A 57,671-nucleotide genomic window follows, 5' to 3' on the forward strand; every position below is an offset into this window, starting at 1 on the left:
CTTCGGTAAGCCGCATTATTCCGCTGCTGCCCACCGATGTGGGCCGCCCCATTACGCACTTTGCCCACAACCTGCGCCGCGAAACCCTCGCCCAGGACGTGCAGCAGGTGCTCGATCGGCTTACCCCGCTCGATACCTCCATCCAAACCCACGGCGGCGAGTGGTTTGCCATGCGCATTATGCCTTACCGCACGCTCGATAACTACATCAGCGGAGCGGTAATCACCTTCACCGACATTACCCTGATTAAGCGCATGGAGCAGCGCATGCAAACCAGCGCTGCCTTTGCCGAAAGCATCGTGGAAACCCTGCGCGACCCGCTGCTGGTGCTCGACGACGAGCTGCACGTGCTGATGGTGAGCCGGCGCTTCGGCGAGGCGTTTCAGGTGGAAAACCACCTCTGCCGCGGCCGCCGCCTCGATGAGCTGCACCAAGGCGCCTGGCGCATGCCGGGCCTGCAAACCGCCCTAGGGCAACTGCTGCGCACCGGCGAAGGCTTCGACGACTTGCCGCTGGAGGGGCACTTTGCCGGCCTAGGGCCCGTGCGCATGCTGCTCTACGGCCGGCGCATCACCAGCAAAGGCGCCGATACCGGCCAGCTGCTGCTGGGTATTAGCGAGCTGCACCTAGGCGCCAACCCCACCAGCCAGGGTTAATTTGGTATATTATAGTAGCATGGCACGAGGCCGCACTCCGTCCATGGTTTCTTCGATTACTACGCCCATCCGATGGAGCCGAATCACGAACACCAGGCCGAAATGCAGCGGCGCCACCAAGAGCTGCGCGTCCGCGCCGAAAAACGCCGCAGCATAACCTCGGCCATCGTAAGCGAGCATACCCCCAGCGAAACCAGGCGGCTGGTGCAAGAGCTGCAAACGCACCAGATAGAGCTGGAAATGCAGTACGAAGAGCTGCTGCTGGCGCAGGAAGAATCGGAACGCATGCGCCAGCAGTACACCGATTTGTACGACTTTGCCCCGGTAGGCTACTGCACGCTCAGTGCGCGCGGCACCATACAGCAGCTAAACCTTTGTGCCAGTACCCTGCTGGGTTACGAGCGCGCAACACTCAGGGGGCACGCCTTTCCGCTGTGCGTAAGCCCGGCCGAGCGGCCCAAGTTCTACGAGTTTCTGCAGCGCATGCTGCATCAGGAGGCCACCCAACACACCGAGCTGCAAGTGCAGCGGCCCGATGGCCGCACCCTGTACGTGCGCATCCAGGGGAGCCGCTTGCTCAACGAAGACCAGGAGCCGCTGTTCCGGCTGGCTTTGTTTGATGACACCGAGCGGCACAACGCCATTCAACAAGTATCGGCCAGCGAGGCCCGCTTTCGTAAGCTCTTCGAGAAGTCGCGCGATGCCGTGTGCCTGGTAAAAGGCAGCACCTACATCGACTGCAACGAGGCCGCCGTACGCCTGCTAGGGGCCGAGCACAAAAACCAGATTGTGGGGCAGCCCATTGGCCTGCTTACGCCCGAGTACCAGCCCAACGGCCAGCGCTCCGCCGAACTGCAACAAAACATACTAACCCAGTTGCAGTGGCAGGGCTCGTACCGCGGTGCGTGGTTGCGCCACCGCTTTTCGGGCGAGCCGATTTGGCTGGAGGTGGTCCTGACGCGCATCGAGCTCGACGGCGAGCCGCTCATCCACGTGGTGTGGCGCGACGAAACCCAGCGCAAAAAAGCCGAGCAAGACCTGGCCGCCAGCGAAGCGCGCTTCCGTACCTTGTTCGAGCGCAGCAACGACGGCATGCTGCTGCTGCAAAGCGGCCGCTACATCGATTGCAACGAGGCCGCTTTGCGCCTTATTGGCGCCACCAGCCGCGAGCAAATTGTGGGGCAGGTGGCGTCGGCTTTCACGCCCGAGGTGCAGCCCAACGGCCGCCGCACAGCCGAGTGGTTTGCCGAAAACGTGGCGCGCGCCATGCAAGAAGGCTCGTTGCGCTGCGAGGCCCAAATGTTTAAGCCCACCGACGAGGAAATTTGGATTGAGGCGGTGCTTACGCCCGTGCGCATTCCGGAGCAAGAGCCCATCATTCACGTGGTATGGCGCGACGTAACGGAGCGCCGCCGCAACGAGCAGCGCCTGCAAGAGGGCGAGCAGCGCCTGAAAACGGCCGTGCGGGCCGCCAACATGGGCATTGGCACCTGGGATTTTGCCACCGAGCGCTTTCATCTGGATGAGCGCGGCTGCCAGATGTTTGGCTGGCCGCTGCCCAGCGCCGACCTCACGCTGGCCGAGCTGATGCAGCCCGTGCACCCTGACGACGTGGAGCGGGCCACCGCCGAACTGCTTAAAGCGGCCGAGATCGGTAGCCTGGATGTGCAAGTGCGCGTGGTGCACCCCAGCGGCGAGGTACGCTACGTGGTAGCCACGGGCCAGGTAATCCGCAACCTGCACGGCACCCCCGAGCGCATGAGCGGCGTGCTGCGCGATATTACCGAGCGCTACCTGGCCAACCTGCGCCTGCGCGAAAGCGAGGAGCGCCTGCAATTGGCCCTCAAAGCCTCGCATGCTGGCCTCTGCCACCTCGAGCTGGCCACGGGCGTGCTGCACCTAGATGAGCAGGCCAACCGCATTTACGGCCGCCCCGCCGATGCCGGCCCTACTACTTGGGAGGACCTAAGCCAGCGCGTGCACCCCGACGACCTGGCCCGCGTGAACGCCGCCAAGCAGCACAGCACCGAAACCCAGGAGCCCTTTAGCGAGGAGCACCGCGTGGTGTGGCCCGATGGCGCCCTGCGCTACGTTGAAACCAGCGGCAACGTGCAGCTCGATGGGCAAGGCCGCCAAGTGCGCCTGATTGGCTTGCTGCGCGACGTAACCACCCGCCGCGAAACGCAGCAGCAGCTCAATTTCAAGAACCGCCTGCTCGAGCACATTTTGCACAACATGCCCGTGGTGCTCACGCGCATCACCGCCGATGGCGAGCTGCTCGAGGTGGCGGGAGCGGGGCTGCGCCGCCTAGGTGTGGCCGACAATGTCCTGAACGGGCGCAACGTGTACGAGGCCTATCCCAAGCTTACCAACTCGGTAAACAAGCTACTAAGTGGCAACGAGGTGCGCTTTTTGGGCATGCCGCCGCGCCGCGAAGGTCAGGAGCAGATTTACTTTCAGAACTACGGCTTCTTCGATCGGGAGCAAAACGCCGGGGTGCTCTTCGCCATCGACGTAACGGATACCCAGCAGGCCAACGTGCAGCTGAAGGCCGAGCGCGACTTTGTGAAAAGCCTGCTCGACCACAGCGGCGACGCCATCATGGTGTTCGACCGCAACTTCTACATCACCGAGTGGAACCAGCGCGCCGCCGAGCTGACCCAGATACCGGCCGAAGACGTGCTGGGCAAGCGGATTTTCAGCGACATCCCCGCGTTTGATCGGCTGGAGTTCCGGCGCATTGCCGAGCGCGTGCTGGCTGGCACCACCGTAACAGAGTACAACATTCCGTTTAAGCGGCGCCACGGCGCCTACGATGCCACCTTTGTGCCGCTTGCCGATGCCGAAGACCGCGTAGCCAACGTGCTGGGCGTGGTGCGCGATGTAACCGAGCGCAACCGCCTGATGGAAGAAGCTACCCGGCTGCGCCTCCAGCGCGAAAAGGAGGTGTTGAGCGCCATTATGCACACCCAAGAAGATGAGCGCAAGCGCATCGCCGAGGCCCTGCACAACGGCGTGGGCCAGCTGCTCTACGCCAGCAAGCTCCACCTCGACTCGACGCCCGTTGACGAAACCCACCGCACCGCCGCCATTGGCCTGCTCAACGAGGCCATTAAGGCCACGCGCACCATCTCGTTTGAGCTTACGCCCAACGTGCTCGAGGATTTCGGCCTGAAATCGGCCCTCGAAGAGCTGTGCAAGCGCATACCCAAGCACAACCTGCACGTGCACCTAAGCGTGGGCGAGCTGCCGCCGGCCATGCCGCGCCTCGTCGAAACCGCGGCCTACCGCATTGCCCAAGAGCTGCTCAACAACGTCATCAAGCACGCCCACGCCCGCGAGGCGTTTGTGTACGTGGAGCTGCAAGGCAACAAGCTGCACCTGAGCGTGGAAGACGACGGCTGCGGCTTTGATGTGGAAAAAGCGCGCGAGAAGCGCGGGGGCATTGGCCTTTCGGGCATTCGCAACCGGGTGGGGCTGCTCGGCGGCGAGCTTACCATTCGCTCGCGGCAGGGCCTGGGTACCACCATCACGGTAGAGCTGCCCCTAGGTGAGGAAGTGAAGAAGCGCAAAAACAGCAAGCCGTAAGCTCGGCACCACGAACCCAGCAGTGCGGCCAGGCGTAAGCGAAGAACATCCGTTACACGCTAACACCTGAGCCGCCCTATGCTGAAACCCGACCAAACCTCCGGCGCCAACACTACCTCGTGGCTTGCCACGGCCAACCGCCCAACGTTTGAACCGCTGAAGCGCAACGAAACCGCCGATGTGGTGGTGGTAGGGGCCGGCATAGCGGGCCTCACCAGCGCCTACCTGCTGGCCCGCGAGGGCAAAACCGTGGTGGTGCTCGACGACGGCGAAATTGCCTCGGGCGAAACCGGCCGCACCACGGCCCACCTTTCCAACGCCCTCGACGACCGGTACTACCACCTCGAGAGTTTGTTTGGCGAGGAAGGCGCCCGCCTAGCCGCCGACAGCCACGGCTCGGCCATCGACCGCATCGAGAGCATTGTGCGCGAGGAGAAAATCGACTGCGGCTTTTCGCGCCTCGACGGCTACTTGTTTTTGCCGGCCAAAGGCACCGTAAAGGAGCTCGACGATGAGCTGGAAGCCGCGCACCGTGCCGGCCTAACGGGCGTAACCCGCCTGAAAGATGCCCGCGTGAAAGGCTTCAAAACCGGCGAGTGCCTGCGCTTTCCCAACCAAGGGCAATTTCATATTGTGCAGTATATCAACGGGCTGGCCAAGGCCATAACCCAGCGCGGCAGCCGCATTTTCACGCACACCCGCGTGCTGGAGGTGCACGGCGGCGACGATGCCCGCGTGGTAACGGCCGATGGCCAGGAAGTGCGCGCCAAGCACATCGTGGTAGCCACCAACACGCCCTTCAACGACCGCGTGGTGATGCACACCAAGCAGGCACCGTACCGCACCTACGTGGTTACGTTCCGGGTGCCCAAGGGCAGCATCACGAAGGCGTTGTACTGGGATACCGCCGACCCGTACCACTACATCCGCCTGCAAGAGCTGACCGACTCCGACACGCACGAGCTGCTGGTGGTGGGCGGCGAAGACCACAAAACCGGGCAGGAGAGCAACTACGAAGAGCGTTTCCGCTGCCTCGAGGAGTGGGCGCGCGAGCACTACCCCAGCGTGCAGGAGGTGGAGTACCACTGGTCGGGCCAGGTGATGGAGCCCGTGGACAGCCTGGGCTATGCCGGCCACAACCCCGTCGACAACGACAACGTGTTCATCATCACCGGCGACTCGGGCCACGGCATGACGCACAGCACCCTAGGTGCCATGATCGTGACGGACCTCATTCAGGAGCGCGAAAACCCTTGGGCCAAGCTCTACGACCCCGGCCGCGTAACCATGAAGCTGGACACGCTGAAAGAATTTGTGAAGGAAAACGTGAACGTAGCGGCCGAGTACACCGATTTGCTTACCGGCGGCGACGTATCGAAGGAAGAAGAAATACAGCCCGGCTCGGGCGCCGTAATTGGCCGCGGCCCGCTGAAAGTAGCCGTGTACCGCGATGAAAAAGGCACAACCCACGAGTGCTCGGCCATTTGCCCGCACCTGCACTGCGTAGTGCATTGGAACACCGCCGAAAAAAGCTGGGACTGCCCTTGCCACGGTTCGCGCTTCGACCCGTATGGCGTGCTGCTCAACGGCCCCGCCGCTACCGATTTACCGAAGGTGGAAGGGTAGGGGCCCCAGCGCCTCTCATGCTCTTGCCAAAGCCACTTACCCTTGGGGTAGGTGGCTTTGGTTTTTTCGGCGCTGGGGCACCTAGGCGGCCCAGCGCCGCTCAGAACCCTAGGTGCTGCCGAGGCCATAGCGAGCATCCAGACCTAGGCGCGTATTTTCGGGCTTGCACTCCACGCTTTTTCTGTGCCTGTATCCTCTGCCACCCGCCCGCTGCGCCTTTCGCCAGCCGAGGTATTTGCCGACAACCTTACCGCCTACGCCGCCGAGGAGCAGCACTTTGCCACGCGGCACCGTGCCGTAGGTTGGCTGCGGGTGTTCCTGTTTGTGGCAGGCGCGGGCGGCACGTGGTGGCTGTTCGAGCGCGGCCAAAACGCCCTTGCCGTGGGCTGGCTGGTGGTGGCGTACGTGCTGTTTTTGCTGGTGATGCGCTGGCACGGCCGCATTGGCTACCAGCTGCGCCAGCGCCAGCTGCTGCGCCTCATCAACCAAGAGGAGCTCGACCGCCTAGGTGGCAAGCTCGCCGGGTTAGACGAGGGGCAGCGCTACGCCAACGCCGCGCACCCCTACACCGCCGACCTCGACGTGTTTGGCCCGCACTCGTTGTTTCAGCTGTTAAGCCGCACCACCTCGCGCTTGGGCCAGGATGCATTGGCTGGGTGGTTGCAAACTCCCGCGCCGCTCGAGCAATTGTGGCTGCGCCAGCAAGCCGTGGCCGAGCTGGTGCCCGATGTGGTGTGGCGGCAGCACTGGCAGGCGCGGGCCCGCCACTTTCCGAAGCAGTCCGACGATCCACGGCCTTTTTTGCAATGGATGCACGCCCCCGATTTCTACGCCCAACGCGGCTGGCTACTGGGGTTGTTGTTCGTGCTGCCGCCGCTGGCGCTGTTGGGCTCGGCGTTGTGGCTCACGGGGTGGTCGGGCTGGTTGGCCGGTGGCCCTTTTTTGGCGATGTACGCGCTCAACCACCGCTTCCGGAAGGAGCGCGACGCTGTGTTCGAGCGCAGCATGGACATGTACGATGTGCTGCGCGCCTACCGCGACCAGCTGCTGCACCTCGAGGCGCGCCCCTGCACCACGCCGTACCTGGCCAGCTTGCGCAACCGCCTGCTCGAGCGCGGCGCGCCGGCCTCGCGCTACGTGGCGCGGTTGGCGCGCATTGCCCAAAATTTCTCGTTGCGCTGGAGCACCTTGGCCGGCTTCTTCGCCAACAACCTGCTCATGTGGGACTTCTTCTGGATGTGGCGCCTCGAGCGGTGGAAGCACCAGTTGGGCGGCGCCCTCGAGCCTTGGCTGGAGGTAGTAGCCGAAGTGGAAGCCCTGGCCAGCCTGGCCGCCACCCAGTACGCCAACCCCGAATGGGCCGTGCCCGAGGTGGTAAACGAGCCGCTTACGTTCGAAAGCGAGGCCCTGGCGCACCCGCTCATCTTCAGCCCGGAGCGGGTGGCCAACAACTTTGGCACCGTGGGCGCCGGCCGCACCGCCCTGATTACGGGCTCCAACATGTCGGGCAAAACCACGTTCCTGCGCACGGTAGGCGTAAACTTGGCGCTGGCCCTGGCCGGCGGGCCGGTGTGCGCCCGCAGCCTGCGCTGCGGCCCGGCGCAGCTCTTCACGGCCATGCGCACGCAGGATAACCTAGCCGAAAGCACTTCCTCGTTTTACGCCGAGCTAAAGCGCCTGCGCCAACTGCTCGACCTAACCGAGCAAGGCCAGCCGGTTTTCTTTTTGCTCGATGAAATCCTGAAAGGCACCAATTCGCGCGACCGGCACGATGGCGCCCGCGGCCTTATCCGGCAACTGCACCGCCGCCCGGCCAGCGGCTTCGTGAGCACCCACGACCTCGAGCTCGGCGATTTGGAGCAGGAGCTGCCGGGCTTTGTAACCAACTACAGCTTCAACAGCGAAATCATCGGCGACGACATCCGGTTTGATTACCGCCTCACGCCGGGCCTGTGCCGCGAGTTCAACGCCAGCAAGCTGATGGAGCTGATGGGCATTGGCACAAAGTAGCCACGGCATGCAACGCCGGTAGGGGAGAGTGGCTCTTGCCATAAACCACCAACCCCATTGCCGCTATGAAAACAACCGCTCTACTCGGCCGCGTGCTCGGGAGCTTGCTACTGCTCGCCCCCCTAGGTGCCTGCGAGAAAGATGGCGACGCCCAGGCCAACGTGGCAGTGCTGTACGAGCAAACCTACTGCCTCGATCGGTGGGGCGGAGCCTACTCGCCCGATGAGTTAATAACCAAGGCCACCGCTTACTTGCAGCAGCAGGGCATTGCGTTAACCAACGCCCGGGCTGCCTCCGAGCGCCCTGCCCAGCTGTGCAACGCGTGCTCGTGCAAATCGGGGGTGGTGTTGCGCGGCAGCGTGCGCGAGCAGGCTGTGCCCGCCCTGTTGGAACTGGGCTTTGAGCGGCAATAGCCTACAGCTGGCCTAGGTGCAAACGGTAAAAACAGCGCCCCAGGCCGGGGCGCCGTGGGGCTGTGGCGTGCGAGCGGCTACCGGCCGCCCGTGCGGCGGCGCGCGTGGGGCCTAGGTACTAAGCTCGCCAGAGCATCGTGGCAAACACGTAATTCGCTCATTTGCATTGGTTAAGCTTATATAACTCCGGAACTATCCTCCTAACTTTAAAGTATGCATTGGAAATACACAGCGGAGTAAGGCTTGGGGGCAAATGCGCGGGTTATTAGCCCGGTGCTTAAGGCAGCCAACGCGTTACAAGTCACCAATGCATCGCATATTACGTATACAACCGGGCTCTGCGCCACCGAGCCCCGATTGCTGCGCCACACTACTTATTTGCCTCCACCGTTCAGCCCACATCGTATCGCCTGCACCCTACGCCAATTCTTTCACCCATGGAGGTTTACCGCGAAATTTTGCCCGAAAGCTATTTGCTCATCCTCGCCGACGATATACCTGCCAACGTGGATGACGAAGATGCCCTCGACCGCGCGCTGCGCCGCGCCAGCCGCAGCGGTAAATCGAGCGTGTGGGTTGATTGCAGCCACTTGCACCACCTGCCCGCCGACGCTGCCGAACTGTTGGGCTACTACTACCAACGCCTGTCGCGCCACGGCATGAGCCTGGTGCTGTGCCACCTGAACGCCGACGTGCGTGCCGAGCTGGAGTCGCTGACGGCCACGCCGCTGCCGGTGGTCGAAACCCTGCTCGACGCCGAGAAATACTGCCACCAAGAGCTGCAAAACCGGCGCTTGTCGGCATAACTAGCGCCTTTACAATGCCCTTTTTGCAAGCGCAAAGCCCGGCCACACGGCCGGGCTTTGCGCTTTTGGGAGCCTGGGCACCTAGGGCCAACCTAGGCCACCGGGGGCCGCGACTCTACGCCGCCAAACAAGTAGAGCATAAGGGCCCGCGAGTAACGAAACACCACCGGCGTAGACAGCAGGGCCACCCCGCCTACCACTGAGATGTACACCCACAGCGGCGGGTCGTTGGCGAGGTAGTACAGCAGCACGCCCGATATCACGAAAATGGCCACCGTGAAGCCGTAGCTGAAGTACATGGCTCCCCAGTAAAAACCCGGCTCGGGCTCGTAGGCCTGCTTGCACACGGGGCAGGCCTCGGGCATATCGGCAAACTTGGTGATGTTGAAGGCAGAGCGCGAAAACAGCGGCCCCTCGTGGCAGCGCGGGCAGCGCAACCGCAGCAAAGCCCAAGTGGCCGACGATGCAGAATTAGCCATAGCAAAGCGTATTGTAAGCGTGGCAAAGGTACCGAAGGCTTATACGGGTAGCGCCGGCCATTTCGGGGTACTTACAGGACAAATCAACGGCCGAGCCGGCGGAAGGCTTCGGGCGTAAGGCCCGCATACTTGCGGAAGTACCGCGAGAAGTACGAAGCGTCGTCGAACCCTAGGTTGTAGGCTACCTCGGCTACCGAAAGGGCCGAGTGGTGCAGCAGGCGTTTGGCTTCAACCACCACGCGCTCGTGTATTAGGTTGCTGGCGGTTTTGGCCAGCAGGCGGCGGCACACAGCGTTGAGGTGGTTGGGCGTAAGATGCAGCCACGCGGCATAGTCGCGCACGGCTTTGTGCGTGCGGAAGTGCTCGTTCAGCAGCTGCTCGAAGGCTCGGAGCTGGTGCAAGCCAGGCTGCTGTCCTGCCGTGGGCTCGGGTTGGTGCTGCCGGGCGGCCAGTTCGAGCACCAGATGCAGGTAGGAGCGCAATACCTCCTGCTGGTTTGGGCTGGGCATGGCATGCTCCTGCTCCATGCGCCACAGCAGCGGGCCAATTAGCGGCTCGTTGGGCGGCAGGTACAGCACCGGCTGCCCGTGAGGGCCGAAGAAGGGGTAGGAGTAAAGCCGCTCGGCGGTGTGGCGTAGCAAGTAAAATTCCGGCGCGAAGAAGATATCGATGCCGCGGGTGTCGTCGGACAACGACCAGCTGTGCACCTGCCCCGGCGCCAGGAAAAACAGGGCGCCCGGCCGCACCTCGTAGGTTACAAAGTCGATGGTGTGGGTGCCGTGGCCGTGCGTGAAGTACAGCAGCACGTAAAAATCGTGGGCATGCGGCTCGTTTACGTCGGCAAAGCTGGCGCGCAACTCCTCGAGCCGTTGCAGCCGAAAAGGCGTTTGCGGCGGCGTGTGCGGAAAAGCATCAATGCACAGTACCGGTACGGCGGCGGGCTTCATTGGCGGAGGGAGTTAAGGCGGCCCCGGCAAAATACGGCAAACCCCAAGGCCCAACGGGGATTTTTTGCCTGCGTATGGCTACGTTGGCACGGCCAAGCCGCCAAGCCCGGCCGCCGCGCCGGGGCCGCTCCCCGCTTCCACCATGCGCAAACACGAACGCACGCTTCAGTACTTTTTCTTCGGGCAAGACTTCGCCGACGGCCTGCGCGTGGCGCTCAGCATTTTGCTGCCCGGCCTCACGCTGGCCCAGCTCGGGCATTTCGACCTAGGGCTTACCGTGTCGCTGGGGGCGGTGTGCGCCAGCCTGCCCGATTTGCCCGGCCCCATTGCACACAAGCGCAACGGCCTGCTGGTGTGCAACCTGCTGGTGTTTGCGGTGGCCTTGCTCACGGGCATTGCCCGCATGCACGTGCTGGCGCTGGGGGTTGAAATCGTGGCGCTCAGCTTCCTCTTCACGCTGCTATCGGTGTACGGCGTGCGGGCCGGGGCCATCGGCTCGGCCGGGCTGCTGATCCTCATCCTGACCATGGACCGCGACCTAGGGCCTGGGCAACTGCTGCCGTACGGCTTGCTGGTGCTGGCCGGCGGCTTGTGGTACACGCTGGTGGCGCTGCTGGCCTACCACGTGCAGCCCTACCGCCCCGCCCAGCGCGCGTTGGGCGAGTGCATTCATGCCATTGCCGAGTATTTCAGGCTGAAGGCCGAGTTCTACGACCCCGAAACCAGCCTGGAGCAGGATTACCGCGAGTTGCTGAAGCAGCAAGTGGTGGTAACCGAAAAGCAGGACGCCGCCCGCGAGATGCTGTTTAAAACCCGGCAAATCGTGCAGGATACCACCGGCACCGGCCGCCGCCTGGTGCTTACCTTCGTGGATGCCATGGACCTGCACGAGCAAGTGGTAGCAGCCTATTACGACTACGCCTCGCTGCGCCAGCGCTTCAACCACACGGGCGTGCTGGCCGATGTGGCCCGCCTGATCCGGCGCATGGCCACCGAGCTCGACCACCTAGGGCTGGCCATCCAGAGCAACCGCCCCTACGCCCACCACACCGACCGCACCGCCGAGCTGGAGCAGCTAAAAGCCCGCATCGACCGCATCGGGGAGCAGGAGCCCGGCAGCAACCTGGTGCTGCGCAAACTGCTCGTGAACCTGCGCAACCTGCACCAGCGCCTCGCCGATATCACCCGCTACGCCGACCCTGAATACCGCGCCCCGTTGGCACCTAGGGCCGGCGAGTCGGATTACGCGCGGTTTGTGTCGCGGCAGTCGCTAAGCCCGGCCCTGCTGCGCGACAACCTTACCATCGGCTCGGCCACGTTTCGGCACGCGCTGCGCGTAACGGTGGCCGCGCTGGTGAGCTTTGCGGCGGCCAAACTCCTGAACTGCGGCCACCACGGCTACTGGATTATGCTCACGGCGGTGTACATGCTCAAGCCTGGCTTCAGCCTCACCAAAGAACGGAACCTGCAGCGCGTGGGGGGTACGTTGCTGGGCGGGGTGTTGGGCGTGGCGGTGCTGTACCTGGTGCCCAGCGAGGTGCTGCAGTTCGGCTTCTTGCTGTTGTTCATGATTGTGGCCTACAGCTTTCAGCGGCGCAGCTACATGGTAATGGTGCTGTTCCTGACGCCCTACGTGCTCATTCTGTTTCACTTCCTAGGTATCCAGTACGTAAGCGCCGCCCAGGAGCGCGTGTTGGATACGCTAATTGGCTGCGCCATTGCCCTGAGCACGGGCTACCTGCTGCTGCCGCGCTGGGAATCGGAGCAGCTGGGCACCTACATGCGCGATGTGCTGCGCGCCAACCGCAACTACCTGTACCGCCTGGCCGAATGCCTGGGCGGCGGCACGCTCAGCGCTATGGACTACAAGCTGGCCCGCAAAGAGGTGTACGTGAGCTCCTCCAACCTGGCAGCGGCGTTTCAGCGCATGCTCTCGGAGCCCAAGCACAAGCAGCGCCACGAGGCCGAGGTGCACCAGTTTGTGGTGCTCAACCTCATTCTGTCGTCGAACATTGCCACGCTGGCATCGGCGGCTCGCGCTAATGCCTTGCCGGCCGTGCCGCCCGAAGCCGCAAAACCCCTGCGGCAGTCGTTGGCCCTGCTTGCCGAGAGCCTGCGCAAAGTCAGCCCCGACACCGCACTGCCCGAGCTGCCGCCGCTCCCAAGCGCCGCCCTAGGTGCCGAAGCCAAACTGGCGCCGACAGCCGAGGAAAAGCTGTTGCTGGAGCAGCTGGATTTCGTGCAGAAAGTAAGCGCCGACATCCGGAAAGTAACCGATGCGGTAGCGGCCTAGGTGCGCTAGCGGTAGTATTCGTACTGGTAGCGGAAGAGCGTGAGACGAGGTGCCCACGAGGTAACTAGCATGCTGCTAGGTGGCAGGTACCTAGGCAGCGGCGCGCAAAAAAGCCCCGCTGCGCAGCTTTCGAAAAAGCCAGGCAGCGGGGCTTACTTACCCATGCTGGTGCGGCGGCTTACAGCTTCAGACCCACCGAGGCAAACCACGTGCGGCCGTCGGCCGGCAACAGGCCAGGACCGGGGTAGCCGCCCGCCCGCCGCGTGAAATAGTACTTGTTGAACACGTTATTGACGCCGGCGCGCAGCGTAAAGCGCTTGGCAAACCGGTACGTGGCCGAGGCATCGGTAACGGAGTAGCCCGGCACGCGGCCGGTGGTAGCGGCCGCGTTGGGCGCCACGGTATTGTTGGCATCGGCAAACACCTCCGACACGCGCGTGAGCTGGGCCGTGGCCGAGAAGCCGCGGTGCGCAAACGTGCCCCCAAACCGGTGCGTGTACTTGGGCGCGTATTCCACGCGGTTGTTTTGCAGGTCGCCCTCCTGAATGCCGCCGCTCACGAGCGTGGCGGTGCGCAGTTGGGTGTAGCGCGCGTCAACCAGCGCCGAGGAGGCGTACACATCGAAGTGCGGCAAGGATTGGTCGCCGGTTAGGGCATGAATCACGTCCAGCTCCACGTAGGCCTCCAAGCCCTTGTGCACGCTGGTGCCAATGTTGGTCCGGAACTGCTGGGTTTGGCCCGCCGTGCCGCCGGGCACCGCGCGCCGCAGCGTGCCGATGCGGTCGTCGTAGCGCAGCCAGAAAGCGTCCACGTCGAAGGTGAGCACGTTGGCCCACGAGCCGCGGTAGCCCACCTCGGCGTTGAAACCGTTGGAGTCGCGCAGGTTCGGGTCGATTACGTCGGAGGTGGCGGGCGGGGTCAGGTCGCCGAAAGTTACGGGGCGGAAAGCGCGCGAGTAGTTGGCGTACAGGCTGGTTTGCTCGGTTACGCGGTACTCGGTGCCGGCGCCGTAGAGCAGCACTTGGCGGCGCGAGTTTTGGCTGATGCGGTTTTCGGAGCCGTCGGCGTTCAGGCTCAGGTAGCCACGGCCTTCGTTGTCGATAACCTCTAGGCGCAGGCCCGGCGTAAAGGTGAGGCGCGAACCCATGCGGAAGATGTTTTCGGCGAAGGCGGCGTAGTTGCGCGTGCGGAAGTGCAGCTTACGGCCGAAGCGCGGCGCCTGCAAATCGAGGTTAAAGTCGGCGTTCGTATCGCCGCGGCCTTGCTGCTGGCGGCGCAGGTTGGCCCCGAAGGCGCGCACGCCCACGGCCAGCGTGTGCTGCTGGCCCAGCAGGCCGTAGTCGGTTAGCAGGCGCAGCTCCGAGCCCAGGTTGCGGTACCGGTCGCGGTCGATTTGGCGGTTGGCGCGCAGGCCGGTAGTCGGGTTGGCGGCGTCGGCTACGTTCACGGCCCCGGTAAAGCCAATCGAGTTACGCTCGCCCAGCAGGCCAAACGTTTTCAGGCTCAGGCGCGTGCGGTCCGAAAACTGGTAGTCGGCCGTGAAGGCCGGCACCGTCCAGGGCGTGCTAAACCAGTTGCGGTTGCGGCTGCTGCTGCGCAGCTCGCCGCGGTTGAACTGCTCGTCGGTGAGGCCACCGGGTTGCTGAATCACATAGCCGAGGTGGCTGATTTCGGCCCCAAGACGCAGCTTGCTGGTGGCCTGAAACTGCACGTTGGCGTGGGCATTGCGCACGTTGAACTCGGAGTTATCGCGCCAGGCGCCGCCCAGGCGCTGCTGAAAGTAGCCGTAGTAATTTACTTTGCCCACGGTGCCGCCCAGCGAATTGAAGGAGCTCACGAGGCCGTTGTTGCCCACCGTGTTGTTGGTTTCAAACTGAAACTTTTTGTCGCGCGGGCCGCGCTTCAACTCGTAGTTCAGCAAGCCGCCAAACTGCGGGCCGTACTGCAGCGAGCCGCCGCCCCGGATAATCTGAATGCGCTCCACGGCCTCCAGCGGCGGGTTGTAGTACGCCTCGGGGTAGCCAAACGGGTCGGAGCTGATGTCCATGCCGTTCTGGCGGGTGTTGAACTCCCACGAGCGGTTGGGCGAAAGGCCGCGCGTAGCCACGTTGATTTGCTGGCCCGAACCGTCGCTTTCCCACACCGTTACGCCCGGCACCTTGGCAAACACCTGGCGCGAGCTGTTCATTACAAGGTTCGCGTCGAGCTTATCGAGCTGAACGACCTCGTTTTTCTTGCCGGCCGTGAGCGTGGTGCCGTCGACTTCCGGCGCGAAGGACGTGGCCTTGGCTGTTACCGTAACGCCGGCCAGCTCGCGCACGCTCTCCTCGATGGTAAGCTGCAACGAATGAGCCTTGCCGTTTTCCAGCGTGAGGGTTTGCGTAATGGGATTAATGCTGAGGCCCGTAACGGTAACTGTGGCTTCGCCGGCGGGCAAACCGTAGAGGCGGAATGCGCCGCGGGCATCGGTAACGGTGCTGCGGTTGAGCACGCTCACCAACGCGCCCTCCACGGGCTGGCCACTGCGGTCGAGCACGGTGCCGGTGATGGAGGCGCCCCGCTCGGGTGTGGTGCCAGGCGTTTCGGAAAGCGAGTTGAGAGAAGAAGCCGGAGTGGCCAAAGCTGGCGTGGCCGCGGCCAGCAAGCAAGAAAGCAAAAGCGGATTGGTTGGCATATAGAGCGGAAAAGCGGCACCGATGTGCGCCAGCGAATTCGGCTGCAAAATTAATTGGAACAATTCCAAATAGTAAAGAAGATTAGAAATAATCTAAATTATTCATCTAGGCCATAACATTCCGGGCAGCTAAGCAGTTGCCGATGCCGCCGCTCGGAGCCGCCTTGCTGCCGCCCTAGGTGTCCGGGACTCGGCATGGTACAAGGCACCTAGCCGCTTACCTTGCGCCCATGTCCGATTTTCGCCTGCAGGTATTTGAGGCAGTGGCCCGCCACCTCAGCTTTACCAAGGCTGCGCAAGAGCTGTTCGTCACGCAGCCGGCCGTCACCAAGCACATCCGGGAGCTGGAGCGCAGCTACGACCAACGCTTGTTTGAGCGGCGCGGCAACCGCGTGAGCCTTACCGATGCCGGCCAATTGCTGCTGCGCTACGCCACCCACGTGAGCGAGCTGCACCACCAGCTGGCCGAGCAGCTGCACACCCTGCACGATACCACCGCCGGCCGCCTGCGCCTAGGGGCCAGCTCTACGCTGGCGCAGTACGTGATTCCGGCGGTGTTGCCCGGTTTTCAGGCCCGGTACCCGCGCGTCGAGCTTACCATGCACATCGGCAACTCCGAGCAAATTGCCGATGCCTTGTTGCGCAGCCAAATCGACCTAGGGTTTGTGGAAGGCCAGGTAAAAAACCGCGACCTGCACTACGAACTGTTGCTCCATGATGAGCTGGTAGCCGTGCGCCGCGCCGCGGGTGGCCCAACGCCTGTCACGCCGCTTACCCTGGGCGAAGTGCTGGAACACCCGTTGGTGCTGCGCGAGCGGGGCTCGGGCACGCTCGAGGTGCTGGAGTTTGCTTTGCGGGCGCAGGGAATTCGGTTGGCGCAGTGCCGCGCTGCCATTTACCTCGACAATACCGAGGGCATTAAATCTTACCTAGGGGCGGCGCCGGAGTGCATCGGGTTCGTGTCGGTGCGGGCCATTAGCAAAGAGGTAGCGGCGGGCCAGCTCGAGGTAGTGCCCGTGGCGGGCTTGCATTTGTCGCGCCATTTCGAGGCCGTGTGGGTGCAGGGACAGCCGCTGATCAAAGCCGCGCAGCGGTTTCTGAGCTATGCCCACCAAGAGCTCGGCACGACTGCCGATAACTTTAAGTAATTGCTGATAAATATTAGTGATAACCTCGCGGCAGGGGAGTAGCGTAATTTTGTAAGTACGCTCCCTTCCCTACCCGCCCGTGAAACTCTCCCCGCCCGCCGCCCACCTGCCCGCGGCCCCAGCCGACGAAGACTGTAGAAACCACCTAGGCTTTTGGCAGCGGCCGCTGCGTTTCGGGCAGCGCGTTGTTACGCCTCAGCAATTGCTGTTTGGGCTGGCTTTGTTGCTATGCCTCAGTCCGCTGGGTTCGGCGCCGCTGGCGCTGGCCCTAGGTTTGGGGGTGGCCTTGCTCGCGGGCAACCCCTTTCCGGCGCACACCAAGCGCTACACCAGCCAGTTGTTGCAATGGTCGGTGGTGGGTTTGGGGTTTGGCATGAACGCCGAGGCCGCCTGGCGGGCCGGGCAGGAGGGGCTGCTGTTCACGGTGGTATCCATCCTGAGCACTTTGGTACTCGGCTACCTGGTGGGCCGCTGGCTAGGCATTGCCCGCAATACCTCGCACCTCATTGCCAGCGGCACAGCCATTTGCGGCGGCAGCGCCATAGCCGCGGTAGGCCCCGTGGTACAAGCCTCCGACGAAGAAATGTCGGTAGCGCTGGGTACGGTGTTCGTGCTCAATGCCATTGCGCTGTTTGCTTTTCCGCTCATCGGCGAGGCCCTGCACCTTTCGCAGCATCAGTTTGGCCTGTGGGCCGCCATTGCCATTCACGACACCAGCTCGGTGGTGGGTGCCGCCAGCCACTACGGCGACGAGGCCCTGCAAGTAGCCACCACCGTAAAGCTGGCCCGGGCCCTCTGGATTATTCCGGTCGCCCTGGGTACCGCAGCCCTCTTTCGTAGCCGCGGTGCCCGCGTAAAGCCGCCGTACTTCATCCTGGGGTTTGTGGGCGCCATGCTGCTGGCCACCTATGTGCCGGCGCTGCAGCCCTTTGCCCAAGTGCTGGTCAAGCTCGCGAAAGTGGGGCTCACGCTCACGCTGTTTCTCATCGGGGCGGGCTTGTCGAGGCAAGTGCTGAAGGCCGTTGGGCCCCGGCCCTTTCTGCAAGGCGTGGTGTTGTGGTTGGTTATTTCGGGTGCCTCGTTGTGGCTCATTGTGCACACCGTAAGCTAGCCGACCTAGGGCCCCGGCAGCCGCGGGCCAAGGACCTGGCGGGCCCGACGGACTTTTTCGGGCGGATCGGGTGTTCCAGCCGATAACCACCGCGCCCGGGTTCATCCCCGAAGCCGTACCTTCGCCGGCCCGTTTCGCTGCACGCCCCGATCAGCGGAATCAGTGAAATCCGACGCAAACCAGCGATTCATGAAGCTGCCCGCATTCAAAGACCTCATCATTTACGAAGACGATAACTACCTCGTCATCAACAAGCCGCCGTTCTTGGCCACGCTCGACGAGCGCCTGGGCACGGCAACCAACATTCTGCGCCTTGCCCGCGAGCACTACGACGACGTGCAAGCTTGCCACCGCCTCGATAAGGAAACCTCCGGCGCCTTGGCCTTGGCTAAAAACCCCGCTGCCTACCGCCACCTCGCCATGCAGTTCGAAGACCGCGAGGTAAAAAAGGTGTACCACGCCGTTAGCTGGGGCGTGCACCACTACGAGGGGCTGCGCGTGGAGCGCAACATCGAAACCACTACCAAAGGCAAAGCACGGCTGGCTGTAACCGGGAAGCCCGCCGAAACGCTGGTGCGCACCCTCGAAACCTACACCAAGCACACCCTGTTCGAATGCCTGCCCGTAACCGGCCGCATGCACCAGATTCGCCTGCACCTCATGTACTTGGAGGCGCCCATCGTGGGCGACAAAATGTACGGCGGCGAGGATTTCTACTTGTCGTCGCTCAAGCGCAAATTCAACATGAAGCAGGGCGAAGAGGAGCAACCGTTTATCAAGCGCTTTGCCTTGCACGCCCGCCAGCTCAGCTTTAGCGGCCTCGAGGGCGAAACCATAAGCGTGGAGGCCGATTACCCGAAGGACTTTCGGGTGCTGGTAGATAACCTGCGGCAGTACAGCTAACAGCGCGGTGTTGTGCGCCTCTTGTAATCCGTCCCGCCGGAACGATTGGGAATTGCCCTCGATGGCGCGGATCTGCAGCGTCCGTGTTACGAGTTGCTCGTGGCTTTCCTTGCATTCCTTTTAGCCACCGCATTGCATATCAAGCAAAAAGCACTAATTTTGTGTCCGTTTTTCCCGGGCCAGTTGCGTTCAGCGGCTGATTCGGGACTGACTTGCAAATACTTACCCAACCCACAAGAAACTGATCCATGGATCATCTGAGCTTTAAAACGCGCTCGGTAAACAAAGCCTCGGCCGAGAAGGCCTGGGTTATTGTTGACGCTAGCGCCGGCACGCTCGGGCGAGTTGCCAGCCAGATTGCAAACATTCTGCGCGGCAAGCACAAGCCCTCGTTTACGCCGAACGCCGACTGCGGCGACAACGTCATCGTCATCAACGCCGACAAGCTGCGCGTTACTGGCCGTAAGATGACCGACAAAATCTACCTCCGCCACACCGGTTACCCCGGCGGTCAGCGCAGCATCAACCTGCGCGACAAAATGGCGAAGAACTCGGCTTCGGTTATCGAGCACGCTGTGAAGGGCATGCTGCAGGGCAACCGCCTGGGCCGCGAGCAGTTCCGCAACCTGTTCGTGTACGCTGGTGCCGAGCACCCGCACGAGGCACAGCAGCCCACCGAGTACAAGCTCACCAACCTGTAAGAAACGACGTCGCCCTTGATCCATAAGGGCCGCGTTTTCATCGATTGATTGTTCAACTCATGGAAATCACCAACACTTCTGGTAGAAGAAAAACCTCGGTGGCTCGCGTGTATGTGCAAGCCGGGCAAGGGAATATCACTATCAACGACCGGGACGCGAAGTCTTACTTCAGCAACGAACTGCTGGAGGCTATCGTTAACCAGCCCTTCACCACGCTTGATGCCGTGGGTAAGTACGACGTGCGCGTAAACGTGCGCGGCGGAGGTATCAGCGCCCAGGCCGAAGCAATTCGCCTGGCTATTTCGAAGGCTTTGGTTGCCGAAAACGCCGAAGTTCGTCCTGCCCTCAAAAAGGAAGGCTTCCTGACGCGCGACCCCCGCATGGTGGAGCGCAAGAAGTACGGCAAGCGCAAGGCTCGTCGTTCGTTCCAGTTCTCGAAACGTTAATCTACCAGAAGAGCTCAAGTTATGGCATTGCCTACCTATAAAGATCTGCTGGATGCAGGTGCCCACTTTGGTCACCTCACCCGCAAGTGGGACCCGAAAATGGCGCCGTACATCTTCATGGAGAAGAACGGCATCCACATCATCGACCTGAACAAGACGCTGGCTTCGCTGGACCAGGCCTCTTCGGCCATCCGCAACATCGCTAAGTCGGGCCGCAAAATCATGTTCGTAGCCACGAAGAAGCAGGCTCAGGAAATCGTTTCGGACGAAGCGAAGCGCCTGAAAATGCCTTACGTGACCGACCGTTGGTTGGGTGGCATGCTCACCAACTTCGCGACCGTTCGTAAGTCGCTGAAGAAGATGAGCACCATCGACAAGATGGTGAAAGAGAACACCGCTTACGCTGCTATTGCTAAGCGCGAGCGTCTGATGCTGTCGCGTGAGCGCGAAAAGCTGGAGCGCGTACTGGGCGGCATCGCCGACCTGAGCCGCCTGCCCGCTGCTCTGTTCATCGTTGACGTGAAGCGCGAGCACATCGCCGTGAAAGAAGCTCAGAAACTGGGCATCCCGGTGTTTGCTATCTGCGACACCAACTCGAACCCCGAGCTGGTAGACTTCCCGATCCCCGCCAACGACGACGCCTCGAAGTCGGTACAGCTGATCATCAACACGATCGGCAAGGCTATCGAAGAAGGCCTGTCGGAGCGCAAGGTTGACAAGGAAGATGCCGACCGCAAGCAAGCCGAAGAAGAAGGCATCCAGGAGAAGCAGAACGCCGACGAATAGTCTGTTGAGAAGCTGAAAGTGAGAAGTCAGAAGCTAGAATCCGGCGGGTTGAATCAACTAGCGGGTTTTGCTTCTGGCTTCTTCTTGCTTCTAAGCCCCGTGGGCTTTCGCCCTTCATTCTAAACTCATTTCTAAGTTCTAAGCTCTGACAATGGCTATTACCGCCCAAGACGTGAACAAGCTGCGCGCTATGACTGGCGCTGGCATGATGGACTGCAAAAAGGCCCTGACCGAAGCCAACGGTGACTTCGAGCAAGCCAAAGACATCCTGCGCAAGCAGGGCCAGAAAATTGCTGACAAGCGTTCGGAGAACACGACGGCCGAAGGCCTCGTGTTGGCTAGCGTAAGCGAAGATGGCACCACCGGCAAACTGGTGGCGCTGGCTTGCGAAACCGAGCCCGTAGCTAAGGTTGCCGACTTCAAAGCCCTGGCCCAACTGGCCATCGACTCGGCGGTGAAGAGCAACGCTGCTACCAAAGAGGACCTGCTGGCTGCTACGCAGGAAGACGGCCGCTCGCTGCAGGAGCACATCACCGACCTGATGGGCAAAATCGGCGAGAAAATCGACGTGGTTGCTTACGAGTCGCTGACGGCTGAGAAAGTAGCTTCGTACATCCACTCCGATAACAAGAAGGGTGTACTGGTAGCCCTGAAGAACACCGGCGGTGTTGACGTAGCAGGTGTAGGCCGCGACGTAGCAATGCAAATTGTAGCCATGAAGCCCGTAGCCGTTGACAAAGACGGTGTTGACTCGGCTACCGTTGAGCGCGAAATCGAAATCGGCAAAGAGCAGGCGCGTGCCGAAGGCAAGCCCGAGGCTATGCTGGAGAAAATCGCCCAAGGCAAGCTGAACAAGTTCTACAAGGAGAACACCCTGCTGAACCAGGAGTTCGTGAAGGACAGCTCGGTAACCATCGCTCAGCTGCTCGACAAAACGTCGAAGGGCATGACCGTAACCGACTTCAAGCGCGTGGCTATTGGCGCTTAAGCCAACCGCACACTTGTAAAAAAGCCCGCTGGCACAATGCCAGCGGGCTTTTTGTCTTTCAGGCGCCAATTCGCCTAGGGCCGCAAAACCGCTTAGTGGGACTGCAGCCGCTGCCAGGCTTGCACCCGCGCTACGGCATTGCGGCGCACGCTCAGGTAATACAAGCCGTAGTCGACGATGTGGAAAGAGTGGCGCAGCTCGGCTCGGCCCGGCAGGTAGAAGCGCACGTACCCTTGGGGTTTGGGTGGGTGTACCCACAAAATGCCGTCGTGCACCTTGGCATCGGCAATGTTCGCGTCGATCCTGTCAAACGTGTAGGGCACGCTGCCGCGGTTGAGGCTGGACGGGGTGCGGGCGGTATCGGTGGTCCAGGTAAGCGGGTTTACGGCCGTGGCGCCGGCATACGGTGGGTACTCAATGCCCCATTCGGCGGCGTTCCAGCTCACGTAGCAGCCCGTCTGCAAGGAATCTTGGCACGGCCGAATAACCCGGTACGAGCTGGGTTGAACTTTAAGGCCTACCAAGTAAGCTGCCACAAGGCGCTTGCGCAGCTCGGGGTCGTTGTCGAAAAACTCGCGGAGCAGGCGCTGCGCGTGGTACGTGCCTTGGCTATGCCCCGCTAAGATAATGGGCCGCCCTTGATTGTAATGCTTGAGGTAGTAGTCGAAAGCCGCCTTCACATCGGCGTAAGCCAACGCCAGCGCCTGCTTGCCGTTGGCCGTGCTGTCGAAGAACGCATACAGAGCCGCCTGGCGGTAGCGGGGGGCGTACACCCGACCGGCGGCATTGAACACCGAGGCCTGCTTACGAATGCTGAACTGATCGGTAAAGCGGTTGAGCTGCGCGTCGCCTAGGTCGCCGTTCCAGGCTTTGGGCTGGATGAGCGTGGTCAGGTGCACGAAGAAAACATCGGCGGGGGCGGTAGCTTGCCCATCGCGCAGGCCGGAGTTGCGCGGCACGGCATCGGCCGAATCGCGTCGTGTAGGCAAGGCAGCCCAGTTGGCGGGCAGGCTGTAATCGGGGGCTACTGCCGGAGCACGCCGGGCGTATTCGCCCGGCGGCTTGATGACCTTGATGCAACCACCTAGGGCCGTTGCCAGCAAAAGCAGCCAAGCCCCCAAAAACCGGATCGAGCTGTTCACGCGGCTACTCTTGGGGCGGAGAGGTTTCGGTAGCGGCCGGCGTGGGTGCGGCATCCGTAAACGTGTTTTCCAGCAAACGCTCCTGGCGGAAGTACGTGAGCTTGCCGTTGCGGTCGAGGCGGGCCCGTACCTGCGCCACGGTTTGCTGGTACTGGTTGCGCGATTTGCGCAGCGAGCGGCCGCGTTCGTTGTACGTCACGGTTACGGTGCCGTCCTCGGTTACGGGGCTGATTTGGAGCGAAGACGGATCGAAGCTAATCTGGCTTTCGAGGAACTCCGGAAAGTGGCTGCGGTTTAGCTCGGCTTCGATGGCGCCCGGTGTGGTGTTCTGGAGCGTGTAAAAACGCTCTACTTGCGGCGCAAAATGTTGGCTGGCGCTGAAAGGAGCCGCTTCCATATCGTTGTACAAGGCCGTGAGGCTGCGTTGCACGCGGCTGCGAATGGCGGCTTCGGTGGTGGCGGGGTCGGGAGCCGGCGCGCCAGGCGTGGCGGCAGCGTTGCCAGCCGCGGCCGAATCGGTGGGCTGAGCCGTTACCGGTATGTTGGGCTGTACCCGAATGGTTTCGGGGGCGGCAACCGGCGGCAGGGTGAGCTGCTCGGCCTGCGGCCCTTCCTCTACCTGAACGGTCGTGGTGTCGGCGGCGGTAATGGAGTTGCTGGTCAGGCGCTCCGACTCGCGGTTGCCCAACAACAAATACCCGATTACAGCCAGCAACGCCAGCACGCCCGCAACAATCAGTACGGTAGCCAAAGGTTGGCGGCGCGGCTCTTCGGCGGGGCCGTCAAACGGTTCTTCATCGGCAACGGGCACGGCCGGGCCGGGCGGCGGAGCAATAGGTTCGCGGCGGAAATGGTCTTGCCTAAGTACCACGGGCTCCACGCGGGCGGCGGGCTCGTCGGTTACAACGGGCGGCAACAGTGGCTCTTCTACCGGCGGGGGCGTAACGTGGTGCTCAACCACAGGCGGCACGCTGGCCGCGGCAGGCGGTACTACGCTCGGCGTGGGCGGGGCTACCGGAGCCGCTGGCGCCGCAGCTGTGGGCGGCGGGCTAGGTGCTGCGGGCGGGTTTTCGCTAAAGAGCAGCTTGCGTTTAAGCGTCTCGAATTCTTGCGGCGTGATAGTGCCCGCGTCGAGCCACTCTTTGAGCTGGCGAAGGGTATCGAGCGGAGAAGCGTCGTTCTTATCCATGGTGGGGCAGTGGGGTAGCCTGCAAATCAGTGCTACTTACTACGATCAAGAGCCGAAAGCCGGTCGCGGCGGCGCTGCAGGATTACCTTGCGGCGCTCGGTTTCGGTGGCGTTTTGCACCAGTTTCTGCTGGTTGCCTTTGATGCTGGCTGCATGCTGCACGTTTTGCTCCTGCAACTGCTTGATGCGGGCAATGTTGCTTACGGTATCGGCAGCCAACGATTTGATTTCTTTTTCGAGGCGGGTTTTTTCTTTCTCAGCGTCCTGCAATTGCTTTTCGGCCTGCTCGATGGCCATGCGAGCGTAGCGCGGGCGGTAAGCCTTGGCATAGCCCTGCACCATGGTGCGCAAAGCCGAAAACTCGGAGGCGGTTTTGTCGGGGTCGAGCCAGGTGGTGCCGTTGTCGAAAGCGGCAAACACCTGCACCTCGGCGGTGCTGTCGGTGGGGGCCACCACATTGGTGTACAAATCGAGCAGCTTGCCCGAAATGCTCGAAACGGGCGTTTGCTTGGCCAGCAGCACTTCTTTGTTGCCGCCGATGCCCAGCACGCCGCCCGATTTAATCCGGATGTTGTAGCTGTCCTTGAGGTACTGTTGCCAGAACTCGCGCGCTTCCTTAGCGCTGCCCTCTACCTGCACTTTCAGGGCGGGTCGCTCGCGCTTGTCGATGTTGATGGTGCTGGTGCGCACATCGTAAAGCTGAGCGTGGGCGCCACCTAGGGGCAAGGCCAAAGCTGCCACGCACAGCAGCAGCCAACGGGTAAACAAATTGGGCATAACTAAAGCGGTTGAGGAGAGAATAAACGGCGGCTACACCAAATCCTGGCGCTCGAGGGCGGCCGCAAAATCGGCGCGCATGTCGGCAAAGCGGCGCAGCACGGCCGCCACAAAGGTGTCGTCGAGCAGTTTGGGCAGGTCGGCATCGGCACCGAGCAGGTCCATTTCGCTCACCTTGTAGGTTTGCTCCAAGGAGCCTTGCTCGCACTTCAGCAAGTACTTGCCGTTCCACGCCAGCAGCGTGAGCTTCATGTCGGGGTGGGGGATGTCGGCAACGTGGCGCATAGGCAGCAATTAGAAAGCGAAGATACCACGCCGCCGCCGAGTTGCCCTAGGTGCCACAACCTGCCTGCTGCCCGGGCGTACAAAACAGCTGCCGCGTATTGGTTTCACCTTCAACCCCAAACCGCCATGGCACAAGGAGATAAGTCGAAGTACACCGATAAGCAGAAGCGCCAAGCGCAGCACATCGAAGACAGCTACGAAAAACAGGGACTATCGGAAGACGAAGCCGAGCGCCGGGCCTGGGCCACGGTAAATAAGCAAGACGGCGGCGGCAAAAAGCCGGGCGGCTCGGGCCGCCAGCCGCACAAATAGCCCTAGGTGTTCGGCCCCGTTGCAGCAGCGGCCACCCACGTTGTGGGTGGCCGCTTGCTTTATTGGGCGGGCTCGTGCGCAGCCGCGGTGCTCCGGGGTTTCGGGAGCTTAAACTCGAGCGTGGTGCCCTCGCCCACAGCGCTGCGCACTTTTATGGTCGATTTGTGGGCCTCCACGATGTGCTTGCTGATGGCCAGGCCCAGGCCTGAGCCGCCCGCGTCGGCGGGGCCGCGCGCCCGGCTTTTGTCGATGCGGTAAAACCGCTCGAAAATGCGGTGCTGGTGTTCCTTGGGAATGCCTTCGCCGTCGTCGTGCACGGCAATGCGCACAGCCTTGGCCGAGGTGCGCAGGCGCACCGTAATGTTGCCCTGCTCGCGGCCGTACTTAATGGCGTTGTCGATCAGGTTGATGAGCACCTGGCGGATGCGGTTGCGGTCGGCTACCACCTGCGCGCCTTCGAGGGGCAAATCGTCGGGCAGCAGGTGCAGCGTCATCTGCCGCTTGTTGGCTTTGAGCTCCAACTGGTCGAATATTTCGTGCACGAGCAACACCAGGTCGAAGCGCTGCTTGCGCATGCGCACCACGCCTTTCTCGAGCTGCGAAATGGTAACGAGGTCTTGCACCAGGGCGTCGAGCGCATCGAGGGCCGAGGCGGCTTTCAGCAAGAACTTCTCGCGGATAAACTCCTCGTCTTCGCCGGCATCGAGCACGGTGTACACGAAACCCTGCGCGGCGAAAATGGGCGTTTTCAACTCGTGCGATACGTCGGCCAGAAACTCGGAGCGCAACTGCTGCAGGCGTTTCAGGTCGTCGAGCTCTTTCTGGCGCCGCACGGCCATGTCGAGGATTTCCTCGCGAATGCGTTTGAGCGGCTCGGGCCTGAACAAAAAGCGGTTCGACAACCGCCGGAATTCTTTGCGCTTTACCAGCTCGAGGCCGGCGTAAATGTTGTTGATTTCGCGAAACAGCAGCGCTTCAAACGACAAATACACCAGCAGAAAGCACGCTGCCACGGTTACGCCGCCGGCCAGCACCGCTTGCTGAAACGGCAGCGTGGGCGCCAGAAACGCAAACGTGGTGAGCACCCCCGCCACCAACACGGCAATGATGATGGCAATGGTGCGGGAGGAGAGATTAAGGCTGAACACAAACGGAAGCGCTGATTCCTGGGCCGAAAACAACGTGCCTTTGCGCTGGGGTTCAGCGGAGCCGGTAATCGCAGCCGACGCAGCTCGGTGGTTGTTTTTCACCGCTAAGATGGCAATTCCGATTGGTTGGCGAAGGGCGCAGCCGCCGCGGGCACCTAGGGCGCCCCGGCGCCTACGGGCTTAATTATCGAGGTTAAACTTGTAGCCCACACCCTTGATGGTTTGGATGTGGTGTTCGCCCACCTTCTCGCGCACTTTGCGCACGTGCACGTCCACGGTGCGGGCCAGCACAAATACGTCGTTGCCCCAAATGTTCTGCAGCAGCTCGTCGCGGCCGAATACTTTGTGGGGCGAGGCCGCCAGAAAAGCCAGCAGCTCGAACTCCTTTTTGGGCAGGCTGATTTTGCGGCCGTCCTGGTACACGGCAAAGCCCGTGCGGTCGATGCGCAGGCCGTTGATGTCGATTACGTCGGAAGCGGCGGCGCCGGTGGGCTCCAGGTCGCGGCGCACCACGGCGGCCAAGCGGCTCATCAAGGCCCGGGGTTTAATGGGCTTGCTGAGGTAATCGTCGGCGCCGGCGTCGAAAGCGGCCACCTCCGAGAATTCTTCGGAGCGCGCCGTCAGAAACAGAATGTACGTGTCCTTAAACTTGGGTAGGGCGCGCAGCTCGCGGCAGGCGGCAATGCCGTCGAGGTGCGGCATCATCACGTCGAGCAGTACGATATCGGGCGAAAACTGCTGGGCTACTTCCAGGGCCTTGCGGCCGTCGGGGGCGGTGGCTACGTCGTAGCCTTCTTTGCGCAGGTTGTACTCGAGCAACTCCACAATGTCGGGGTCGTCGTCCACTACCAGAATCTTGTAGGCCGTAGTGGCAGCCGAAGCGGCGGGCTGTTGCACAGAAGTAAAAGGCTAAGTGAATACCAAACGCATTGCGGCAGCAAAAGTACCGCTTGCAGCAACAGGCGGCGCATTACCTTTTTGTGAAGCCCCGGGTCCTAGGTGCCAATGCCCGCAAACAACAGCGCCGCCCTAGATGGGCGGCGCTGCGTTAGCTTCTGGGGGCCAAGGCCAGTCGGTGTTTCAGGCCGCTGTACTTGTACATGTCGATTTTAACGGAGCCCACGAACATTTCGGCCTCGAACAGGACCGGAATTTTGTTGCGGTCGTCGGAGAAGTACACCGAAATAGCGTCTTCGCCGCGAAACAGCTTGTTTTTGGGCATGCGCGGCACTAGCCGAATGGCCCGCACCACGCCGGCCTTGGTTTCCACGTTTTGGCGGCCTTTGTACGTCACGGTCATATCGAACACCTCGTCGTCGAAAAAGCCCTGCACCTTGATTTGTTCGCCCACGCGGCGGTTGCTGAAATCGACGGTGCGCAAAAAGTAGAAGCCGCTGACCAAGTCCTGCACGTTGTCGGGCACGCGGTAGCTGCCACGCTTCACGTCGTTCTTGTTTTTCTTGTGCGACTCCACCGCCGCCATATCGCGGTAGTGGTCGAAGTCGATGGTTTCGCGCTTGCGGTAGCTGTTTTCTTCGATGTTGCGGTAGAAGCGCTGCGGCAAAATGCTGGCCGTATCGATGTACGAACGCCACGTGTCGCGCACTTTCAGGAACATGTCAAACGAGCCGTTGGTGCGGCCCGTAACGGTGGCGCGGTAGCACGGCCGTTCGTTTACGCGGTGGATGTCGTTGGATACCTCAATGGTGGCCTCGGCGGCGTTGATGAGGCCGTAGTGGACTTTGTATTGCACAACCTCGCCGCGCCCGAAGCTTTCGTTGCGCACGGTACGCGGTGCCTCGGTGGGCGCAAAAGCCGTAAGCCCTACGCTCAGCAGAACGGGAAAGGGGAGCAAAAGCCAGCGGCGACGTTTCATGTGAAGTAAAAACAAATCAAATATTAGAGTGCTAAACGGCTTTTACGCAAAGTGGGTGCCAAGCAAATATACCAAGCCCTCCCAGCTCAGAAAAGCACTTGGGCGGCTTACCAATTCGGAAGCTATGCAGCCTAACGGCAAGCCGCAAGATTATCGTTCGGCGAGGATTGAAATTGCTGATTAAGTGCAACTTGCTCTGCCTATGTGCCAAACCCCTAGGCAACCTAGGGCAACAAAAAAGCCCGCTGCCAAGGCAGCGGGCTTTTGCAAACTACATGCGTAGTGCGAATGCGGCTTAGAGCGTGTCTTCGCCGTCTTCGGGGCCGCTCATGTCAACCGGGATGGCCGCTTCCAGCACCTCGGGCTCGCCCTTGGCCATGGCGCGTACCTTAGCCTCGATTTCGTCGGCCAGCTCGGGGTTGTCCTGCAAAATGGTTTTCACCCCTTCGCGGCCTTGGCCCAGGCGGTTGCCGCCGTACGAGAACCACGAGCCCGACTTTTGGATAATGCCCATGTCGGTAGCGAGGTCGAGGATTTCGCCCACTTTCGAAATGCCTTCGCCATAGATGATGTCGAACTCAACCACCTTGAAGGGCGGCGCTACTTTGTTCTTCACCACCTTCACCTTGGTGCGGTTACCGGTTACGTTGTCTTTGTCTTCCTTGATCTGGCCAATGCGGCGGATGTCGAGGCGTACCGAGGCGTAGAACTTCAGGGCGTTACCGCCGGTGGTGGTTTCGGGCGAGCCGAACATTACGCCGATCTTTTCGCGCAGCTGGTTGATGAAGATGCACAAGCAGCCGGTTTTGTTGATGGTGCCGGTGAGCTTACGCAGCGCCTGCGACATAAGGCGGGCGTGCAGGCCCACTTTCGAGTCGCCCATGTCGCCTTCCAGTTCGCCTTTGGGCACCAGTGCGGCTACGGAGTCAATTACGCAGATGTCGATGGCACCCGACGAAATCAGCTGGTCGGCAATTTCGAGGGCTTGCTCGCCGTTGTCGGGCTGCGAGATAATGAGGTTTTCGGTGTCGATGCCCAGCTTTTGCGCGTAAATCGGGTCGAACGCGTGCTCGGCGTCGATGAAGGCCGCAATGCCGCCCTTCTTCTGGGCTTCGGCAATGGCGTGCATCGTGAGCGTGGTTTTACCCGACGATTCCGGGCCGTAAATCTCAACGATACGGCCTTTCGGCAAACCGCCGATGCCCAGCGCAATGTCGAGACCCAGCGAACCAGTGCTGATGGCGGGGATGTCGCCCACCTTGTTGTCGCTCAGTTTCATGACGGTGCCCTTGCCGTAAGCCTTGTCGAGCTTGTCCATCGTGAGCTGAAGCGCCTTGAGTTTTTCGGCGTTCTGGTTCACCGTCTTGTCAGTGGTTGCAGCCATTTGTGCGTGCTTTGTGGAGATATGATGTAGGTTTGAAGTCGCTGTTGGGCGATGCCGCTGCCCCGGTTGCTACGATCGGGAAAACCTCTCTGGCGTCCGTTGCAGGCAGCTTTTTCTAACACAGCCGAACCCTGTTTTGTGCCGACTTGGCAATAAATATATGAGAAAATCTTTGCTAAAACTATTAGCCACTGGGCTTCTGTGTTTTATAAATATGTTAGCATGGGCGCAGCTCGATAACCGGGCATTTCAGTACCGCACGCCCGTGCGGGCCGAGCACGATAATCAACTGCGGCTGGCCGTACAGGCGTTCCTTTTCTCGAAGGACAACGAGTATTTCAACAAGATATTTGAAGGCCGCACGTACTACGGCACGCAACTAGCGCCGCGGTTGGTGTACTACCCAAGCCCCAAACTCAGGCTGGAGGCGGGCATCTTTCTGTGGAAGGACTACGGTACGCCACGCCTGCGCCAGGTGCGGCCGTTATTTACGGCGCTGTACCAAACGGGGCCGCACCGCTTCTTGTTCGGCAACATCGAGGGGCAGCTCAACCACGGCTACATCGAGCCCATCTTTGATTTCGAGCGGGTGATGCTAAACCGGCTGGAAGAAGGCATTCAATACCAGCTCAACACCCACCGCTTCAACGTAGATGCGTGGGTGGATTGGCAACGTCAGCAGTACCGCTTCGATAACTTTCAGGAAGAGGTAGCCGGCGGCTTGGTGGCCGACGCAAACGTGGTGCGCGACACGGTTTCGGGCTGGCTGGTGCGCATACCGCTGCAGTTTTTGGCCACGCACCGCGGCGGGCAGATTGATACCATTGAGAAACCCCTGCAGACCTTGTTTAACGTGGCCAGTGGCTTGCGCGTGCGCAAAGAGCTGGGTGGCTCGTTTTGGCACAGCCTCTACGCCGATGGCTACGGGGTATACTTCCAGGATTACTCATTCGAGCGGGAGTTGGCCTTTAAGCGCGGCACCGGCTTGTACCTGAACCTAGGGGCCGATACGCGCCTGAGCAAGGTTCAGGTAAGCTACTGGCGCGGAAACGGGTTTATCGCGCCGCAGGGCGGACCGTTGTACCAGTCCATTTCGTACACGGTGAAAGACCCGGACTACACCGAGCGCAACCGGCAACTGCTGATCCTGCGCTTTTTCAGCGACTACAAGCTCACCAACGGGCTTACGCTTTCCACGCGTTTCGAGCCGTTCTACGACTTTACCCGCCGGCAGGTGGAGTTTTCGTTTGGGGCGTACATCAACTTCAACCGCGAGTTCTTCCTTACCACGCTGCGGCCCGATTAGCACCGGGCCTGCCCTAGGTGCGCGTGCGCGCCAGCGCGTAATGCCACACGCCGGCATCGGTGTCGGCGGCGCGGCGGAAACCAATGGCCTCGGCGGTGGCTTGGCTGCGCACGTTGCTGGGGCGGCAGCGCAAGGTTAGCGCGCGGGCGTCCAGGTGCTCAAACGCGTACTCAACCACGGCCCGCAACGCCTCGCGTGCGTAGCCAAAGCCTTCGGCGGCGGCGGCGAGGTAGTAGCCGATTTCGCCGGCCCGGATGCGCGGCGAGTCGGGCTGCAGGCTGATGTCGCCGAGGTAGCAGGTGGCTGTGCTGTTCCAGATGCCCCACACCAGCAAGCGGCGGTGGCGCCAGTTTTCGGCAAAGGTGCGCAGGGTGCGCTCGGCGTCGGCCAGCGTACGCACCGACGCCACCCGGCGCGGAAACGCGGGCTCGAGGCGGCGGCGCTCGGCATTGAGCAAGGCGTAAAAAACCGCCGCGTCGGTGGGCTGGTAGGGGCGGAGCAACAACCGCTCGGTGCGCAACGACGCCGGCGTAAGCGTGGGCAACAAACTCATAGGCGACAGAACCCTTTGCCACACGCAGGCGGCGCCCAAACGGTTGCACGGCCAAGCGCCTGAGGCAGCTAGGGCAACCCCGTGGCCGGTGGTTCGTTAGCCAGAAGCACCGTGCCGGGTGGGCCTAACGCGGGCACCTAGGGCAGTGGTACTTGCTACATCAACCACACCAAAACATCCACATTATGAACCGACTGCAAGGCAAGGTAGCCATTGTTACGGGCGGCGGGGCCGGTATCGGCGAGGCCATTTGTAAGAAGTTTGCCAACGAAGGAGCTGCCGTAGTGGTTTGCGGCTTTCCCGAAGACCCCGTGCAGGAAGTTGCGCAGGAAATTGTGAAGGCGGGCGGCCGGGCCGTGGCCTTCGCCGGCGACATCTCGAAGCAAGAAGAAGCCGAAGCCTGTGTGAAACGGGCCGTAAAGGAGTTTGGGCAGCTTGATATCCTCATAAACAACGCGGGCGTGTTTCCGGCCACCGCCACCATCGACGAATACCCTGTGGAGGCGTTCCAGTACATGGTGAAAAACAACATCTACTCGTGCTTTATGATGACGCGGGCGGCCATTCCGCAGCTGCATAAAACCCGCGGCAACATCGTGTCGGCGGGCTCGGAGGCAGGCTGGATGGGCATTGCCGAAAACACGCCCTACGGCGGTACCAAGGCCTTTATCCATGCCTTCATGAAAGGCGTGGCCACCGAGCAGGCCAAGGAAGGCGTGCGCGCCAATTGCGTGTGCCCCGGCCCCGTGGACACCGCCTGGACGCACAAGGAAACCGGCCCGATGTCGGCCAAAATGGAAAAGCAAATTGTGGAGGGCACGCCCATGGGCCGCCGCGGCACCCCCGAGGAAGTAGCCAACGTGTACCTGTTTCTGGCGTCCGACGAGGCCAGCTTCGTAACGGGCGCGCTGTACTTCGTGGATGGCGGCGTAACCAACTCGAAAGGCCCGCACGGCTCCGAAGTGCCGAGCAAGCTCAAGCAAGAGCCCGAAGGCGAGCTAGACCTCCGGCACGACATGGACGGCCACGCCGAAATCCGCAAGCAAGATCAGTGGAAGCACCTAGGGTAGAAAGCAGCCGTTCCTGCCCGCTGTCATTGCGAGCAAAGCGAAGCAATCGGTCCAGGGCATGGCACAACCGCCCACTTGGCACTAAGCAAAACCCCATTAAGCTAAAAACCGCACCGCCCGAACCCTGGCAGCAGGATTCGGGCGGTGCGGTTTTCGGTTGCTGCTGGCTGGGCGGTCATGCCCCGCTCAGGACCGATTGCTTCGCTTTGCTCGCAATGGCAGCGGGAAACGGGCTTACCGCTGCGCCGGCAACGTCGAGATGAGCGCGGCTTCGGGCAGGTGCGGGTGGCGGTACTGCGCCGGGCTGCCTAGGGATTGTTGCGTGCGCATCACGTTTACCTGGCGTGCGGCTTCGTTGAAAAACTCTAGGCGGCGAATGAGCATTTCCTTGGTTAGCACGCGGCCTTCGGGCGTAGGCATGTACGATTTCCAGTCGTCGAGAAAGCGCTGCATAATGGCGTTGGCTTGGTCGAAGTTGGCCTCGTACTGCTGCTTGAACTCGGCTACGCGTTGCAGGCCATCGGCGGTAAGCTTGATGCTGGCGCCGCCTTGGTTCAGGATTTCGCTGAGCACGTACACCTCCAAGGGCAGCGAGGTTTGGAGCGCGGTGGTGCGCAGGTCGAGGCCAGCGCGCAGGGCGTCGTCAACCATGTGCAGGTTGCGGGGAAAGCTGTCGTAGTAGCCTTTAACTTCCATGGGTTGTCAGGGTCTTAGGAGCTGAGGGTCTTGGGGGCTTGGCAACCGAATCCGACCGAACAACAGCCAAGACCCTTTGCTTCCAAGCCCCCAAAACCCTACAAAAGTTCTTTTACAATCTGGTCCACCGTGATGCCTTCGGCTTCGGCCTTGAAGTTGCGCACCACGCGGTGGCGCAAAATGGCCGGCGCCACGGCGCGCACGTCCTCGATATCGGGCGAGTACTTGCCGTTGAGCAGCGCATTGCATTTAGCACCTAGGATAAGGTGCTGCGAGGCCCTAGGTCCGGCGCCCCACTCGAGCAGTTGGGAGGCCCGCTGGGCGGCCCGCTCGGTGTTGGGGCGCGTTTTGTGCACCAGGCTCACGGCGTACTCTATCACGTTGTCGGTTACGGGCACGCGGCGCACCAAGTGCTGAAAGGCTTCAATCTCATCGGCGTGCAAAATCTTCTGCACGGTGGGCTTTATGTCGGCCGTGGTGTTCTTCACGATCTGCAGCTCGGCCTCGTAGCTGGGGTAATCGAGTGTGATGTTGAACATGAAGCGGTCGAGCTGGGCCTCGGGCAGCGGGTAGGTACCTTCTTGCTCGATGGGGTTTTGCGTGGCCAGCACGAAGAAAGGACGCTGCAGCGGGTAGCGGCGGCCCGCCACCGTAACAGCATACTCCTGCATCGACTCGAGCAGCGCCGCCTGCGTTTTGGGGGGCGTGCGGTTGATTTCGTCGGCCAGAATAATGTTGGCGAAGATTGGGCCCTTGACAAACTGAAATTCGCGCTGCTGATTCAGCGTTTCCGAGCCCACAATGTCGGAGGGCATCAGGTCGGGCGTAAACTGAATGCGGTTGAACGACAGGTCGAGCGCGTTGCTGATGGTTTGCACCAGCAGTGTTTTGGCCAAACCCGGCACGCCCACTAGCAACGCGTGGCCCTGCGCAAACACGGCCGTGAGCAGCAAGCGCACCACGTCGTCCTGGCCCACAATCACCTTCCCGATTTCTTGCCGCAGCGTGCGGTACGATTGGGCCAGCGCGTCGGCGGCTTCCTTATCCGATGAATATTTCTGCGACATGAGACTTTTTCGTTGTCAGCTGCGAGTTGTCAGTAAAGCATGGTCGGGGTTCTACGCACCCGGGCTGCGTTGAAGCCAACAACTAACAACGGATAACCGACAACCGCTTGCTACTCAGTATCCAGCACTTTGCAGCCGGCGTATTCGGGGTCTACCTCAATGAACACGGTGCCGCGGTTACGCAGAAACCACTCATCCAGGGCTTTGTTCTTTTTCTGAGTAAGGGCCGCGGTGGCAATTTTCTGGTAATCGTCCTTCAGGTTGGCCTGGTGCGGGGGCGTGTTCGATTTCAGCCAGATGATGCGCACGGCGTCCTTGCCATCGTCGGTGCGGTAGGGCAGGGGCTTGCTGATGCTGCCCACCTTCATGGTATCGATGGTGAAGAAGATGGCCGGATCGAGCTGATCCAGCGGGAGGTAGGAGCTGCCGTCGCGGCGGTTTTGCAGCAGGCCGCCGTTGCCCGCCGATTCCTTGTCTTCCGAGAAATCCTTGGCGGCTTTGGCAAACGTGATGCTGTCCTGCATAATGCGGGTGCGCAGCTTGCTTAGCTCGGCCGTGGAGGCGTCCACGTCGGCGGTGCCCGAGGTCGGCTTCATCAGAATGTGGCGCGAGTTATAGCTGTCACCCTTGCGCTCAATCAGCTGAATGAGGTGGTAGCCAAACTGCGATTTTACGATGGGCGAAAGGCCGCCGGGCTGCAGGCGCAACGCCGCGGCTTCGTACTCGGGCACCAGCTCCTTGCGCTTGAAAAACCCTAGGTTGCCGCCGTCCTTGGCCGAAATGGGGTCCTCGGAAAACTGCGTGGCCAGCTTGGCAAAGTCTTCGCCGGCCAAAATGCGAGCCCGCAAATCGTTCATTTTGGCCAGCGTGGCTTGCTCGGCCTTTTGGTCGGGCTTGGCCAACTTCACAATCTGGCCCACTTCTACTTCGGTGGAGTAGTACGGGAGCGAGTCTTTTGGAATCTTGCTGAAAAACTGGCGCACCTCGCGGGGCGTTACGGTTACCTTGCCCGAAATCTGGTCTTGCATTTTCTGCTGCACCAGTTGCTCGCGTACCTGCACGCGCAGTTCGTCCTTCAGCTGCCGGATGGATTTGTTGTAGTACTCCTCGAGCTTTTTTTCCGAACCAATCTGCTGAATGAAGTAATTCATGCGGCGGTTAAGCTCGCCGTTTACCTGGTCGTCGGTAACGGTTACCGAGTCGGTTTCGGCTTTGGCCAGCAGCAGCTTGTTGAGGGTAAGCGACTGCAGAATGCGGCAGCGCAAATCGGGCGGCAAAGGCTTGCCCTCGGCCTGCTGTTGCTGCTGCAGGTAGATGTTCTCCAAATCGGAGCGCAGCACAATCTGGTTGTCCACCTTCACCAGGATGCCGTCGGCTACGGGCTTGCCCGCGCGCGTTAGGCCGGCAAGTACTTGCGCCTGGGCACCTAGGGTATGGAAGGCCAGCAGCACCACGGCCGCCAATCGAAATAAGTGAGTCATGTCGGATGTAAAAGCAGCTACGGAGCAGGCTTGCCGGGCATTACTGCCTTGGGGGTGCACCTGCCGCTCCGCTCAGCAAACGCCAAACGCGGCCGGTAAATTTCAGCATAAATAGCCGAGCGGACAAAAAGCCCCCGAATTAGCGGGTTGCCAGCAGCAAGAGGCACCTAGGGGCCGCCCGGGTTGCATGCCCAGCCGCAAGTAAAAACCCTGACTTAGGCCAGCCTAGGTCAGGGTTTTGGCAAAGCAGAGCAGGCAGCTGCTACTTGGTTACGAGTTTGTTTACCTCGGCTTCGTTCACCTTCACCGGGTACTTGGTGCGCAGTTCCTTAATCCACTCCTGCTCCAGGTAGTTCTGGTAGTCGGAGGTGGCTTGGCCGCGGGCTTCGTTCAGGCTTTTGGGGCCAGCGGGCAGTACTTTGTCCACCACAACGGCGTAGTAGCGGCCGTCTTGCTGCACGTTGTAGGTACCGGGCTGCTGCGCCACGCCATCCACCACTTTGTTATCGCCCTTCGGGAAAGCGCGCTGCTGAATTTGCACCGCCAGCGGGTTGCTGCGGTTCAGGCGCTGCTCAATGATGGCCGGGTTGCGGGTGTAGCCGCGCAAGAACACGCTGGTAGCACCCGCGGCGGTGTTGGCTTCTTTGCCGCCCAACTGCTGGCCAGGCAGCACGCGCTTGGCCGGTACGCCTTTGCCCGTAAGGTAGGTGCGTACCTGGGCAGCACGTTGGGCCGCCAGCGGAATGGCCGCGTTGGTTTTGGCGTAGGCCGTGGCCGTAACGCTCAGCGTCGTATCGGTCAGCATTTGGTTGGCCAGGCTTTCGAGGGCCGAGGTGCCGGCGGCCGTAAGGGTAGCCGATTTGGCATTGAAAGCTACCGTAGCCGGAATGCCTTGGTCGGTAGGCATCGAAACCTCTGCCAGGTTTTTAGCGGAAGGCTTACGGAAAAACGCGGTGGCTTGGTCGCGTAATTCGGGCGTGGCCGCGCTAATGAGCGTGGCCTGCACGCGGGGCTCCCACTGGTACTTGGCTTGGTTGGCAGCGAAGTACTGCTTCAGGCCCACGGTATCTTCAATGGCCTTCGACCACACTTTTTCGTCCATCAGCTGAAACAGCAGAATCCCATCGCGGTACTCTTTCACGAGCATGCGGTAGTCTTCGTACTTCGTCTCGAGGTTGGCGCGCTCGTAGTCTTGCAGGCTTTGGTCGACGTACTGATCGTAGAGCAGTTGCAGGGCGTGCTGGGGCGTGGCGCCGGCGCGCGGCTGCTGGCGCTGCTCGGCAAACGCCAGGAACTCCTTAATGGTATAGGGTTTGGCACCGATGGTAAACAGCGGGGCCGTGGGCAACAGAGCGTTTCCCTTTTTGCCCTTGGCGGGCTGCGCGGCGGCCGTTTTGCTTAAAAAGGCATCGGACTTAAAAGTGCCTTTGGTAAGCGAGGTATCGGCTTGGGCCAGCAGCGCTTCGCGCACGGCGGGCACTTCGGTAAAGCTGTTTTCCGTCCGGATGCGCTTCAGGAAAGCCGTGCGATTCAGCTCAGAGCGCGAGTCGCGGGCTACGCGCTGCTTGAGGCCGGCTTCCATCTGCTCGAACGTCGGCACCGATTGTTTTTCGATCAGGCGGATAATGTGCCAGCCGTAGGGTGTTTGCACCGGTGCCGACAAATCGCCGGATTTTTGCAGCCGGAAAGCCGCTTCCTCAAACGACGGAATCATGCGGCCGGTGCCAAAGGGCGGCAGCTCGCCCCCGCTCGAGGCCGAGCCGGCATCTTCCGAGAACTGCGCAACCAGCTTTTCCCAGTTTTCGCCCTTGCGCAAGCGGCTGTACAGCTCGTCTACTTTTTTCTTTACCGTAACCGAGTCGGCTTTGGGCATGCCCGGCGTGGCCCGCACCATTAGGTGCGCCACCTTAATTTCGCCCTGCGCGGCGCGCACGTCGTTTACCTTGATGATGTGGTAGCCGAAGCGCGTGCGCACCGGCTGCGACACCTGGCCCGCCGGTGTTTTGTAAGCCACGGCCTCGAAGGGGTACACCATCTGCAGAGCCGTGAAGTAACCTAGGCGGCCGCCGTTTTCGCGGGCCGAGGGGTCTTCCGAAGCTTCGCGGGCCACTTTCTCGAAGTCCTCGCCGGAGGTTACGCGCTGGCGCAGCGCCGCAATGCGCTGGTAAGCAGCCAGGGTGTCCTTGGGGTCGGCTTCGGGCGTAATGCGCACCAGAATGTGCGAGGCGTTTACCTCTTTCTGCATGTGCTCGTAGGCCTCGCGCACCAGCTGGTCGGTTACGCTCTTCTCGGTGAGGTAGGGCTGGGCCAGCTGTTGCTTGTAGCCCTCCAGCTCGCGCTTAAAGGCCTGCGTGGTATCGAGGCCGCGTTGCTCGGCCTCCAGCACCTTCAGCTTAAAATTAGTGTACAGGTCGAGGTACTCCTGCACGCTTTCGCGCGAACCAGCGGTTGGGGCCGAGCTGTTGTTTTTGCGGTACACGTACGCAAACTCCGAAGCGGGTACCTCTTGGTTGCCCAGCGTCATGAGCACCGGCTGTTTGGCGGAAGCTGTGGGTTTGGTGCTTTGGCAAGCGGCCAAAAGCGTAGCCGCGAATGCGGCGCCGGAAAGCAGAATGCGGTTGTTACGCATACAAAATAAGTAACACAAAAAAGCCGTCCGCCACCTGGTCGCGCCAGAGTTGCGGACGGCTGCTTGTTGCAATGTTAAGCAATTTTTGGATGCCGCCGAGTAGCTGAAGATCAGGCCAAGCGCTTGCGCAACCGGCAAAAATTACGCTTGTCGATGGTCGTGAATTCCACTTGATCCATAATCCGGTTGACGAGGGCAATGCCAACGCCGCCCTTCTTGCCAATCCGAATGTGCTCGGCAATGTCGGGGTCTTGGTAAGCAGAGGGCGAAAACGACTGCCCGTCGTCTTCGGCCTCAAACCGAAACTCGTTGTTGTCGACGGCCACCCGAATGTCGAGGTTCTTGGATTCGTCCTCCAAATTCGAGTGGATGATGAGGTTGGCCACAATCTCGTCGACGGCCAGAATAATCTGGTTTTGCAGAATATCCGACAAATGGTGCGCGGCCAATACGCCACCCACGAAGTCGCGCACCGTCTTGAGGTTACGGCGGCTGCAACTGATGCGGATGGCGTGCGTCATAAGCTTGATAGCGCTAAAGGGCTAAATGGCAGTGGCTTCCTGCTCCGATGGCACAATCGTCATGAGCGAATCCAGACCTAGGATTTCGAACACGTTGTGCACCTTCTCCTGCATGTTGAAAAACACCAGCCGTACGCCCGCGTCTTGGAAGCGCTGCAGGTGCGAGATGAACACGCCCAACCCGGCTGATGAAATGTAGTTCAGCCGCTGGCAATCAATCATCACCTTGCGGAAGTTCAGGATTTCGGGCTTGGTGAGCTCGTTGTCGAGCAACACGGAGGAGCTGGCGTCAAGCTCGCCGTCGAGGGCAAGCGTTAGGGTATCGTTGGCTGCGTTCTGTACAATTTTCATAGGATACGTCTACGCGGCACCTAGGCCATGGGTTGAGCGTTCTTGAACTTGATGACGAGCAGCGTCTGGTCGTCGAAGGGCGGCAAGCCGCGGCTAAACTGCTCCAGATCGGTGATGATGGCCTGCTTTAGTTCTTCGGCTTCGAGGTAGTGCGAGCGAGAGAGCAGTTCGCGTAAGCGGGCCTCGCCGTATTCTTCATCCTCGGCGTTGCGGGCTTCCACAATCCCGTCGGTGTACATCACCATCACGTCGCCGGGGTTGTAGTCGTAGTACATGTTCTTGATGCGCTTCTCGTAGGAGGCGTCGCGAATAATACCCAGGCCCAAGCCCTCCGTCTGGAAGTAAAAAGACTCCTCGGTGATGGCGTTGTAGTAGAGCGTGTGGCAGTGGCCCGCGCGGGCGAAAGCAAAGCCCCGCTCTTTGTAGTCGATGATGTAGAACGAAGCCGTGATAAACGAACTGCGCTCGAGGCAGTGGCTAAGGGCCTGGTTGGCCATGGCCATAAACTTGCTGGGCTGCAGCGGCTGGCCTTTTTCGGGGCGGTCGAGCAGCATCAGCGAGTGAAAGATGCCCTTCATCTGCGCCACGTGGAAGGCCGCCGTGGTGCCCTTGCCCGATACGTCGCCGATGATGATGGCAATGCGCGACGAGCTGAGCTGCAAGAAGTCGTAGAAGTCGCCGCCCACCTCGCGGGCCGGCAGGCTGTGCCAGCGAATCTCGAACCAGCTGTCGGCCGGCAAGGTTTTAGGAATCAGGCCTTCCTGCACCAAGCTGGCAATTTTCAGCTCCTCCTTTACGCGCTCGTTTTGCAACGAATGCTCCAGCAGGCGCAGGTTTTCGATGCTCAGCACCGTTTGGCTGGTGAAGATCTGGAGCAAACTCAGGTTTTCGCGGTCGAAGCCCTGGCGGAAACGCTTCAGCAGGTAGAGCGTGCCGTAGTGGTGCTTGCTCGAGCGCAGCGGCATCACAATAAGCGAACCGTACTCCAGACCTAGGGCCCGGAAACCAGCGCTGTGCGGCAAATCGTTGTTGAGGTACTCGATGTGGCCGATGTTGTAATCGGTCAGCAGCTGACAAATGCCTTGGCGGGTGGTGGCATCCACCTTGTGCTCCAGAAACGGATTTGCGCCCTCGGCAAACAAATCAAGCCAAGCGGCGTCGGCCTCCACGGTTTGCACCGCCGAGTCGAAAAGCAAATTGTAAACTTCGTGCTCGGTTTGGCCTTTCTGAATGAGCTGCGCGAGGCGCTGCATGCTCAAAATCTCCTCGCGCTTCTGCTCGAATACGCCGGCTGTGGGCAGGTTGAATAGCGTTACGAGCAAGCCCATAACGGCGTAAAAGCCCGCGAAAAAACTCGTCAGGAGCAGAAACGCGTGCTGGGCCAGTGGGCCGGCCAGTTCGGGGGCCAGCTGCAGGTACCTGAAATACACTAGGTACGTGGCCATCACGCCCAACACGGCAGCCTGCAGAAATACAACCTCCCACTTTTGGCGGCGGTTGAGGTAAGCTACCCATTGCTGGTGGGCGCTGAGGTACACGCCCAAGCCCGCCAAAATGGCCATGATGGGATAAACCGTCCAGTGCAGGTTTTGGCCTTGTACAAGCCTAAACAGCAGAGTGGCACCCAATAGCAGCTCAAACCATTCCCACTCGCGGCGGGTGCTGGGTTGCGCCCGGAAGAAAACCAAGGAACGCCACGCGTAGCACGTGCGCGCCAGGAAGTACACAAACAGCCCTAGGTTGATGGTGTACAGCGTATTTAGGAGCAGTGGGTTAGTCGCCATGCCTGCCGGCAACACCAGCCGCTCGGCCAGGTGCAGGCCGGCGGCGCCCGCCGCCAGCAGCCCCGGGCCCAGCAGCAATTGCCGAAGCAAGGGCACAAACTCGGCCCCGCGCAGCCGATCGGGGCGGGAGCGTTCGTACACAAACACCCCGGCCGCAAACGCCGCTTGCGTGAGCAGAATAAGCCAATCGGGTGGGGTGCCCCACTGCGATGCGGCTGGCGCGTAGGCCCGCAGCAACATGCAAACCAACAAAGCCAACCAGCTCAGAACCGCGAGGGGCAATGCAACCGGAATAAGCTTTTCGCGGAAAGCAACCATGCAAGTGAGGAGAGAAGAAAATCAAGTTGCCGGGCGATGCAAAGCCACCGCCAAACGGACGCCCAAGATACGAACGCCTTGCAAAACCCGGACAGTTGTTGCGCCGGCCAGGCCCAACAAGAAGCAGCCGCCGCCCTAGGTGGGCGGCGGCTGCCGCAGGGTATCAACCGCGAAACTACCTAGGAGGTTGTTAGCGCGAGCTGTAGTTGGGCGCTTCGCGGGTAATCTGCACGTCGTGGGGGTGCGACTCGCGCAGGCCCGCGCCGGTAATGCGCACCAGTTGGGCTTGCTGCAGCGTGGGCACATCGGCGGCGCCCACGTAGCCCATGCCGGCGCGCAGGCCGCCCACCAGTTGGTACAGCACTTCGGCCACACCGCCCTTAAACGGCACGCGGCCCACAATGCCCTCGGGCACGAGCTTTTTTACGTCGTCTTCGGCGTCCTGGAAGTAGCGGTCCTTCGAGCCTTCTTCCATGGCCTCTACCGAGCCCATGCCGCGGTAGGTTTTAAACTTGCGGCCTTCGTAGATGATGACCTCGCCGGGCGCTTCCTCGGTGCCGGCCAGCATCGAGCCAATCATGATAGAGGAGGCGCCGCCGGCCAGTGCTTTCACCGCATCGCCCGAAAACTTGATGCCGCCGTCGGCAATAACCGGTACGTCGGTGCCTTCGAGGCCGCGGACGGCTTCCATTACGGCCGAAAGCTGCGGCACGCCAATGCCGGCAATAATGCGCGTAGTGCAGATCGAGCCGGGGCCTACGCCCACTTTCACGGCATCGGCGCCGGCATCGGCCAGGGCTCGTGCGCCGGCGGCGGTGGCCACGTTGCCGGCAATCAGCTCGAGGTTTGGGAATTGCTCTTTCACGCGGCGCACCATATCCAGCACGCCTTTGGAGTGGCCGTGGGCCGTGTCGATGCTGATTACGTCGACGCCGGCGTCAACCAAGGCTTTCACGCGCTCCAGTGTATCGGGCGTTACGCCCACGGCGGCACCTACGCGCAGGCGGCCAAACTCGTCTTTGCAGGAGCGGGGGCGCGAGCGGCGCTTCCGGATGTCGCGGTAGGTGATGAGGCCCTGCAGACGCCCGTCGGCATCAACCACGGGTAGCTTCTCCACGCGGTTGTTCTGCAAAATGGTTTCGGCCTGTGTCAGGTCGGTGCCCACGGGGGTGGTAATGAGGCGCTCAGCCGGCGTCATGACGGCGGTTACCGAGCGCGTAAAATCCTTCTCGAAGCGCATATCGCGCGAGGTAAGGATGCCGCGCAAGCGCCGGTCGCCGTCGACAATTGGGATGCCACCAATCTTGTTGTCGCGCATCAGCTTTTGCGCATCGGCCAAGGTAGCCTGCTCGCTGAGCGTGAGCGGATCGAGCACCATGCCGCTTTCGGAGCGCTTTACGCGGCGCACCAGCTCGGCCTGCGCCCGAATGCTCATGTTTTTGTGCACGATGCCAATGCCGCCCTCCTGCGCCATGGCAATGGCCAAGTCGGCTTCGGTAACGGTGTCCATGGCGGCCGAGATGAACGGGATGTTCAGCTGAATGCGGCGGGTGAGGCGGGTACGGGTGTCGGCGTCGCGGGGCAATACCTCCGAGTAGGCAGGTAGCAGCAGTACGTCGTCGTAGGTCAGCGCCTCGAAGGCAATCTTGGCGGCAGGTTCGGCGGCCATAGCAAAAGGCTGGTTACGTGGTTGACTCCTTTTGCCAAGCAAAGCTACGGCGAATTCCGGATTCTCAAGCTTGCGCAACCCGGCTTCGCCAAAAGCTACTCCGAGGCGCCGCCCACGGCCGGGGCGGGCACGGGGGCGGGTGTGCCGGGGCGCAAATCGAGATTGAACACTACCGAGAGCTGCAGCGTGTGGTTGTGCTCGAACACGCGCCCGCTGCTTTGCTGCACCAATTGATTGAGGTAGCCACCCTCGATGGTAAGCAACTTGCTGGCCTGGTAGCCAACTCCGCCGTAGAGGCGGTTTTGGTCGAAGATGTTGTTGCGCACGTTGTTGCCGAACCCGATGAACAGTTCGTCGGAGGCCACCAAGTAGGGCATGCCAGGCTCCAGCCGGCGGCCCAGCAAGGGCAACAGCAGCCGGAGCTGGTAGCGGGCCCGGTTGGAGTAGGTGTAGTCCGAATCGTTGGGGCGCCGAATCCAGCGCTGCTCGAGGCGGTAGCGGTGCTGCGTTTGCACGCGGCCGTCGGTGTCGCGCAGCACTACTTGCTGGTAAAGGCGGTTTTCAGGCGAGCGGCCGGCGGCCGGAAAGTTGCCGTACGGAAAAGACTTTTGGTAAGCGTAGCCCGCGCTGAGCACCAGGTTTTTGGTTACGTGGTAATCGAGGGCAGCGCGCACGAGGTTTTGCTGCGGGTTGCGGCCAAAGCTGGCCCGCCGCACTTGCGCTTCAGTAGCCACGCCCCATCGCTCCGAAAGCCGCACGCTGCCGTTGTACACCAGCCACAAGTGCCGGTTGTTGTCGGCCACGCGGCCTTCGGGCGCCTGCGCCAGGGCGGGGTGCAATCCTACGCAACCAAGTAGCAAGCCGGCCAGCAAATTGGCGGCACAAAAACGAGTAAACACGGGTGGGCGGGGTGGTATGTTAAGAGAAGGTTATCAAATATCGTTTTATGTTACGGGAATGTTACGCCCTGCTGTGTTAAGTTTTTGCCGCCCCCCGGGCCAACGTGGTGGAGCGCAGCAGTCGGCGGGCTGCCATCGAGGTGGGGGTTGGGCTAGCCGAATTGCTGTTCAGCAGAAAAAAGTGTTTCTGCGTATGTAGCGAGCCGACCCACTTCTCCTAGCTTGCACTTGTGGAAAACTCCGAAAATGACATCGTGGTCAGCTCCTGGGAAGAGCTGCAGCACACCTTGTTTCGCGACACCTGGGATGGCCGCATCGGGCGGTTTCGGTCGCCGTTTGTGTACCGCGGGGTGCGCTCCACCAACTACAACCTCAGCACCAGCTTGCAGCGCCTAGGTGGCAACTACCACGAGCTGGAGCACCACCTGCTGCGCAACTTCCGCAAGTATGCCCACGATACCACCATTCCCGATAAGGCCTCGGTATGGGATTGGTTGGCCGTGGCACAGCACCACGGTTTGCCTACGCGCCTGCTCGACTGGACGTACTCGCCCTACGTGGCGCTGCACTTCGCCACCGACGACCTCGACTCGTACCACGAAGACGGAGTGATTTGGGGGCTGAACTACGTAAAGGCGGCCGAGTACATGCCTGCCCCGCTGCGCGAGGCGCTGTGGGCCGAGGGCTCCAACGTGTTCACGCCCGATTTGCTGGAGCCCGTGTGCCGCAACCTGCGCGAGCTGGCCGACATGCAGCCCGAAGAGCCCTTTTTGCTTTTTCTGGAGCCGCCTTCGCTCGACGCGCGCATTGTGCATCAGTACGCCTTGTTCGCCCTGATGTCGACGCCGCAAGCCTGCCTCGACAATTGGCTGGAGCACCACCCCGAACTGTGCTACAGGATTATTTTGCCGGCACGATTGAAGTGGGAAACCCGCGACAAGCTCGACCAAGCCAACATTACCGAACGCGTGCTTTTTCCGGGCCTAGGTGGCCTGAGTCGCTGGCTGCACCGGCATTACAGCCCCGCCGTTAGCCACGACCCGCGCACCAAAAAGCTGCCTGGCTACTAAGCTGCGCCAAGCAACTACTGCCCGTTGCTTTGCTCGAAGCGCTTTTTGGTGAGCTTGGTGGGCACAGCCGTAAGCGGGTCGTCGGGCCAGGGGTGCTTGGGGTAGCGGCCGCGCAGGTCTTTGCGCACCTCGAAGTAGCCCGACTGCCAGAAGCTGCGCAAATCGCGGGTAACCTGCACGGGGCGTTGGGCCGGCGAGAGCAGGTGCATGGTAAGCGGCACGCGTCCGTTGGCAATGCGCGGCGTATCGAGCAGGCCAAACACTTCTTGCAGCTTCACGGCTAGCACGGGCGCCGCTGGCTCGCTATAGTCGATGCGCACGTGCGAGCCGCTGGGGACCTCGAGGTGCGAAGGCGCCAGTCGATCGAGCTCTTGGCGCTGCGCCCAACCGTTGGGCAAGCGTTGGAGCAGCAGCTCTGCCACGTCGAGGCGGGCTACCTCACCTAGGCTGCGCAAACCAGCCAAATGCGGAGCCAGCCACTCGGCGGCGTCGGCCAGTAAGGCTTCGTCCGATACATCGGGCCACTCCTCAGGGAAGTGCAAGTGCAAAAAGGTCAGCCGCTCGCGCAGTTGCTGGGCTGCTTCCGTCCAGTTCAGGTTGCGTAGGTCGGCTGCCTTTAGTGCTTCGAACAACGCTGCGGCAATTGCCTCTGCATCGGGGTTGGGCTGGTTGGCTTCGCTGAGCACCAAGGCACCTAGGCGGCGCAAGCGGCGCGCTACCACGCGGCCGGTGGTGGCATCAAAGCGCACCTCGCTCTGCTCCTCAATTTGCTCGGCAAACAGCTCTTCCACTTCGGTCCGGCTTAGCGGGGCAGCCATGGCGGCGCGCGGCGCGGCGGCGGTGCCATCGAGGTAAGCGGCAGCGAAGAAGGTGTCGTCGGCAGCGAAAAACTCACTTGGCAAAGCCACGCGTTGGCCTGTAACCAGCCGCAGCCGCTCGCCGCCTTCGCGCTGACCCAGGCGGTCGGGGTAGGCGAGGGCAGCCAACAGGCCTGCGGTGTCGGGCTCGAGGTCGGCGGCTTTTACGCCGGCCCGGTTGCGCAAGGCCTGCGCGGCTTCGCGCACGCGGCGCACACCGCCGGCATCGGCTACGAGGCCGGGCAGCGGGGCACGGCCGGTTTGTAAGGCTTCGAGGCGTAGGCGCAAGTCGGGCGGGGCGGGTTGGCCATCGGTGGCGCGCAGCACGTCGCGTTCGGCCAGCAGGGCCGCCAGGGCACATGCCGTAGGGCCGTGGCCCAGCTCGCGGCCGCGCACTACCAGGTGCCCCAAGCGCGGCGGCAAACCTAGGCGGGCCAACTCGCGCCCGTGGGCGGTGGGCTGCCCCGCGGGGGTAAGGGCACCTAGGCGCACCAGCAACTCGCGGGCTTGCGCTAGGGCGGGGGCAGGCGGTACATCGAGCCATTGCAGGGCCGTTGCATCGGTGGCGCCCCACAAGGCCAGCTCAAGCGTAAGGCTGCTGAGGTCGGCCGTGAGAATTTCGGGTGCCAGATGCGCCGGCAGCTGGTCGTGGTCGGTTTCCGTCCAGAGGCGGTAGCAGATGCCGGGACCCAGGCGCCCGGCGCGGCCGCGGCGCTGGTCGGAGGCGGCCTGACTTACGGGCACGGTTTCGAGCGTGGTGAGGCCCGTACGCGGAATAAACCGGGGTACGCGCGCATAACCAGCATCAACCACTACGCGCACCCCCTCAATGGTGAGGCTGGTTTCGGCAATGCTGGTAGCCAGCACCACTTTGCGGCGGCCCACGGGCGCGGGGCGCAGAGCGGCGTCCTGCTTATCGAGCGGCAGCTCGCCGTGCAGCACGTGCAAGTCTACCTCGGCCGGCAAGGCCGGCTCCAGCCGTTCGCTTACACGGCGTTGGTCGGCGAGGCCCGGCAAGAACACCAGCACGTCGCCCTCGTGCTCGGCCAAGGCCTGGCGCACGGTGGCAGGTGTAAGCTCGGCCATGCGCTCGGCGGGGCGGTTGGGCAACCCGGCGGCGCGGCGCGGGCTTAGGTAGTGTGTGGCCACGGGGTGCATGCGGCCTTCGCTGCTAACCACGGGCGCCTGCAACCACGTGCCGAGTCGGGCCGCATCGAGCGTAGCCGACATCACGAGCAGGCGCAAATCGGGGCGCAAAACGCTTTGGGCGTCGAGCGTAAGCGCCAGCCCTAGGTCGGCCTGTAGGCTGCGCTCGTGAAATTCGTCGAAGAGCACGGCAGCAATGCCTTCCAGCGCCGGGTCGTCTTGCACCAAGCGCGTCAGAATGCCCTCGGTTACAACCTCAATGCGCGTTTGGGCCGATACTTTGTTTTCGAGGCGCACGCGGTATCCCACGGTTTGGCCCACCGGCTCGCCCAGCAGCTGCGCCATGCGCGTTGCGGCTGCCCGGGCGGCTAAGCGCCGTGGCTCCAGCATCAGAATCTTTCCCTCCTGCCGCCAATCAGCCTCCAGCAAAGCCAGCGGTACCAAGGTAGTTTTGCCGGCGCCGGGTGGCGCTTGCAATACTACGCGGTTGTGGGCTTGCAGCGCAGCCGTAAGCTCGGGCAGCGCCGCCTGAATGGGCAAATTGGGGAGGAGCACTGGGGTACGGGAGAAGGGTAAACTGTAGCGCTGAGTGGCACTCGGCGCGGCCGCCGCAGGTGGCCATGCGGGGCTGCGCGGTTACGGGCTCATGGGGCGCGGTCGGTGGTGCTGATTAGGCCATATACGGTGCGTTGCCGCACTGGCGCGTGCCGCGCCAGCGCCGAGTGGCACTCAGCGCTACACGTTTAATACACCGGTACCGACGGATCGACCCGGAGCGACCACGCGTGAATGCCGCCGCGCAGGTTGAGCAAATTGGTGAGCCCGTGGCGGTGCTGCAGGTAGGCCAGGGCTTGCATGGAGCGCACGCCGTGGTGGCAAATCAGCACCACTGGCTCGTCGGCTTCAATCTCGTCGGCGCGGCGGGCTAAATCGCCCAGCGGAATAAGCGTGCTGCCCTCGATGCGGCAGTAGGCGTACTCCTCGGGTTGGCGCACATCTACCAAGTGCAGGGTTTCGCCGGCGGCCATTCGGTCGCGCAGCTGTTCGGGCGTGAGTTCGGGTAACGACATGGTAATAATTGCGGCCGTGGGCACCGAAACCCCTGGCTGCTTGTACAAAAGTAGCCTACACTACGTAGTTTTGGCCTCTGCCCGGCTGTGGGCACCTGTTAATCGGTTTCATCTGCTCGGTTTATTGCTCCTAGGTTTTGTCGTGGTTTGAACTCTGGACGGCCGTAGCTGGCACCAACCCCATCGAGTGGGTGGCCTTTGCCACGGGCCTTGCCTGCGTGGCGCTGGCAGCAATTGGTACCATCTGGAACTTCCCGGTAGCTATTGTTAGCTGCGCGTTCTACGTAGTGGTGTTTCATCGGGCGCAGCTGTACTCCGACCGCAACCTGCAGTTCGTGTTCATTGCCATGAGCCTGTACGGGTGGTACGAATGGCTGCGCGGCGGCAAAAACCACTCGGCCTTGGTAGTTACCCATACGCCTTTGGGCGAGTGGCCGTGGCTAGCACTGGCTGCGGCAGCCTACACCGGCGGCTTCGGGTACTACTTGCACCAGCACACCGATGCCTCGTTTCCGTACCTCGACAGCTTTACCACGGCCATTAGCTTGGTTGCGCAATACTTGCTTACGCGCAAGCGCCTCGAAAACTGGCTGCTCTGGATTGGGGTTGACCTGATATACGTGCCGATGTACTGGGCCAAAAGCCTGCATGCTACCAGCGGCCTTTACGTGCTGTACCTAGGGCTGGCCGCCTACGGCTACTGGGAGTGGCGCCGCCTCATGCGCCAAGCCTCGCTTGCCGAACTGCAACCCGCTAACCCTGCCACCCGCTAATGCTTCGCGTCGCGCTAACCGGACCCGAATCGACGGGCAAAACTACCCTTAGCCAAAAGCTAGCCGAGCATTACCACACCGCGTGGGTTCCCGAGTACGCCCGCGAGTACCTCGAAACGCGGCAGCTGGGCCTAGGCTATACACTAACTGACCTCGAGGAAATTGCCCGCGGCCAACTTGCCGCCGAGGATGCGGCCGTGGCTGCCGCCGAGCGCTGCCGCCGCCCCGTGGTGTTTTGCGATACCGAGCTGCTCGTGATAAAAGTGTGGGCCGAGCACGCCTTCGGCCACTGCCCCGATTGGATTCTGGAGGAAATCGAGCACCGCAGCTACGACCTCATTCTGTTACTGGGCATCGATTTGCCTTGGGAGCCCGACCCCTTGCGCGAGCACCCGCACCTGCGCCAGTATTTCTACGATCTGTACCGCAGCGAGCTGACGGAGCGCCTCTCCAACTTTGCCGAAATCGGCGGCACCTTCGAGCGCCGCGTCGATCAATCGTGTTTCTTGATTGACGAGCTGTTGCGCAGCCACGGGTACGTACCCGCTGCGCAAGCTCCCACCGACGACCTTTAACCTAACCTGCCCGCTATGAACGCCTACTTCCTCGAAAACAGCCGCTGCCGCGTCACAATCAACGAGCACGGCGCCGAGCTCAGCAGCTTTGTGCGCCACGACCTAGGCGGGCTGGAGTACGTGTGGCAGGCCGATGCCGCCGTGTGGGCCCGCCACGCGCCGGTGCTGTTTCCGATAGTGGGCCGCTTGCCCGAGGACACTTATTACCACCTAGGGCAAGCCTATAAACTGCCGCAGCACGGTTTCGCCCGCGACCGTGTTTTCGCGCTAGTGGAGCAGTCGGCTACGGCCGTACGCCTGCGCCTCCTCGACGACGAGCAGAGCCGCCAGCAATACCCTTTTGCTTTTGAGTTGACCATCGGCTACCGCCTGCACGAAACTACCCTGCACGTGAGCTGGGAGGTGCGCAACCCCGCCACCACCGAGGAGTTGCTGTTCAGCATTGGCGCGCACCCAGCCTTCCGCTGCCCGTTGCAACCCGATGGCGGCGAGGCGTTCGAGGATTACGTTTTTCGCTTCGATCATGCGGTGCAGCTCGAGCGGCATTTGCTGCAAGGCGGCCTGCTGAACGGCGAAACCGAAACCGTGCTCGACAGCGGCACCGAGTTGCCGCTTACCTACGAGCTGTTCAGCCAAGATGCGCTGGTGCTCAAGCACTACGATTTCACGCGCGTGGCCCTGGCCAGCCGCCGCTCCGAGCGCGCCGTGCAGATGCAGTTCGATGGCTTTCCGTACCTAGGGCTCTGGACCAAGGCCCCCGGCGCGCCGTTTGTGTGCATCGAGCCGTGGCACGGCATTGCCAGCTCAGTAGGTTCGCCTACCGAGCTGCGCGACAAAGAAGGCATCCTCACGCTGGCCCCGGGCGCGGTATTCAAGGCCAGCTACACCATCGAGGTGCAGTAGCATGGCGGCCGATATCCGCCGCATTAGCGCTGCCGATACCTATCCGCTGCGGCACCTAGTGCTCTGGCCCGATAAGCCGCTGGCCTACGTGCACGTGCCCGACGATGCCGCGGGGCATCATTTCGGCGCTTACTACGATGGCAAGCTGGTAAGCGTAGTGTCGTTGTTTGTGCAGGGCCCGGAGGCGCGCTTCCGCAAGTTTGCTACCCACCCCGATTGGCAGCGGCAGGGCATGGGCTCGGCGTTGCTGCGACACCTTATGGCCGAGGCAGCGCGCCTAGGTGCCAGCGAGCTGTGGTGCGATGCCCGGCAAGAGGCAACCGGGTTCTACCAAAAGTTTGGGTTTGTAACCGAGGGCAGCACGTTCAGCAAGGGCACAGTAGCCTACGTGCGCATGCGCTGCGCGCTGCCGCCGCCTGTGGCCTAGGTGCTCCCCTAGAGCAACACCGGCTTGTGGGGCCGCACGGGGCGGTGCGGGCGCCGGTTGTAGTCGGGCTCCCAATCGTTGATGGGCCGCGAAATGCCGGGCGGCAAGTCGAGGTCGGGTAGGCCGTCGTCGAGCGGTTCGCCGCCCTCGTCGTCGTTGTCGGCCGAAGGCGGGCGGGTAGCGGTGCGGCGCGGCATCACCATAAAATAGGCCAACAGGGTGAGGACCACGAGCGTGTATACGAGGCTGATCATGGCGGTATTCGGGCTGGTTGTGGGCGGGCCGTTGCAGGCCTGTTGCAGAAGAAGGTAACGGCACAAAGCCCGGCGTGGTTTTGCTCGGGCACAGCTTTTTTCAGCGGCGCGGGGCCAGGAGTAATACACTTAACTGTAAGCGGTTAAGTCGGGTTTTTGCTTGTTTAATCGAACCCGCTCAGCACGGCCCCGCAAGCCCAAAAAACTTGCCTCGGCGGGCACCGCTAGCCGCGGGCTGCCACGCGGCTAGCGGTGCCCGCGCACCTAGGGCGCCAGCCTTGCTGGCGGTGTGCTTGGCCGTTGCATTGCGTTGCTAGCGGCAAGCTTTTACCTTTGCCCCGCGTTTAGGGGTGCCAGGCCGTTGCGAGCTTGGCTGAGATGATACCCATTGAACCTGATCCGGCTAATACCGGCGAAGGGAACAAACGGTCCGCGAACGGTAACACCATGGCTCCGACCCCTGGGGCTTGGTCTCGTTCCACTTTTTCTTACCACTTACCTTGTTTACGTCTCGGATTTGGCCGGGGGCAGCGCTGCTAGCGTGGCTGCCCGTTGGCATGGCATGGGCGCAGGCGCCCGTGTCGGGCACCCTCACCGATGCCCGCAACGGGCAGGCGCTGTCCGGTGCCACTGTTTTGCTCGACGGTACCGCCCTAGGTACCACCGATGCCAATGGCAACTTTAGCCTACCAGCCGTAGGCGCTGGGGTGCACGAGCTGCGCATCACCTTTGTGGGCTACCAGCCGCTGGTGCGTCGTATTGCCGGCCAGCCCACCCCGCAGCAGCTCAGCGCCGCGCTGCAACCCGAAGCGGTGCTTACCGGCGAGGCCGTGGTAACGGCCACCCGCGCCAACGAGCGCACGGCCACTGCTTACACCAACGTAAGCCGGCAGGAGCTGCAGCAGCGCAATTTTGGGCAGGACATACCGTACCTGCTTGACCAAACGCCCTCGGTGGTGGTTACCTCCGATGCCGGCGCCGGCGTGGGCTACACCGATATCCGCATCCGGGGCACCAGCAACACGGGCATTAACATGACCATCAACGGCGTGCCGCTGAACGACCCGGAGTCGCACGGCTCGTTCTTGGTGAATCTGCCCGATCTGGCTTCGTCGATCAGCTCGTTGCAGGTGCAGCGCGGCGTGGGCACCAGCCAGAACGGCAGCGCGGCTTTCGGGGCCAGCATCAACATCAGCACCCTTGATAACCGCCGCGAAGCCTACGCCGAAACGCAGAACAGCTTCGGCTCTTTTAATACCTGGAAAAACAACGTGCAGTTCGGCACGGGGCTGATTGCGGGCAAGTTCACCTTCGACGGACGCCTCTCGCGCATCGCCACCGACGGTTACATGAACCGCGCCACGTCGGACCTGAAGTCGTACTATTTCGCGGCCGGGTATCAGCAGAAAAACACCCTGCTGAAGTTCATTACCTTCTCGGGTCGTGAGAAAACCTACCAGGCTTGGAACGGCGTACCCGAGCCCGCTCTTACCGGCGACCGGGCGCTTTTGCAAACCTACCTCGACAACGGCGAGCTATCGGAGGCCGATGCGGCCCGCGTGGTGCAGGAAGGCCGCCGCTACAGCTACTACACCTACGACAACCAAACCGACAATTACCAGCAGAACCACTACCAGCTGCACCTCTCGCAAGGGCTGGGGCCTGATTGGAACCTAGGGGCCGCCCTGCACCTGACCCGCGGCTTTGGCTATTACGAAAGCTACCGCACGGGCCGGCGCCTTTCGGCGTACAACCTGCCCAACGTGGTGCTCGGCGACACCACCATCCGGCGCACCAACCTAATCGACCAAAAGTGGCTCGATAACTACTTCTACGGCGGCACGTTCGCGCTCAACTACCAGCCCGCCGACAACGACCGGCTGCAGGCTACCGTGGGCGGCGGTTGGAACCACTTCGACAACGACCACTACGGCGAGGTGATTTGGGCGCAGTTTGCCTCCACGGGCAACATGCGCCACCGGTATTACTTCAACACCGCCGATAAAACCGATTACAACGCCTACGCCCGCGCTACCTGGCAGCTATTGCCGCGCCTAGGTGTGTACGGCGACGTGCAGGTGCGCCACATCGATTACCGCATCAGGGGCGTGGAGGACGACCAGAACGACGTGACCACCCAAGCCCGCTACACGTTCTTCAACCCCAAAGCCGGCGCCACCTTCAACCTCGGCGAAGGTCAGCAGCTGTACGCCAGCTACGCCGTGGGCCAGCGCGAGCCCGTACGCTCCGACTTTACCGACCGCCCCGCCGGCGACACCAGCGCCAAGCCCGAGCGCCTCGGCGACCTGGAGGCCGGCTACCGCGTGTCGTTGCCCAATACCGATTGGCTGGGCCGCAACACGGCCGTGCGCTTCGAGGCCAACTACTTTTACATGAACTACTGCAACCAGCTGGTAGCCACCGGCCAGCTGAACGACGTGGGCACGCCCTTGCGCACCAACGTGGCCAGCAGCTACCGCACCGGCGTGGAGCTAACGGGCTTTGCCTCCCTCAACAACAAGCTCAGCCTGAGCAGCACGCTTACGCTAAGCCGCAACCGCATCCGCAACTTTCAGGAGGTGAGCTACGATGCCGACTTTAACCGGGTAGTAGGGGAGCGGCGTACCTCCACCATTTCGTACTCGCCGGCGGCCGTGTCGGCCCACATCCTGGAGGGGCAGCCGCTGCCGGGCTTGCGCGTGGCGCTGCTCTACAAAACCGTGAGCCGCCAGTACCTCGACAACTCTGAAAACCGCCGCCGCAGCCTCGATGCATACCAGGTAATGGATTTGCGCGTGCGCTACAGCATTCGGCCCACGTTTGCGAAGGAAATCGAGCTGGGCCTGCTGGTCAGCAACCTGCTGAACCGCCGCTACGAGGCCAATGGCTACACCTACACGTACGTAGGCGCCAGCGGCCGCCCCGAAACCTTTAACTGGTACTTCCCGCAGGCCACGCGCAATTTTCTGGCTTCGGTGGGCGTCAAGTTCTAACCACCCTTTTCTGAGCTACGAAAACGAACAACCCGGCGTGGCGAGTAGCCGCGCCGGGTTTTTTGCCGATTCCCGGAACGGTAGGCCCGATAAGGCCTGTTTGGCCCTGCTGAATACGCCGTTGCCTTTTCCAACGCATAGGGATTAACTATATTTGTAGCTCCCGCTTTCTATCGTGCTGTTTTTCACCGCCATATTGCCTCGCCTTCGCTTTAGCCTGCTAGCGGCCACGTTGCTGCTGGTTGTGGGGCTGAACAACCAGGCCGTGGCCACCTTCCGGGTGCCGATGAAAGCCGCGGCTACCCGCGTAACCGGGTCGCCCAAAGGCACGGTGGTGAAGCAGAAGGTAACCCTGGAGGCTACCGCGCAGCTTGGCCCCTGGCTGCTGCCCGTAGCCGAGGCTTGGGAACCTGCCATTCCAGTTCAGCACCTCCGCATTGCCACCCAGCGGGCCGCTGCCCCCGCCGTACGGCCCTGCGCCGTGCCCGATTGGTTTCGCACGCGCTTGCTCGTAGTGGCGTTGTCGCCGCACGCGCCCTAGGTAGCCGGCGTGCCGACTCGCTCAGGCAGCTACGGTTGCCACTCGTGGTCGAGCCCATCGAAAGCAAGCCCGCCTGTGGGCTTGCGCAAGTCATACGCCGGGCCCTAGGTCCGCGACCCTGCCCCGCCGGCCTGCACCTAGGGCGGCGCTGCGGTAGCCTCACAACAGCAATTCATTTTACCCTTTTTCAATGCGTAATAAAGGTTTAGTCATTACGCTGACGCTTATCGTGTCGGCGTTGTGCGTTTACTTCCTCTACTTCACGTTCGTGTCGAGGCGCGTGCAGGACGATGCCGTCCGCTACGCCTCGCGCAACGGTGTGGTCGATCAGGCCAAGCGCCAGCGTTACCTCGACTCGGTGTGGCGCGCCCCGGTAACCAACGTACTTGGTGCCGAATACACGTACCGCGACGTGCGCGCTTCGGAGCTGGGCCTCGGCCTCGACCTGAAGGGTGGCATGCACGTAACCCTGGAAGTATCGCCGGTGGAGATTGTGCGCGCCATGGCGGGCAACTCCAAAGACCCCAAGTTCAACGAAGCCCTGCGCCGTGCTCAGGAGCTGCGAAAGCAAAACCCGAGCACTTCGTTCACGGCACTGTTCGCGCAGTCGTTCCGCGAGGTGGCGCCCGGCGACCGGCTGGCCCGCATTTTCGCCAACACCACCAACCGCAGCCGCGGCCTCGACGCCAGCTCGGCGGATGATAAAGTGCTGCGCGTAATCGACGCCGAAGTGGAAGAGGCCATTGAGCGAGCCTTCCGCATCCTGCGTACCCGCGTCGATAAGTTCGGCGTAAACCAGCCCAACATTCAGCGCGTGAAGGGCACCGGCCGCATTCAGATTGAATTGCCCGGTGTGGATAACCCCGACCGCGTACGCAAACTGCTCCAGGGCCAAGCCAAGCTCGAGTTCTGGGAAGTGTGGCGCCAAGACGAGTTCCTGCCCTACCTGCAGCAGCTCGACGAAGTGCTGAAGGCCAAGGAAGCCCTAGGTGGCAAAGCCGCCACTACGGCCGCGGCAACCCCGGCTGCCAACGATACGGCTGCCACGGCCGCCGCTGCAACGCCCGCCGACACCACCTCGCTGGCCAGCCAGCTGGCCAAGAAGAAGCCCGCCGGCGCTACCGCCGACTCGGCCCAAACGGCGCAGCAAGCCGGTTCGGGTTTGGCTAAGCTCTTCACCATGCCCGGTGCGCTGGGTGCCAACATCCGCGACACGGCCCGCGTGAATGCCGTGCTTCGCTCGCCCGAAGTACGCGCCGTAATGCCCCCGAACCTCGCGTTCCTGTGGGATGTGAAGCCCACCGTTATCGAAGGCCAGGAGTACCTGCAGCTCAACGCCATCCGCAAATCGGTTGAGGCTACCGCGCCCCTAGGTGGCGAGGTGGTATCGGATGCCCGCCAGGACTACGACCAGGGCGGCCGCCCCGAGGTATCGATGCAGATGAACCCGAACGGTGCCAAAAAGTGGCAGCGCCTCACGGCTGCCAACATCGGCCGCCAGGTAGCCATCGTGCTCGACGATTACGTGTACTCGGCGCCGGTGGTGCAGTCGGAAATTGCCGGCGGCAACTCGAGCATCTCGGGCAACTTCACCATCGAAGAAGCCCAGGACTTGGCCAACGTACTGAAGGCCGGTAAACTGCCCGCCCCCACGCGCATCGTGGAAGAAGCCGTAGTAGGTCCGTCGCTGGGCCAAGAGGCTATCAACCAGGGCTTGTACTCGTCGCTGGCGGGTCTGGTGATTATCATGCTGTTCATGGCCGTGTACTACGGCCGCGCCGGTTTGGTAGCCGATGCCGCGCTGCTCTTCAACATGTTCCTGATTCTGGGCGTACTGGCCCAATTCAGCACGGCCCTTACGCTGCCCGGCATTGCCGGTATGGTGCTCGTAATCGGTACTTCGGTCGACGCCAACGTACTGATCTTCGAACGCATCCGCGAAGAACTCAACCACGGCCTGCAGGTGAAGGATGCCATCAACAAAGGCTACTCGCGTGCTTTCTCGGCCATCTTCGACTCGAACGTTACCACGCTGATTATTGCCGTTATCCTGGGCTTCTTCGGCACGGGTCCGGTTCAAAACTTTGCCGTAACGCTGGGTATTGGCGTGTTCACCTCGTTCCTGTCGGCCGTGTTCGTGTCGCGCCTCATCATCGAGTGGCTCACTAAGGGCAAGGAAAGCACTGCCATCACGTTCTCCACGTTCCTGTCGCGCAAGCTGTTCCAAGGCGTTAATTTCGACATCGTAGGCAAGCGCAAAATCGCCTACTTGGCTTCCACGGTGTACATCATCATCGGCTTTGTACTGATGGCCGTGCAAGGCGGCCCCAACCTCGGGGTTGACTTCCGCGGCGGCCGTGCTTACATCGTTGATTTTGGCAAGGTAGAACCCGCCGACAAAGTGCGCTCGGCCCTGCTCGACGACTTTCAGAACGCCGGCACCGAGGTGAAAACTTACGGTGCGGCCAACCGCCTGCGCATCACCACCGGCTACTTGGCCGAAGACGAATCGGCGGAAGCCGACAACAAGGTGCAGCAAGCGTTGCTGAACGGCTTGAAGGAATTTGGTGCCGACAACCCGCAAATCCGCAGCACCTCGAAAGTGGGCGCTACCATTGCCGACGACATCAAGAAAACCTCGGTATTGAGCCTGGGCCTCACGCTGTTGGCCATCTTCGTGTACGTACTGTTCCGCTTCGAAAAGTGGCAGTACTCGATGGCGGCAGTAGTGGCCTTGTTCCACGACGCGCTGTTCGTAATTGCTACCTACCCCATTGCGCGGGCCCTAGGTGTGAACTACGAAATGGATCAGGTGTTCGTGGCGGCCGTGCTTACGGTGCTGGGCTACTCCATGAACGACACCGTGGTTATCTACGACCGTATCCGCGAGTACCTGCACGAGAACCCCAAGCTGACGTTTGCCCAAGTGGTGAACCCCGCGCTGAACAGCACGTTCTCGCGCACGATGATTACGGCCACCACCGTACTGCTGGTAGTAGTGGTGCTGTACATCTTCGGCGGCGAAACGCTG

The 57,671-nt window shown here is 61.8% G+C and carries 49 protein-coding genes and 1 riboswitch (2 of these 50 only partly in view); of the genes, 25 read left to right on the plus strand and 24 right to left on the minus strand.

Translation table 11 applies throughout. The features are described from left to right. From D3Y59_RS16505 to D3Y59_RS16530, 6 genes are all read left to right on the plus strand, one after another. Nucleotides 1–656, plus strand: the 3' end of a protein-coding gene (locus D3Y59_RS16505; protein ID WP_119446042.1) for a chemotaxis protein CheB. The gene continues 2,449 nt to the left of window position 1, outside the view; 656 of the gene's 3,105 nt are visible here — the last part of the coding sequence; its start codon lies beyond the left edge, outside the window; the stop codon is at nt 654–656. A 72-nt stretch (nt 657–728) separates the two neighbouring features. Continuing rightward, nucleotides 729–4,244 carry a sensor histidine kinase gene (locus tag D3Y59_RS16510; protein WP_119446043.1) on the plus strand — a complete coding sequence of 1,172 codons (3,516 nt, stop codon included), beginning with the start codon at nt 729–731 and terminating at the stop codon, nt 4,242–4,244. A 78-nt stretch (nt 4,245–4,322) separates the two neighbouring features. Beyond that, a complete protein-coding gene (locus D3Y59_RS16515) occupies nt 4,323–5,870 on the plus strand; it encodes an FAD-dependent oxidoreductase (protein ID WP_119446044.1) in 1,548 nt (515 codons plus the stop codon). A 183-nt stretch (nt 5,871–6,053) separates the two neighbouring features. Further along, a complete protein-coding gene (locus D3Y59_RS16520; protein ID WP_240410407.1) occupies nt 6,054–7,880 on the plus strand; it encodes a MutS-related protein in 1,827 nt (608 codons plus the stop codon). A 65-nt stretch (nt 7,881–7,945) separates the two neighbouring features. After that, complete coding sequence (locus D3Y59_RS16525) at nt 7,946–8,293, plus strand: hypothetical protein (RefSeq protein ID WP_119446045.1); 348 nt, start codon at nt 7,946–7,948, stop codon at nt 8,291–8,293. Between the two features lie 437 nt (nt 8,294–8,730). Continuing rightward, entirely contained in the window at nt 8,731–9,099 is a 369-nt protein-coding gene (locus D3Y59_RS16530; protein WP_119446046.1) for an STAS domain-containing protein, read from the plus strand. A 92-nt stretch (nt 9,100–9,191) separates the two neighbouring features. On the opposite strand, the gene D3Y59_RS16535 is transcribed toward D3Y59_RS16530, so the two are convergent. Continuing rightward, nucleotides 9,192–9,578, minus strand: coding sequence for a DUF983 domain-containing protein (locus D3Y59_RS16535; RefSeq protein WP_240410408.1), 387 nt, complete (start codon nt 9,576–9,578; stop codon nt 9,192–9,194). An 83-nt stretch (nt 9,579–9,661) separates the two neighbouring features. Then, a complete protein-coding gene (locus tag D3Y59_RS16540; protein ID WP_119446047.1) occupies nt 9,662–10,525 on the minus strand; it encodes an AraC family transcriptional regulator in 864 nt (287 codons plus the stop codon). Between the two features lie 142 nt (nt 10,526–10,667). On the opposite strand from D3Y59_RS16540, the gene D3Y59_RS16545 reads away from it, so the two are divergent. Beyond that, nucleotides 10,668–12,818 (plus strand): FUSC family membrane protein, encoded by a 2,151-nt coding sequence (locus D3Y59_RS16545; protein ID WP_119446048.1) that lies wholly within the window; start codon nt 10,668–10,670, stop codon nt 12,816–12,818. A gap of 178 nt (nt 12,819–12,996) precedes the next feature. On the opposite strand, the gene D3Y59_RS16550 is transcribed toward D3Y59_RS16545, so the two are convergent. Beyond that, on the minus strand, nt 12,997–15,492 hold the full coding sequence (locus D3Y59_RS16550; protein ID WP_162910856.1) for a TonB-dependent receptor: 2,496 nt from the start codon (nt 15,490–15,492) through the stop codon (nt 12,997–12,999). Between the two features lie 230 nt (nt 15,493–15,722). Here D3Y59_RS16550 and D3Y59_RS16555 point away from each other — a divergent pair, with 230 nt between their 5' ends. From D3Y59_RS16555 to tsf, 7 genes are all read left to right on the plus strand, one after another. Further along, nucleotides 15,723–16,640, plus strand: coding sequence for a LysR substrate-binding domain-containing protein (locus tag D3Y59_RS16555; protein ID WP_119446050.1), 918 nt, complete (start codon nt 15,723–15,725; stop codon nt 16,638–16,640). Between the two features lie 79 nt (nt 16,641–16,719). Then, nucleotides 16,720–17,751, plus strand: coding sequence for a YeiH family protein (locus tag D3Y59_RS16560; RefSeq protein WP_240410409.1), 1,032 nt, complete (start codon nt 16,720–16,722; stop codon nt 17,749–17,751). 189 nt (nt 17,752–17,940) lie between these two features. Next, on the plus strand, nt 17,941–18,654 hold the full coding sequence (locus D3Y59_RS16565) for an RluA family pseudouridine synthase (RefSeq protein ID WP_119446051.1): 714 nt from the start codon (nt 17,941–17,943) through the stop codon (nt 18,652–18,654). A 248-nt stretch (nt 18,655–18,902) separates the two neighbouring features. Then, nucleotides 18,903–19,355 carry a 50S ribosomal protein L13 gene (gene rplM, locus D3Y59_RS16570; protein ID WP_119446052.1) on the plus strand — a complete coding sequence of 151 codons (453 nt, stop codon included), beginning with the start codon at nt 18,903–18,905 and terminating at the stop codon, nt 19,353–19,355. 59 nt (nt 19,356–19,414) lie between these two features. Further along, entirely contained in the window at nt 19,415–19,801 is a 387-nt protein-coding gene (gene rpsI, locus D3Y59_RS16575) for a 30S ribosomal protein S9 (protein ID WP_059072240.1), read from the plus strand. 21 nt (nt 19,802–19,822) lie between these two features. Then, complete coding sequence (gene rpsB / locus D3Y59_RS16580) at nt 19,823–20,587, plus strand: 30S ribosomal protein S2 (RefSeq protein WP_059072241.1); 765 nt, start codon at nt 19,823–19,825, stop codon at nt 20,585–20,587. Nucleotides 20,588–20,738: 151 nt separating this feature from the next. Beyond that, the gene (tsf, locus tag D3Y59_RS16585; RefSeq protein ID WP_119446053.1) at nt 20,739–21,575 is read left to right on the plus strand and encodes a translation elongation factor Ts; all 837 of its coding nucleotides are present in this window, start codon (nt 20,739–20,741) and stop codon (nt 21,573–21,575) included. A 92-nt stretch (nt 21,576–21,667) separates the two neighbouring features. On the opposite strand, the gene D3Y59_RS16590 is transcribed toward tsf, so the two are convergent. Genes D3Y59_RS16590 through D3Y59_RS16605 form a run of 4 tightly spaced genes read right to left on the minus strand, consistent with a single transcriptional unit; the run spans nt 21,668 to nt 24,967 of the window. Beyond that, complete coding sequence (locus D3Y59_RS16590; RefSeq protein ID WP_162910857.1) at nt 21,668–22,717, minus strand: DUF3089 domain-containing protein; 1,050 nt, start codon at nt 22,715–22,717, stop codon at nt 21,668–21,670. A gap of 4 nt (nt 22,718–22,721) precedes the next feature. Next, on the minus strand, nt 22,722–23,906 hold the full coding sequence (locus tag D3Y59_RS16595; RefSeq protein WP_119446055.1) for an SHOCT domain-containing protein: 1,185 nt from the start codon (nt 23,904–23,906) through the stop codon (nt 22,722–22,724). 32 nt (nt 23,907–23,938) lie between these two features. Next, nucleotides 23,939–24,682 carry a hypothetical protein gene (locus D3Y59_RS16600; RefSeq protein ID WP_119446056.1) on the minus strand — a complete coding sequence of 248 codons (744 nt, stop codon included), beginning with the start codon at nt 24,680–24,682 and terminating at the stop codon, nt 23,939–23,941. A 33-nt stretch (nt 24,683–24,715) separates the two neighbouring features. Then, nucleotides 24,716–24,967 carry a hypothetical protein gene (locus D3Y59_RS16605; protein ID WP_119446057.1) on the minus strand — a complete coding sequence of 84 codons (252 nt, stop codon included), beginning with the start codon at nt 24,965–24,967 and terminating at the stop codon, nt 24,716–24,718. A 126-nt stretch (nt 24,968–25,093) separates the two neighbouring features. Here D3Y59_RS16605 and D3Y59_RS16610 point away from each other — a divergent pair, with 126 nt between their 5' ends. Next, on the plus strand, nt 25,094–25,279 hold the full coding sequence (locus D3Y59_RS16610) for a hypothetical protein (protein ID WP_119446058.1): 186 nt from the start codon (nt 25,094–25,096) through the stop codon (nt 25,277–25,279). Between the two features lie 59 nt (nt 25,280–25,338). Here the strand turns inward: D3Y59_RS16610 and D3Y59_RS16615 are convergent, their stop codons facing one another. From D3Y59_RS16615 to recA, 4 genes are all read right to left on the minus strand, one after another. Further along, the gene (locus D3Y59_RS16615; protein ID WP_119446524.1) at nt 25,339–26,427 is read right to left on the minus strand and encodes a sensor histidine kinase; all 1,089 of its coding nucleotides are present in this window, start codon (nt 26,425–26,427) and stop codon (nt 25,339–25,341) included. A 180-nt stretch (nt 26,428–26,607) separates the two neighbouring features. Next, nucleotides 26,608–27,324, minus strand: coding sequence for a response regulator transcription factor (locus D3Y59_RS16620; RefSeq protein ID WP_119446059.1), 717 nt, complete (start codon nt 27,322–27,324; stop codon nt 26,608–26,610). Nucleotides 27,325–27,475: 151 nt separating this feature from the next. After that, entirely contained in the window at nt 27,476–28,303 is an 828-nt protein-coding gene (locus tag D3Y59_RS16625; protein ID WP_119446060.1) for a DUF3108 domain-containing protein, read from the minus strand. A gap of 295 nt (nt 28,304–28,598) precedes the next feature. Beyond that, complete coding sequence (recA, locus tag D3Y59_RS16630; RefSeq protein ID WP_240410410.1) at nt 28,599–29,687, minus strand: recombinase RecA; 1,089 nt, start codon at nt 29,685–29,687, stop codon at nt 28,599–28,601. A 214-nt stretch (nt 29,688–29,901) separates the two neighbouring features. Here recA and D3Y59_RS16635 point away from each other — a divergent pair, with 214 nt between their 5' ends. Next, nucleotides 29,902–30,993: a hypothetical protein gene (locus tag D3Y59_RS16635; protein ID WP_119446061.1), complete on the plus strand. Its 1,092-nt coding sequence runs from the start codon at nt 29,902–29,904 to the stop codon at nt 30,991–30,993. Between the two features lie 13 nt (nt 30,994–31,006). On the opposite strand, the gene D3Y59_RS16640 is transcribed toward D3Y59_RS16635, so the two are convergent. After that, a complete protein-coding gene (locus D3Y59_RS16640) occupies nt 31,007–31,546 on the minus strand; it encodes a GNAT family N-acetyltransferase (RefSeq protein WP_119446062.1) in 540 nt (179 codons plus the stop codon). A 185-nt stretch (nt 31,547–31,731) separates the two neighbouring features. Between D3Y59_RS16640 and D3Y59_RS16645 the strand changes: the two genes are divergently transcribed. Next, nucleotides 31,732–32,616 (plus strand): SDR family NAD(P)-dependent oxidoreductase, encoded by an 885-nt coding sequence (locus D3Y59_RS16645; protein ID WP_205590847.1) that lies wholly within the window; start codon nt 31,732–31,734, stop codon nt 32,614–32,616. 234 nt (nt 32,617–32,850) lie between these two features. Here D3Y59_RS16645 and D3Y59_RS16650 read toward each other — a convergent pair whose 3' ends face one another. From D3Y59_RS16650 to D3Y59_RS16690, 9 genes are all read right to left on the minus strand, one after another. Continuing rightward, entirely contained in the window at nt 32,851–33,312 is a 462-nt protein-coding gene (locus tag D3Y59_RS16650; protein WP_119446063.1) for a hypothetical protein, read from the minus strand. Between the two features lie 98 nt (nt 33,313–33,410). After that, complete coding sequence (locus D3Y59_RS16655) at nt 33,411–34,379, minus strand: AAA family ATPase (protein WP_119446064.1); 969 nt, start codon at nt 34,377–34,379, stop codon at nt 33,411–33,413. Nucleotides 34,380–34,489: 110 nt separating this feature from the next. Beyond that, on the minus strand, nt 34,490–35,860 hold the full coding sequence (locus D3Y59_RS16660; protein WP_119446065.1) for a peptidylprolyl isomerase: 1,371 nt from the start codon (nt 35,858–35,860) through the stop codon (nt 34,490–34,492). Nucleotides 35,861–36,122: 262 nt separating this feature from the next. Continuing rightward, the gene (locus D3Y59_RS16665) at nt 36,123–38,489 is read right to left on the minus strand and encodes a peptidylprolyl isomerase (protein WP_119446066.1); all 2,367 of its coding nucleotides are present in this window, start codon (nt 38,487–38,489) and stop codon (nt 36,123–36,125) included. A gap of 110 nt (nt 38,490–38,599) precedes the next feature. Next, a complete protein-coding gene (locus D3Y59_RS16670; protein ID WP_119446067.1) occupies nt 38,600–39,010 on the minus strand; it encodes an ATP-binding protein in 411 nt (136 codons plus the stop codon). A gap of 21 nt (nt 39,011–39,031) precedes the next feature. Beyond that, on the minus strand, nt 39,032–39,361 hold the full coding sequence (locus D3Y59_RS16675) for an STAS domain-containing protein (protein WP_119446068.1): 330 nt from the start codon (nt 39,359–39,361) through the stop codon (nt 39,032–39,034). A gap of 20 nt (nt 39,362–39,381) precedes the next feature. Beyond that, nucleotides 39,382–41,463, minus strand: coding sequence for a PP2C family protein-serine/threonine phosphatase (locus tag D3Y59_RS16680; RefSeq protein ID WP_119446069.1), 2,082 nt, complete (start codon nt 41,461–41,463; stop codon nt 39,382–39,384). Between the two features lie 190 nt (nt 41,464–41,653). Further along, on the minus strand, nt 41,654–43,132 hold the full coding sequence (gene guaB / locus D3Y59_RS16685; RefSeq protein ID WP_119446070.1) for an IMP dehydrogenase: 1,479 nt from the start codon (nt 43,130–43,132) through the stop codon (nt 41,654–41,656). A 95-nt stretch (nt 43,133–43,227) separates the two neighbouring features. After that, on the minus strand, nt 43,228–44,031 hold the full coding sequence (locus tag D3Y59_RS16690; RefSeq protein ID WP_162910858.1) for a DUF2490 domain-containing protein: 804 nt from the start codon (nt 44,029–44,031) through the stop codon (nt 43,228–43,230). Between the two features lie 230 nt (nt 44,032–44,261). Between D3Y59_RS16690 and D3Y59_RS16695 the strand changes: the two genes are divergently transcribed. Next, complete coding sequence (locus D3Y59_RS16695) at nt 44,262–45,101, plus strand: FRG domain-containing protein (protein WP_119446072.1); 840 nt, start codon at nt 44,262–44,264, stop codon at nt 45,099–45,101. 14 nt (nt 45,102–45,115) lie between these two features. Here D3Y59_RS16695 and hrpB read toward each other — a convergent pair whose 3' ends face one another. Together hrpB and D3Y59_RS16705 are read right to left on the minus strand one after the other, a co-directional pair. Next, complete coding sequence (gene hrpB, locus D3Y59_RS16700; protein ID WP_119446073.1) at nt 45,116–47,659, minus strand: ATP-dependent helicase HrpB; 2,544 nt, start codon at nt 47,657–47,659, stop codon at nt 45,116–45,118. Nucleotides 47,660–47,847: 188 nt separating this feature from the next. After that, on the minus strand, nt 47,848–48,174 hold the full coding sequence (locus D3Y59_RS16705) for a rhodanese-like domain-containing protein (RefSeq protein ID WP_119446527.1): 327 nt from the start codon (nt 48,172–48,174) through the stop codon (nt 47,848–47,850). 137 nt (nt 48,175–48,311) lie between these two features. On the opposite strand from D3Y59_RS16705, the gene pnuC reads away from it, so the two are divergent. Genes pnuC through D3Y59_RS16725 form a run of 4 tightly spaced genes read left to right on the plus strand, consistent with a single transcriptional unit; the run spans nt 48,312 to nt 50,852 of the window. After that, entirely contained in the window at nt 48,312–48,947 is a 636-nt protein-coding gene (pnuC, locus tag D3Y59_RS16710; RefSeq protein ID WP_119446074.1) for a nicotinamide riboside transporter PnuC, read from the plus strand. After that, on the plus strand, nt 48,947–49,522 hold the full coding sequence (locus D3Y59_RS16715) for an AAA family ATPase (protein ID WP_119446075.1): 576 nt from the start codon (nt 48,947–48,949) through the stop codon (nt 49,520–49,522). Before pnuC ends, D3Y59_RS16715 begins: the two co-directional genes overlap by 1 nt. A gap of 15 nt (nt 49,523–49,537) precedes the next feature. Next, a complete protein-coding gene (locus D3Y59_RS16720; RefSeq protein ID WP_119446076.1) occupies nt 49,538–50,425 on the plus strand; it encodes an aldose 1-epimerase family protein in 888 nt (295 codons plus the stop codon). 1 nt (nt 50,426) lies between these two features. After that, nucleotides 50,427–50,852 (plus strand): GNAT family N-acetyltransferase, encoded by a 426-nt coding sequence (locus D3Y59_RS16725; protein WP_119446077.1) that lies wholly within the window; start codon nt 50,427–50,429, stop codon nt 50,850–50,852. A gap of 8 nt (nt 50,853–50,860) precedes the next feature. Here D3Y59_RS16725 and D3Y59_RS16730 read toward each other — a convergent pair whose 3' ends face one another. After that, nucleotides 50,861–51,106, minus strand: coding sequence for a hypothetical protein (locus tag D3Y59_RS16730; protein WP_119446078.1), 246 nt, complete (start codon nt 51,104–51,106; stop codon nt 50,861–50,863). Nucleotides 51,107–51,442: 336 nt separating this feature from the next. Continuing rightward, a riboswitch (TPP riboswitch) is annotated at nt 51,443–51,546 on the plus strand. A gap of 117 nt (nt 51,547–51,663) precedes the next feature. Here D3Y59_RS16730 and D3Y59_RS16735 point away from each other — a divergent pair. The 3 genes from D3Y59_RS16735 to secDF form a co-directional block, all read left to right on the plus strand. Next, entirely contained in the window at nt 51,664–54,099 is a 2,436-nt protein-coding gene (locus D3Y59_RS16735; RefSeq protein ID WP_119446079.1) for a TonB-dependent receptor, read from the plus strand. A gap of 196 nt (nt 54,100–54,295) precedes the next feature. Then, a complete protein-coding gene (locus tag D3Y59_RS16740; RefSeq protein ID WP_162910859.1) occupies nt 54,296–54,640 on the plus strand; it encodes a hypothetical protein in 345 nt (114 codons plus the stop codon). Nucleotides 54,641–54,830: 190 nt separating this feature from the next. After that, nucleotides 54,831–57,671: the 5' portion of a protein translocase subunit SecDF gene (gene secDF / locus D3Y59_RS16745; protein WP_119446081.1), read on the plus strand. 165 nt of this gene lie beyond the right edge of the window; only the first 2,841 of its 3,006 coding nucleotides appear in the window; the start codon lies at nt 54,831–54,833; its stop codon lies beyond the right edge, outside the window.

It is taken from the genome of Hymenobacter oligotrophus, from assembly GCF_003574965.1.
Taxonomy (GTDB): Bacteria; Bacteroidota; Bacteroidia; order Cytophagales; family Hymenobacteraceae; genus Solirubrum; species Solirubrum oligotrophum.

Excerpts from the sequence above, each read along its gene's own strand:
- D3Y59_RS16510 (WP_119446043.1), top strand. The coding sequence starts at position 729 with ATGGAGCCGAATCACGAACACCAGGCCGAAATGCAGCGGCGCCACCAA.
- D3Y59_RS16515 (WP_119446044.1), top strand. The coding sequence starts at position 4,323 with ATGCTGAAACCCGACCAAACCTCCGGCGCCAACACTACCTCGTGGCTT.
- D3Y59_RS16525 (WP_119446045.1), top strand. The coding sequence starts at position 7,946 with ATGAAAACAACCGCTCTACTCGGCCGCGTGCTCGGGAGCTTGCTACTG.
- D3Y59_RS16530 (WP_119446046.1), top strand. The coding sequence starts at position 8,731 with ATGGAGGTTTACCGCGAAATTTTGCCCGAAAGCTATTTGCTCATCCTC.
- D3Y59_RS16535 (WP_240410408.1), bottom strand. The coding sequence starts at position 9,578 with ATGGCTAATTCTGCATCGTCGGCCACTTGGGCTTTGCTGCGGTTGCGC.
- D3Y59_RS16540 (WP_119446047.1), bottom strand. The coding sequence starts at position 10,525 with ATGAAGCCCGCCGCCGTACCGGTACTGTGCATTGATGCTTTTCCGCAC.
- D3Y59_RS16545 (WP_119446048.1), top strand. The coding sequence starts at position 10,668 with ATGCGCAAACACGAACGCACGCTTCAGTACTTTTTCTTCGGGCAAGAC.
- D3Y59_RS16550 (WP_162910856.1), bottom strand. The coding sequence starts at position 15,492 with ATGCCAACCAATCCGCTTTTGCTTTCTTGCTTGCTGGCCGCGGCCACG.
- D3Y59_RS16555 (WP_119446050.1), top strand. The coding sequence starts at position 15,723 with ATGTCCGATTTTCGCCTGCAGGTATTTGAGGCAGTGGCCCGCCACCTC.
- D3Y59_RS16565 (WP_119446051.1), top strand. The coding sequence starts at position 17,941 with ATGAAGCTGCCCGCATTCAAAGACCTCATCATTTACGAAGACGATAAC.
- rplM (WP_119446052.1), top strand. The coding sequence starts at position 18,903 with ATGGATCATCTGAGCTTTAAAACGCGCTCGGTAAACAAAGCCTCGGCC.
- rpsI (WP_059072240.1), top strand. The coding sequence starts at position 19,415 with ATGGAAATCACCAACACTTCTGGTAGAAGAAAAACCTCGGTGGCTCGC.
- rpsB (WP_059072241.1), top strand. The coding sequence starts at position 19,823 with ATGGCATTGCCTACCTATAAAGATCTGCTGGATGCAGGTGCCCACTTT.
- tsf (WP_119446053.1), top strand. The coding sequence starts at position 20,739 with ATGGCTATTACCGCCCAAGACGTGAACAAGCTGCGCGCTATGACTGGC.
- D3Y59_RS16595 (WP_119446055.1), bottom strand. The coding sequence starts at position 23,906 with ATGGATAAGAACGACGCTTCTCCGCTCGATACCCTTCGCCAGCTCAAA.
- D3Y59_RS16600 (WP_119446056.1), bottom strand. The coding sequence starts at position 24,682 with ATGCCCAATTTGTTTACCCGTTGGCTGCTGCTGTGCGTGGCAGCTTTG.
- D3Y59_RS16605 (WP_119446057.1), bottom strand. The coding sequence starts at position 24,967 with ATGCGCCACGTTGCCGACATCCCCCACCCCGACATGAAGCTCACGCTG.
- D3Y59_RS16610 (WP_119446058.1), top strand. The coding sequence starts at position 25,094 with ATGGCACAAGGAGATAAGTCGAAGTACACCGATAAGCAGAAGCGCCAA.
- D3Y59_RS16625 (WP_119446060.1), bottom strand. The coding sequence starts at position 28,303 with ATGAAACGTCGCCGCTGGCTTTTGCTCCCCTTTCCCGTTCTGCTGAGC.
- recA (WP_240410410.1), bottom strand. The coding sequence starts at position 29,687 with ATGGCTGCAACCACTGACAAGACGGTGAACCAGAACGCCGAAAAACTC.
- D3Y59_RS16635 (WP_119446061.1), top strand. The coding sequence starts at position 29,902 with ATGTTAGCATGGGCGCAGCTCGATAACCGGGCATTTCAGTACCGCACG.
- D3Y59_RS16640 (WP_119446062.1), bottom strand. The coding sequence starts at position 31,546 with ATGAGTTTGTTGCCCACGCTTACGCCGGCGTCGTTGCGCACCGAGCGG.
- D3Y59_RS16645 (WP_205590847.1), top strand. The coding sequence starts at position 31,732 with ATGAACCGACTGCAAGGCAAGGTAGCCATTGTTACGGGCGGCGGGGCC.
- D3Y59_RS16650 (WP_119446063.1), bottom strand. The coding sequence starts at position 33,312 with ATGGAAGTTAAAGGCTACTACGACAGCTTTCCCCGCAACCTGCACATG.
- D3Y59_RS16655 (WP_119446064.1), bottom strand. The coding sequence starts at position 34,379 with ATGTCGCAGAAATATTCATCGGATAAGGAAGCCGCCGACGCGCTGGCC.
- D3Y59_RS16660 (WP_119446065.1), bottom strand. The coding sequence starts at position 35,860 with ATGACTCACTTATTTCGATTGGCGGCCGTGGTGCTGCTGGCCTTCCAT.
- D3Y59_RS16665 (WP_119446066.1), bottom strand. The coding sequence starts at position 38,489 with ATGCGTAACAACCGCATTCTGCTTTCCGGCGCCGCATTCGCGGCTACG.
- D3Y59_RS16670 (WP_119446067.1), bottom strand. The coding sequence starts at position 39,010 with ATGACGCACGCCATCCGCATCAGTTGCAGCCGCCGTAACCTCAAGACG.
- D3Y59_RS16675 (WP_119446068.1), bottom strand. The coding sequence starts at position 39,361 with ATGAAAATTGTACAGAACGCAGCCAACGATACCCTAACGCTTGCCCTC.
- D3Y59_RS16680 (WP_119446069.1), bottom strand. The coding sequence starts at position 41,463 with ATGGTTGCTTTCCGCGAAAAGCTTATTCCGGTTGCATTGCCCCTCGCG.
- guaB (WP_119446070.1), bottom strand. The coding sequence starts at position 43,132 with ATGGCCGCCGAACCTGCCGCCAAGATTGCCTTCGAGGCGCTGACCTAC.
- D3Y59_RS16705 (WP_119446527.1), bottom strand. The coding sequence starts at position 48,174 with ATGTCGTTACCCGAACTCACGCCCGAACAGCTGCGCGACCGAATGGCC.
- D3Y59_RS16715 (WP_119446075.1), top strand. The coding sequence starts at position 48,947 with ATGCTTCGCGTCGCGCTAACCGGACCCGAATCGACGGGCAAAACTACC.
- D3Y59_RS16720 (WP_119446076.1), top strand. The coding sequence starts at position 49,538 with ATGAACGCCTACTTCCTCGAAAACAGCCGCTGCCGCGTCACAATCAAC.
- D3Y59_RS16725 (WP_119446077.1), top strand. The coding sequence starts at position 50,427 with ATGGCGGCCGATATCCGCCGCATTAGCGCTGCCGATACCTATCCGCTG.
- D3Y59_RS16730 (WP_119446078.1), bottom strand. The coding sequence starts at position 51,106 with ATGATCAGCCTCGTATACACGCTCGTGGTCCTCACCCTGTTGGCCTAT.
- D3Y59_RS16735 (WP_119446079.1), top strand. The coding sequence starts at position 51,664 with ATGGCATGGGCGCAGGCGCCCGTGTCGGGCACCCTCACCGATGCCCGC.